The 57,671-nt window shown below is 34.9% G+C and carries 62 protein-coding genes, 2 tRNA genes and 1 other RNA gene (2 of these 65 cut by a window edge); 27 read left to right on the top strand and 38 right to left on the bottom strand.

What is annotated here, in order from left to right; translation table 11 throughout:
• The 10 genes from ABWU40_RS02025 to ABWU40_RS01980 all read right to left on the bottom strand — a co-directional run.
• Window positions 1-387, bottom strand: partial view of an Rpn family recombination-promoting nuclease/putative transposase gene (locus ABWU40_RS02025; RefSeq protein WP_141456783.1) — the start only. Its footprint begins 465 nt before the window's first position; the window shows 387 of its 852 coding nt (coding positions 1-387); the start codon lies at window positions 385-387; its stop codon lies beyond the left edge, outside the window.
• A 181-nt stretch (window positions 388-568) separates the two neighbouring features.
• A complete protein-coding gene (locus ABWU40_RS02020; RefSeq protein ID WP_141456784.1) occupies window positions 569-2,683 on the bottom strand; it encodes an FtsK/SpoIIIE family DNA translocase in 2,115 nt (704 codons plus the stop codon).
• On the bottom strand, window positions 2,684-2,962 hold the full coding sequence (locus ABWU40_RS02015; RefSeq protein ID WP_006279515.1) for a YggT family protein: 279 nt from the start codon (window positions 2,960-2,962) through the stop codon (window positions 2,684-2,686).
• A 171-nt stretch (window positions 2,963-3,133) separates the two neighbouring features.
• On the bottom strand, window positions 3,134-3,409 hold the full coding sequence (locus ABWU40_RS02010) for a type II toxin-antitoxin system RelE family toxin (RefSeq protein ID WP_015588829.1): 276 nt from the start codon (window positions 3,407-3,409) through the stop codon (window positions 3,134-3,136).
• Window positions 3,400-3,621, bottom strand: a complete 222-nt coding sequence (locus ABWU40_RS02005; RefSeq protein WP_006279415.1) for a hypothetical protein — start codon at window positions 3,619-3,621, stop codon at window positions 3,400-3,402. Before ABWU40_RS02005 ends, ABWU40_RS02010 begins: the two co-directional genes overlap by 10 nt.
• A gap of 205 nt (window positions 3,622-3,826) precedes the next feature.
• The gene (locus ABWU40_RS02000) at window positions 3,827-4,264 is read right to left on the bottom strand and encodes a ClpXP protease specificity-enhancing factor SspB (RefSeq protein WP_006279412.1); all 438 of its coding nucleotides are present in this window, start codon (window positions 4,262-4,264) and stop codon (window positions 3,827-3,829) included.
• A 22-nt stretch (window positions 4,265-4,286) separates the two neighbouring features.
• Window positions 4,287-4,617: a transfer-messenger RNA gene (ssrA, locus tag ABWU40_RS01995) on the bottom strand.
• A gap of 124 nt (window positions 4,618-4,741) precedes the next feature.
• The gene (locus ABWU40_RS01990) at window positions 4,742-5,332 is read right to left on the bottom strand and encodes a CvpA family protein (protein ID WP_015588828.1); all 591 of its coding nucleotides are present in this window, start codon (window positions 5,330-5,332) and stop codon (window positions 4,742-4,744) included.
• Between the two features lie 57 nt (window positions 5,333-5,389).
• The gene (locus ABWU40_RS01985; protein ID WP_012673066.1) at window positions 5,390-5,986 is read right to left on the bottom strand and encodes a riboflavin synthase; all 597 of its coding nucleotides are present in this window, start codon (window positions 5,984-5,986) and stop codon (window positions 5,390-5,392) included.
• Between the two features lie 181 nt (window positions 5,987-6,167).
• Window positions 6,168-7,895, bottom strand: coding sequence for a hypothetical protein (locus ABWU40_RS01980; protein ID WP_015588827.1), 1,728 nt, complete (start codon window positions 7,893-7,895; stop codon window positions 6,168-6,170).
• A gap of 146 nt (window positions 7,896-8,041) precedes the next feature.
• On the opposite strand from ABWU40_RS01980, the gene pheS reads away from it, so the two are divergent.
• From pheS to ABWU40_RS01940, 8 genes are all read left to right on the top strand, one after another.
• Window positions 8,042-9,085: a phenylalanine--tRNA ligase subunit alpha gene (pheS, locus tag ABWU40_RS01975; RefSeq protein WP_015588826.1), complete on the top strand. Its 1,044-nt coding sequence runs from the start codon at window positions 8,042-8,044 to the stop codon at window positions 9,083-9,085.
• Window positions 9,086-10,378 carry a bifunctional UDP-N-acetylglucosamine diphosphorylase/glucosamine-1-phosphate N-acetyltransferase GlmU gene (gene glmU / locus ABWU40_RS01970; RefSeq protein ID WP_015588825.1) on the top strand — a complete coding sequence of 431 codons (1,293 nt, stop codon included), beginning with the start codon at window positions 9,086-9,088 and terminating at the stop codon, window positions 10,376-10,378.
• 1,175 nt (window positions 10,379-11,553) lie between these two features.
• On the top strand, window positions 11,554-14,142 hold the full coding sequence (locus ABWU40_RS01965) for an ankyrin repeat domain-containing protein (RefSeq protein ID WP_353279278.1): 2,589 nt from the start codon (window positions 11,554-11,556) through the stop codon (window positions 14,140-14,142).
• Between the two features lie 328 nt (window positions 14,143-14,470).
• Window positions 14,471-14,782 (top strand): hypothetical protein, encoded by a 312-nt coding sequence (locus ABWU40_RS01960; protein ID WP_015588824.1) that lies wholly within the window; start codon window positions 14,471-14,473, stop codon window positions 14,780-14,782.
• Between the two features lie 136 nt (window positions 14,783-14,918).
• The gene (locus ABWU40_RS01955) at window positions 14,919-15,467 is read left to right on the top strand and encodes a head-tail connector protein (protein ID WP_015588823.1); all 549 of its coding nucleotides are present in this window, start codon (window positions 14,919-14,921) and stop codon (window positions 15,465-15,467) included.
• Between the two features lie 135 nt (window positions 15,468-15,602).
• On the top strand, window positions 15,603-16,013 hold the full coding sequence (locus tag ABWU40_RS01950; protein WP_015588822.1) for a DUF3168 domain-containing protein: 411 nt from the start codon (window positions 15,603-15,605) through the stop codon (window positions 16,011-16,013).
• Window positions 15,988-16,377: a phage tail tube protein gene (locus tag ABWU40_RS01945; protein ID WP_174516995.1), complete on the top strand. Its 390-nt coding sequence runs from the start codon at window positions 15,988-15,990 to the stop codon at window positions 16,375-16,377. The genes ABWU40_RS01950 and ABWU40_RS01945 overlap by 26 nt, the downstream gene beginning before the upstream one ends.
• Window positions 16,378-16,442: 65 nt before the next feature.
• On the top strand, window positions 16,443-17,219 hold the full coding sequence (locus tag ABWU40_RS01940) for a hypothetical protein (protein ID WP_353279422.1): 777 nt from the start codon (window positions 16,443-16,445) through the stop codon (window positions 17,217-17,219).
• A gap of 403 nt (window positions 17,220-17,622) precedes the next feature.
• Here the strand turns inward: ABWU40_RS01940 and ABWU40_RS01935 are convergent, their stop codons facing one another.
• The 3 genes from ABWU40_RS01935 to ABWU40_RS01925 form a co-directional block, all read right to left on the bottom strand.
• Window positions 17,623-17,787 carry an IS3 family transposase gene (locus ABWU40_RS01935; protein ID WP_010082072.1) on the bottom strand — a complete coding sequence of 55 codons (165 nt, stop codon included), beginning with the start codon at window positions 17,785-17,787 and terminating at the stop codon, window positions 17,623-17,625.
• Between the two features lie 238 nt (window positions 17,788-18,025).
• Window positions 18,026-18,241: an IS3 family transposase gene (locus tag ABWU40_RS01930; RefSeq protein WP_245836010.1), complete on the bottom strand. Its 216-nt coding sequence runs from the start codon at window positions 18,239-18,241 to the stop codon at window positions 18,026-18,028.
• A gap of 79 nt (window positions 18,242-18,320) precedes the next feature.
• The gene (locus ABWU40_RS01925; RefSeq protein ID WP_353279276.1) at window positions 18,321-18,674 is read right to left on the bottom strand and encodes a transposase; all 354 of its coding nucleotides are present in this window, start codon (window positions 18,672-18,674) and stop codon (window positions 18,321-18,323) included.
• Window positions 18,675-18,810: 136 nt separating this feature from the next.
• Between ABWU40_RS01925 and ABWU40_RS01920 the strand changes: the two genes are divergently transcribed.
• Window positions 18,811-19,518 (top strand): pyridoxine 5'-phosphate synthase, encoded by a 708-nt coding sequence (locus ABWU40_RS01920; protein WP_141456804.1) that lies wholly within the window; start codon window positions 18,811-18,813, stop codon window positions 19,516-19,518.
• Here the strand turns inward: ABWU40_RS01920 and ABWU40_RS01915 are convergent.
• From ABWU40_RS01915 to rplM, 3 genes are all read right to left on the bottom strand, one after another.
• Window positions 19,511-19,822 carry an HU family DNA-binding protein gene (locus ABWU40_RS01915; RefSeq protein ID WP_006279876.1) on the bottom strand — a complete coding sequence of 104 codons (312 nt, stop codon included), beginning with the start codon at window positions 19,820-19,822 and terminating at the stop codon, window positions 19,511-19,513. The genes ABWU40_RS01920 and ABWU40_RS01915 overlap by 8 nt on opposite strands.
• A 146-nt stretch (window positions 19,823-19,968) precedes the next feature.
• Window positions 19,969-20,424 (bottom strand): 30S ribosomal protein S9, encoded by a 456-nt coding sequence (gene rpsI / locus ABWU40_RS01910; RefSeq protein WP_007548415.1) that lies wholly within the window; start codon window positions 20,422-20,424, stop codon window positions 19,969-19,971.
• 10 nt (window positions 20,425-20,434) lie between these two features.
• Window positions 20,435-20,893: a 50S ribosomal protein L13 gene (gene rplM, locus ABWU40_RS01905; protein WP_010082596.1), complete on the bottom strand. Its 459-nt coding sequence runs from the start codon at window positions 20,891-20,893 to the stop codon at window positions 20,435-20,437.
• A gap of 129 nt (window positions 20,894-21,022) precedes the next feature.
• On the opposite strand from rplM, the gene ABWU40_RS01900 reads away from it, so the two are divergent.
• The 3 genes from ABWU40_RS01900 (at window position 21,023) to ABWU40_RS01890 (ending at window position 23,496) form a co-directional block, all read left to right on the top strand.
• A complete protein-coding gene (locus ABWU40_RS01900) occupies window positions 21,023-22,246 on the top strand; it encodes a TolC family protein (RefSeq protein ID WP_006279873.1) in 1,224 nt (407 codons plus the stop codon).
• A gap of 19 nt (window positions 22,247-22,265) precedes the next feature.
• Window positions 22,266-22,841, top strand: a complete 576-nt coding sequence (locus ABWU40_RS01895) for a PopZ family protein (RefSeq protein ID WP_010082598.1) — start codon at window positions 22,266-22,268, stop codon at window positions 22,839-22,841.
• Between the two features lie 76 nt (window positions 22,842-22,917).
• Window positions 22,918-23,496 (top strand): RlmE family RNA methyltransferase, encoded by a 579-nt coding sequence (locus ABWU40_RS01890; RefSeq protein ID WP_015588787.1) that lies wholly within the window; start codon window positions 22,918-22,920, stop codon window positions 23,494-23,496.
• Between the two features lie 584 nt (window positions 23,497-24,080).
• Here ABWU40_RS01890 and ABWU40_RS06295 read toward each other — a convergent pair.
• Window positions 24,081-24,401 carry a toluene-4-monooxygenase system B family protein gene (locus ABWU40_RS06295; protein ID WP_242049588.1) on the bottom strand — a complete coding sequence of 107 codons (321 nt, stop codon included), beginning with the start codon at window positions 24,399-24,401 and terminating at the stop codon, window positions 24,081-24,083.
• A gap of 156 nt (window positions 24,402-24,557) precedes the next feature.
• Here ABWU40_RS06295 and rplU point away from each other — a divergent pair, with 156 nt between their 5' ends.
• The 8 genes from rplU to ruvC all read left to right on the top strand — a co-directional run bounded on the left by rplU (window position 24,558) and on the right by ruvC (window position 29,334).
• Window positions 24,558-24,860 (top strand): 50S ribosomal protein L21, encoded by a 303-nt coding sequence (gene rplU / locus ABWU40_RS01880; RefSeq protein WP_015588788.1) that lies wholly within the window; start codon window positions 24,558-24,560, stop codon window positions 24,858-24,860.
• 10 nt (window positions 24,861-24,870) lie between these two features.
• Window positions 24,871-25,140 (top strand): 50S ribosomal protein L27, encoded by a 270-nt coding sequence (rpmA, locus tag ABWU40_RS01875; RefSeq protein WP_006279564.1) that lies wholly within the window; start codon window positions 24,871-24,873, stop codon window positions 25,138-25,140.
• A gap of 9 nt (window positions 25,141-25,149) precedes the next feature.
• Window positions 25,150-25,226, top strand: a tRNA-Ile gene (locus ABWU40_RS01870).
• A gap of 57 nt (window positions 25,227-25,283) precedes the next feature.
• Complete coding sequence (gene metK, locus ABWU40_RS01865; protein WP_174516991.1) at window positions 25,284-26,456, top strand: methionine adenosyltransferase; 1,173 nt, start codon at window positions 25,284-25,286, stop codon at window positions 26,454-26,456.
• 126 nt (window positions 26,457-26,582) lie between these two features.
• Window positions 26,583-27,266 (top strand): TenA family protein, encoded by a 684-nt coding sequence (locus ABWU40_RS01860; RefSeq protein ID WP_038249063.1) that lies wholly within the window; start codon window positions 26,583-26,585, stop codon window positions 27,264-27,266.
• Window positions 27,267-27,310: 44 nt separating this feature from the next.
• Complete coding sequence (locus ABWU40_RS01855) at window positions 27,311-27,970, top strand: TenA family protein (protein WP_141456802.1); 660 nt, start codon at window positions 27,311-27,313, stop codon at window positions 27,968-27,970.
• Window positions 27,971-28,017: 47 nt separating this feature from the next.
• A complete protein-coding gene (locus ABWU40_RS01850) occupies window positions 28,018-28,845 on the top strand; it encodes a cytochrome c oxidase subunit 3 (RefSeq protein ID WP_006279354.1) in 828 nt (275 codons plus the stop codon).
• Window positions 28,846-29,334, top strand: coding sequence for a crossover junction endodeoxyribonuclease RuvC (gene ruvC / locus ABWU40_RS01845; protein WP_015588791.1), 489 nt, complete (start codon window positions 28,846-28,848; stop codon window positions 29,332-29,334).
• Between the two features lie 44 nt (window positions 29,335-29,378).
• On the opposite strand, the gene ruvX is transcribed toward ruvC, so the two are convergent.
• Window positions 29,379-29,846: a Holliday junction resolvase RuvX gene (ruvX, locus tag ABWU40_RS01840; RefSeq protein ID WP_010082183.1), complete on the bottom strand. Its 468-nt coding sequence runs from the start codon at window positions 29,844-29,846 to the stop codon at window positions 29,379-29,381.
• A gap of 303 nt (window positions 29,847-30,149) precedes the next feature.
• Complete coding sequence (locus ABWU40_RS01835; RefSeq protein ID WP_144054585.1) at window positions 30,150-30,329, bottom strand: hypothetical protein; 180 nt, start codon at window positions 30,327-30,329, stop codon at window positions 30,150-30,152.
• A gap of 1,035 nt (window positions 30,330-31,364) precedes the next feature.
• On the opposite strand from ABWU40_RS01835, the gene gatB reads away from it, so the two are divergent.
• The 3 genes from gatB to ABWU40_RS01820 are packed head-to-tail and all read left to right on the top strand — an operon-like array spanning window position 31,365 to window position 35,893.
• The gene (gene gatB / locus ABWU40_RS01830; protein ID WP_015588792.1) at window positions 31,365-32,786 is read left to right on the top strand and encodes an Asp-tRNA(Asn)/Glu-tRNA(Gln) amidotransferase subunit GatB; all 1,422 of its coding nucleotides are present in this window, start codon (window positions 31,365-31,367) and stop codon (window positions 32,784-32,786) included.
• 52 nt (window positions 32,787-32,838) lie between these two features.
• Window positions 32,839-35,445 carry an ankyrin repeat domain-containing protein gene (locus ABWU40_RS01825; RefSeq protein WP_353279273.1) on the top strand — a complete coding sequence of 869 codons (2,607 nt, stop codon included), beginning with the start codon at window positions 32,839-32,841 and terminating at the stop codon, window positions 35,443-35,445.
• Window positions 35,432-35,893, top strand: coding sequence for an ankyrin repeat domain-containing protein (locus ABWU40_RS01820; protein WP_353279271.1), 462 nt, complete (start codon window positions 35,432-35,434; stop codon window positions 35,891-35,893). Before ABWU40_RS01825 ends, ABWU40_RS01820 begins: the two co-directional genes overlap by 14 nt.
• Window positions 35,894-35,896: 3 nt before the next feature.
• Here ABWU40_RS01820 and ABWU40_RS01815 read toward each other — a convergent pair whose 3' ends face one another.
• From ABWU40_RS01815 to ABWU40_RS01780, 8 genes are all read right to left on the bottom strand, one after another.
• A complete protein-coding gene (locus ABWU40_RS01815; RefSeq protein ID WP_015588794.1) occupies window positions 35,897-36,316 on the bottom strand; it encodes a DedA family protein in 420 nt (139 codons plus the stop codon).
• A gap of 6 nt (window positions 36,317-36,322) precedes the next feature.
• Complete coding sequence (gene cysS / locus ABWU40_RS01810) at window positions 36,323-37,696, bottom strand: cysteine--tRNA ligase (RefSeq protein WP_264378195.1); 1,374 nt, start codon at window positions 37,694-37,696, stop codon at window positions 36,323-36,325.
• Window positions 37,689-38,345, bottom strand: a complete 657-nt coding sequence (locus tag ABWU40_RS01805; RefSeq protein WP_264378196.1) for an exopolysaccharide biosynthesis protein — start codon at window positions 38,343-38,345, stop codon at window positions 37,689-37,691. Before ABWU40_RS01805 ends, cysS begins: the two co-directional genes overlap by 8 nt.
• Window positions 38,346-38,435: 90 nt before the next feature.
• A complete protein-coding gene (locus ABWU40_RS01800; protein WP_353279268.1) occupies window positions 38,436-39,092 on the bottom strand; it encodes an exopolysaccharide biosynthesis protein in 657 nt (218 codons plus the stop codon).
• Window positions 39,093-39,182: 90 nt separating this feature from the next.
• A complete protein-coding gene (locus ABWU40_RS01795) occupies window positions 39,183-39,839 on the bottom strand; it encodes an exopolysaccharide biosynthesis protein (protein WP_353279268.1) in 657 nt (218 codons plus the stop codon).
• A 90-nt stretch (window positions 39,840-39,929) separates the two neighbouring features.
• Window positions 39,930-40,586 (bottom strand): exopolysaccharide biosynthesis protein, encoded by a 657-nt coding sequence (locus ABWU40_RS01790; protein ID WP_010962397.1) that lies wholly within the window; start codon window positions 40,584-40,586, stop codon window positions 39,930-39,932.
• Window positions 40,587-40,752: 166 nt separating this feature from the next.
• Complete coding sequence (locus tag ABWU40_RS01785; RefSeq protein ID WP_006013840.1) at window positions 40,753-40,920, bottom strand: twin-arginine translocase TatA/TatE family subunit; 168 nt, start codon at window positions 40,918-40,920, stop codon at window positions 40,753-40,755.
• Window positions 40,921-41,048: 128 nt separating this feature from the next.
• Window positions 41,049-41,822: an ABC transporter ATP-binding protein gene (locus tag ABWU40_RS01780; RefSeq protein ID WP_141456795.1), complete on the bottom strand. Its 774-nt coding sequence runs from the start codon at window positions 41,820-41,822 to the stop codon at window positions 41,049-41,051.
• A 147-nt stretch (window positions 41,823-41,969) separates the two neighbouring features.
• On the opposite strand from ABWU40_RS01780, the gene ABWU40_RS01775 reads away from it, so the two are divergent.
• Window positions 41,970-42,046: transfer RNA gene (locus tag ABWU40_RS01775), tRNA-Arg, on the top strand.
• A 94-nt stretch (window positions 42,047-42,140) separates the two neighbouring features.
• On the opposite strand, the gene uvrC is transcribed toward ABWU40_RS01775, so the two are convergent.
• From uvrC to def, 10 genes are all read right to left on the bottom strand, one after another.
• Window positions 42,141-43,958, bottom strand: coding sequence for an excinuclease ABC subunit UvrC (gene uvrC / locus ABWU40_RS01770; RefSeq protein ID WP_141456794.1), 1,818 nt, complete (start codon window positions 43,956-43,958; stop codon window positions 42,141-42,143).
• Complete coding sequence (gene glyS / locus ABWU40_RS01765) at window positions 43,942-46,059, bottom strand: glycine--tRNA ligase subunit beta (protein WP_141456793.1); 2,118 nt, start codon at window positions 46,057-46,059, stop codon at window positions 43,942-43,944. Before glyS ends, uvrC begins: the two co-directional genes overlap by 17 nt.
• 3 nt (window positions 46,060-46,062) lie before the next feature.
• Window positions 46,063-46,902 carry a glycine--tRNA ligase subunit alpha gene (locus ABWU40_RS01760; RefSeq protein ID WP_015588800.1) on the bottom strand — a complete coding sequence of 280 codons (840 nt, stop codon included), beginning with the start codon at window positions 46,900-46,902 and terminating at the stop codon, window positions 46,063-46,065.
• 44 nt (window positions 46,903-46,946) lie between these two features.
• Complete coding sequence (locus tag ABWU40_RS01755; protein WP_138265045.1) at window positions 46,947-47,705, bottom strand: phosphatidylglycerophosphatase; 759 nt, start codon at window positions 47,703-47,705, stop codon at window positions 46,947-46,949.
• Window positions 47,706-47,851: 146 nt separating this feature from the next.
• Window positions 47,852-48,847: a porphobilinogen synthase gene (gene hemB / locus ABWU40_RS01750; RefSeq protein WP_015588802.1), complete on the bottom strand. Its 996-nt coding sequence runs from the start codon at window positions 48,845-48,847 to the stop codon at window positions 47,852-47,854.
• Complete coding sequence (gene nuoH, locus ABWU40_RS01745; protein ID WP_015588803.1) at window positions 48,840-49,865, bottom strand: NADH-quinone oxidoreductase subunit NuoH; 1,026 nt, start codon at window positions 49,863-49,865, stop codon at window positions 48,840-48,842. The genes hemB and nuoH overlap by 8 nt, the downstream gene beginning before the upstream one ends.
• The gene (gene nuoG, locus ABWU40_RS01740) at window positions 49,849-51,897 is read right to left on the bottom strand and encodes an NADH-quinone oxidoreductase subunit NuoG (RefSeq protein WP_141456792.1); all 2,049 of its coding nucleotides are present in this window, start codon (window positions 51,895-51,897) and stop codon (window positions 49,849-49,851) included. Before nuoG ends, nuoH begins: the two co-directional genes overlap by 17 nt.
• Window positions 51,898-51,902: 5 nt before the next feature.
• On the bottom strand, window positions 51,903-52,115 hold the full coding sequence (locus tag ABWU40_RS01735; protein ID WP_006279675.1) for a hypothetical protein: 213 nt from the start codon (window positions 52,113-52,115) through the stop codon (window positions 51,903-51,905).
• A gap of 941 nt (window positions 52,116-53,056) precedes the next feature.
• Window positions 53,057-53,878, bottom strand: coding sequence for a uracil-DNA glycosylase family protein (locus ABWU40_RS01730; protein WP_015588805.1), 822 nt, complete (start codon window positions 53,876-53,878; stop codon window positions 53,057-53,059).
• A complete protein-coding gene (def, locus tag ABWU40_RS01725; protein ID WP_353279264.1) occupies window positions 53,868-54,407 on the bottom strand; it encodes a peptide deformylase in 540 nt (179 codons plus the stop codon). The genes ABWU40_RS01730 and def overlap by 11 nt, the downstream gene beginning before the upstream one ends.
• 138 nt (window positions 54,408-54,545) lie before the next feature.
• Between def and ftsA the strand changes: the two genes are divergently transcribed.
• The 3 genes from ftsA (at window position 54,546) to map (ending at window position 57,159) form a co-directional block, all read left to right on the top strand.
• Window positions 54,546-55,784 (top strand): cell division protein FtsA, encoded by a 1,239-nt coding sequence (gene ftsA / locus ABWU40_RS01720; RefSeq protein ID WP_015588807.1) that lies wholly within the window; start codon window positions 54,546-54,548, stop codon window positions 55,782-55,784.
• A 41-nt stretch (window positions 55,785-55,825) separates the two neighbouring features.
• Window positions 55,826-56,227 (top strand): nucleoside triphosphate pyrophosphohydrolase, encoded by a 402-nt coding sequence (locus tag ABWU40_RS01715; RefSeq protein WP_015588808.1) that lies wholly within the window; start codon window positions 55,826-55,828, stop codon window positions 56,225-56,227.
• A 149-nt stretch (window positions 56,228-56,376) separates the two neighbouring features.
• Window positions 56,377-57,159 (top strand): type I methionyl aminopeptidase, encoded by a 783-nt coding sequence (map, locus tag ABWU40_RS01710; protein WP_141456790.1) that lies wholly within the window; start codon window positions 56,377-56,379, stop codon window positions 57,157-57,159.
• 27 nt (window positions 57,160-57,186) lie between these two features.
• Here map and ABWU40_RS01705 read toward each other — a convergent pair whose 3' ends face one another.
• On the bottom strand, window positions 57,187-57,671 hold the 3' portion of the coding sequence (locus ABWU40_RS01705; RefSeq protein WP_353279262.1) for an MFS transporter. 763 nt of this gene lie beyond the right edge of the window; 485 of the gene's 1,248 nt are visible here — the last part of the coding sequence; its start codon lies beyond the right edge, outside the window; it ends in the stop codon at window positions 57,187-57,189.

The following is a 57,671-nucleotide window of genomic DNA, read 5'->3' as shown; positions in this document are numbered from 1 at the left end:
TTCAGGGAATAGCATACCATTGGAAATAGCAATGAAGAAAACCTTCTTTAAATTAATGTAATTTTTATCAGCCTGCCTTGAGTAAGCCTTAGCAGCATAGAGTTGTGCGCGCTTTTCAAAGCCCTTGTCGCGAGCGAGCTGCATCTCAATTATATATCTTGACCCACTAGAATCCCTGCAAAGAACATCAACTATACTTTGTCTATCAGAGGCAATTTCAGGGTCCATAATGGTGCTTAAGAATTCTACTTCTTGTATAGTATTGACTTCAGTACATCCTAAAATATCATTTAAAAAATGGATAAGAATATTCTTATTTTTTTCAGTACCAAAGATTTTCTTAAATGTTAAATCTAACTTTGGATCGAGAAATTTAGAAAGAGCCATGGCAAGAATGCTTGAAAATATTAATAATTATACACTATTATTAACAATTATTCAATTATATTTTTAAGGAAGACAACTTTTAACTTTGTAAAAGATAGCCAAGAAAGTTGCATTTGCAGCAAATTTTAAGATACCCATCTATGGCCTAACTTAACGCGCATGAACGTTCTCAGAAGCCCTGTTATTCTACTAATATCTCTCTCTTTCCTGAATAATTTGGAGCACTGACAACACCTTCTTTTTCCATTCTTTCAACGATGTTTGCAGCTCTGTTATAGCCTATTCTAAGTTGTCGCTGAATGTAACTGGTTGAAACTTTTTGATCTCTTTGAATGATGGCCACTGCTTGATTGTAGAGGTCGTTTTCTTCATCCTCTGTTTCACCTTCTGATTCCACAGAAGAATTTTCATCTTCTTTGGTAATTTCCTCCATATAATTTGGCTCACCTTGCATTTTCAGATGATCAACTATATCTTGTACCTCATCATCGCTCACAAATGGGCCGTGAATTCGAATAATCTTACCACCAGAGGCCATATAAAGCATATCACCCATACCAAGCAATTGTTCAGCCCCTTGTTCGCCAAGTATTGTGCGACTATCTATCTTAGAAGTAACAGCAAAACTGATTCTCGTTGGAAAGTTCGCCTTTATCACACCTGTGATCACATCCACAGATGGGCGTTGTGTTGCCATTATGATGTGTATTCCTGCAGCACGAGCCATCTGAGCTAAGCGTTGAATAGAGCACTCTATTTCTTTGCCGGCAACAAGCATCAAATCTGCCATTTCATCTACAATCACTACAATATATGGGAATGTTTCCATTTTAATCGGCAGCTTTTCAAACAAAGGTTTGCCTGTTGTTGAGTTAAAGCCAATCTGCACAACGCGCTCCAATTCTATTCCACTATTCATCGCTTCTGTGATTCTTTGGTTATAGTTTATTACATTGCGCACATTTAAATAGGACATCATGCGATAGCGGTTTTCCATCTCTTTTACTATCCACTTAAGAGCGACTACAGCCTTTTTTGGCTCTGTTACCACTGGCGTTATTAGATGCGGTATTGCATCATATATTGAAAGCTCAAGCATTTTTGGGTCGATCATTATCATCTTACATTCATCAGGACTTAATCGATAAACGAGTGAAAGAATCATAGTGTTAATCGCAACTGATTTACCAGACCCTGTGGTTCCAGCAACGAGCAAGTGGGGCATTTTAGTTAGATCTGCAATAACTGGTTTTCCACTTATTTCTTTGCCAAGCGCAATTGGGAGATTTAAGTTTGCATTTTGGTATTCTGGGGATTCAAGCAAATCACGCAGCATTACAATTTCCCGTTCCTTGTTCGGCAACTCTATTCCCATAGCATTTTGCCCACGAATTATTGAAATACGTGCAGAGAGTGCACTCATCGAACGTGCAATGTCATCTGCAAGGCCAATTACTCTTGCAGATTTCGTGCCAGCTTGTGGTTCAAGTTTGTACAAAGTCACAACCGGCCCATAGCATACACTGATAATTTTTCCTTGCACGCCAAAATCACTCAGGACTTGTTCCAGCAGAGATAAATTTTTATTGCTCTCCATTTCATTCAGCTGCTTTCTCTGCAAAGACTCCTCTGCTTTAGAAAGTAAATGGATACTTGGAAACTTAAACTCACTTAAAACCTCCTCGGTAGCTTTTTTCTGTCTTTCTTTTGGTTGTTGTTTAGTAGTGATTTTAGTTCTATGTTTTTCTTCTACTACTAATGGTGCAATTGAATACTCAGTAGTTTTATGTGATCTGAAGAATGGAACATTTACAAATAAGCAAGCTATTTTTTTACATAAGAAGAATAGAGAGTAAATTGTTCTCTTCCAACCAACAGATCCTACAAGACCTATTGATGTTACTATCACAAATATATAAAACGGGCAGTTATTAATTAGTGCATTCCCTATTATTCCACTGTGTCTGTACCTTGCAGTGATGCCTAGCGAAAGTTGTGGTAGTATAGCACATATCCCTAAATTGATTAATATTAAATAGAGAATTTTTAGCAGCCTTTTTGATGGCCTGAAGATCAACAAGTAAACTATGGTTGTAGCTATTGTAACACTAGTTAATCCAAGAAATTGAACCAATATATCAGCTAAATATGAACTTACTATTCCACCTAAATTTGTCACTTCCTCATTTGTAGCTGTGTTTAAGGAAGGATCTTTATAGTTATAGCTAAAAACTGATATATATATATATATTAAAAGGGATAGATATATTGCTGATTTTAGATATTTTTTTAACATCTACCTAAAGTAGTAAGCTACTGTATATTTTACAAAGTGAATTGTTATTAGCAATATCATTATAGATAAATCTAATCCGTTGAACGGTGGTATATATCTTCTAATAATCTTTAGTGGTGGATATGTCAATTGGTTCAAGATGTGCATTATGCTACTGACAGTTTCATTATATATGTTCACCATATTAAGTTTAACCAGCCAGTTTAGGACAACCCAACATATTAGAATGAAGCTATAAAGATCAAGTAACGTATTGAGTAGATATATGATTGGATGCATACATATCTATTACACGAAAGTTATATAAAAGACAAGTATTTAGCCTTTTCAAACTCAAAATGTTGTTTTTGCTGAACCAAAAAAAACTTCATTTTTTGAGCTGCGCAAAGCCACCTAAAGTAGAGAATGGACAAGGAAGGAGGGGTGTATAATATATATTAATGTTGATATTTATTTCTTATAAATATCATCTCTATGTCCTATCTCTGTGATAGTTACTATATGATCTAATTGATTTACTCTGTAAATTACACGATAGTCACCAACTCTTAGCCTTCTACATCCTTTTAAGTTATGATGTAGTGGTTCACCAAAATTTATTGGGTCAACTGTAAGACGTTCTTTTATAGCCTTTTGAACTCTTAGCCTTATTGTCTTTGGAAGGTTTGGTAAATCTTTTTCAACAACACTCTTTAGAGACTTAACCTTGTAACGCTCTAATCCCACTTAATATCTTCAAAATCAACTGTTTCTGCACCTTCAACATCACGCTCATCAGAAATTTTAGATACTAAAAAATCCTCCATTTCAAGCTCAACTGCTTCTCTAAATAGTTTTCCTGCTAATTCTTGAACGGGCTGTTTAGTAAATTCAGATAATTCAGCAAGATGCTTTAAAGTTTCTTCGCTAAGAGCTATGTTAATGCCTGAATTTGCCATATGTTTTACCGAACTCTACTACTGTAACAAGTATACAACATTTTTTTTAATTTTTCAATAAAGAAAGTTGATGATACGTAAGAAAAATTTTGCCACCTGCGTTAATAAATAATTAAAAATTTAGCATATTTATCTACCCTCTATTCTATTACTTAAGTTAGACCACTTTTTTCTATTAATATTTTTTGTTTATAAAGATGAGCAGTTACTCATCACGCAGTTGATCTATGGATATAATACTACCGTTTGATAGTTTTTCAGTACATTTTTCACTTTTGTATTCTTTATCAGAGTCGATACTGATTTTGTCAAATATTAAAACATCTCCTGAAATTTTATCACGAAACTCACTAATAGCAAAAAACGGTATAGTAATTCGCTCTTGTTTTCCTTGAAAACTCAAACTGACGCTAAATTTATCCTCAGAAACTTTTAAATCATAGAATTGATGCTGTAATATAATAAGCATTTGAGTAGGGTATGACTTTTTCAAACGATCTGGCATGGTCACACCATTAAAATATGTGAAAAATAATATTTCTAAGTGAGGGATAAAACCATTACCTGATATAACATCTAAAGTCTTTTTGATAACTTGAAACTTAGCAGAATTAAGCAGTTTTTTGTAATCTGTTTGCTCCATATAACTTTCACATACGTAAATTTTGGGGGAACTTCTGTTACCCGGCGTTCCCTAAACCGTGCTTTAGTAATAAACCGGTTGTGCTAAATTAAGCAGCAACACGATATTCTTCAGCAGCAAAATTATCGTTTGCATTTAAATTATGAACTCTTAGCGGTGGTGTCTAACCGAGCAAAGCTACCATCTTTACTATGCATGTCGATCCTTAATCGCCCCCGTATAATTAAAAAACATGGTGGAGGCGCCGAGTACTGCCCTCGGGTCCAATACACCTATTACAAGGTAATTTTATTGCTATAGTACACAAAATGTACATAGCTATTATATAGCAACATTAAATAAATGTCAAGATATTATGACCTTAAGTTGATTTATTGCTAAAACAAAATTAATATTTCCAGTAAAAAATTCTGTGCTCTTAACCTGACACATATGGCTTTTTGAATACTCCCAATGAAAATATTTATAAATAAATATTTACTCTTCTTTTTTATTGTTTTTAGGTTTTTCTTGATCAACCATTTCTCCACCGATCTCTTTTATTTTTAGTATCAACGACTCTGGTACATACATGTCAATTACTTCTTCTGCTGTCACAAATAAAGCCTGATAAGAGTGTGAATTTATTATCCAATTAGGCAATATGTCTTCTGCTTCTATTTTATACTCTCCCTCTTTTTTGTCATATACTGTGTAGCAATATAAGTGCACAGCAAAAAATAATACATAAGAGAGCAATATTCCTTTAAGCACTCCGAGAAAGATTCCAGTAACTCTATCGATAAACCCCAACCTTATGGGTAATAATATGTACATTAGCCAGTTATTTATTATCATGAATATAAGATTAAGTATAATAAATACAGAGATTGTAGAAAGTATGTTTAGTGTAACTTTAGAATCAAAATATTTACTATAATTTGGAGTGAAAAAATCATAGTGATTAGCTGTCAGAAAGACCGATAAAAATAGAAACATTAGTGCGCATAGCTCTTTTATAAAGCCTCTAGTTACCGAGATTATTACGCATAGAACAACAATGAAGATAATTAGGCTATCGAAAAGCATGTTTTATATCTATATGGTTTTCAAGATATAATAGTTGTAAATAACAAGGTTGTAAAATTAATTGTATTTATGCTGCATCAATTGATCTAAATACCTAGCGATCATGTCAATTTCTAAATTCAAATAATCATTTACTTTGTTGTACTGAAAAGTTGTATTTTCCCATGTATAGGGAGTGATATTTACTGTAAATTCCTGATTAACAACTGAATTCACTGTGAGGGAAACCCCATCTAGTGTAACGGAGCTTTTTTTTGCAACAAATTTAATTAATTCTTGTGGGCACGATAGTTTGATTTCATGAGAATCTAAATTTTGATTAATTGTTAAAAATTTTACTATCCCATCAACATGACCCTGAACCAGGTGGCCATCGATCTTATCGCTTAATCTCATTGCTTGTTCGAGATTTATTTTTTTTCCTATTCTCCACGTATTTAAGTTAGCAACCTTCATAGTTTCTTGAGATGCTTGGACTGTAAATGTATCGCTCATTATATCAACAACAGTTAAACACACACCAGAGCAAGCTATTGAATCTCCTTTATTTATAGAGGATAAATTTTGTGTCTTGATATGGAAAATTTGATCAGAGTTGGAGTGAGTGGTAGTATCAGTTATAGTCCCGATATCCGTGATAATTCCTTTAAACATATGGTGAAAATAAATAATTTTACCATGAAAAATTTTTTACAACAACTTATTTCTATTTTGTTATAGTTAAAGTAATTCTGGTTTACCGACAATTTAAAAAACGACAAATTCGTCATCCCGCTACGTGTTAGCGGGATCTAGAGATACCGTGACGGTATGACGTAGGAAAACTGAGCCTGCACTAGCTATAGGCGCGAGAAAGGGGATCGTTTTCACTTACTTGCTTAATAGATTCTATAGAATATTCAGAATATATAAAGCGAGCTAAATTCAAAATACACAGCGCGATTAATATTGGCAACCCTATGTTCAATGCTAACCCAATACTTTCCCTTTTTTCTGGTGGCACTAATCCTTTTAACATTGACACTTTTCCTAATGGAAAATGCCATAAGCAAAGTGTTGATGCAGATGCTACTATTATAAATAGACAAAAATAAGCCTTTTTTGAGGAAAATACAGTTTTTAACGGTGATTTGAGTGTAATGTTAGTAGGTGGTAGAGTTTTAGCTTCATTTGTTGCTGGTGAAAGATCTTTAATTGGTAAAGGGTTTGTAGATTTATGAGGAGTATTTTCATGTTGTGGAGAAGGTTGTTGTATATAAACACCTGAAACTAATTTAAGCAATTGCTCTTTTTTTCTATATACTTGTTTTTGTAAATATTCTTTACCTAAAAGTGAGTTACTAAGAGGTTGTGGCCTTTCGAGTATCTGTAATACTTCTGATATTTCGCCTGGCTCTAATATTGCATGTAATTGTTTATCTTGAAAGTAAACAATATTGAATACTGAGCTGAAAATATTGCAAAATGTTTCTGGATCTTGATTTTTGTATCCACTCATCACTTCAATAAATATTTTATCGAGCTTTTTCCCCCTGTGCTCAATTTGGTTATCTATCACAGCTACTCTAGCATCATTTCGTGCTTGTTTTATGGTAGATTGTTTTTCTTCTTCTGGTAGTTCTTGAGATTGCTTTTTCGATTTTTTTCTATTAGCTTTAAAATACTCTGTGTGCGAAGTAGTTTGACCTACATTCTGTTCTGCTTCTTGAGGTATTGGATTTTCTATACTACCCCCTGTCATCCGAGTAGCTTGACTACTTGGATCCATGTTTCTTTTTTCCTGGTCAAACGCTGGAATAACACCAAATGGTATATTGTTGCTCTGTATAGAAAATTTTGGCAATTGTTGGGAAAAGAATTGTGACGTATTAAAAAAATTGGGTAGACAGAAAAAAGATCTAAACCAGAAAACGTTTTCATGCATTGCAGCAACTACTATCGAAACACGTGTAACTTGTTTTCCATTATTTGTTACATCGAAGCCAAATGAGCCTGTAACTGGTACGATTTGTTTATTTTGTGCATTTTTTTGGTTAGTTTCACTCTGTTCTTTTTTGTCTTCATTTTCAGTTTTTTCTGCATGTTGTAGCTTTTCATTTAGAAATAACTCGATTTGGTACAAGTTGTCCAGGTTAATGTTTTCAACGTCTGTTTGTAGCGTTATCGTTGTGCCCTGCAGAAGGATTTGAGGCGGAGCACTATTTACGAATTCTTCTACAGTTTTATAACTGTTAGTTTTACAGTAGTTATTATATAGTTCACTGCTTTCTTTGGGCACTTTTATGTTGGCTGTAAATTTTTTTTCCCGGGAAAGGCAGATTTTGAAAAAATCAATTAAAGGGTTTATTCGAAATAATCTTATATTAAAGGTGTCTTTATCTGTTGCTGTTAGCTCAAATGAAAATTTTTGTATATTGCTTTCAATACTTCTCGAGCGAATAGCACTGATCTTAATTGTTTCGCTAGAAAATGCTTTACTTATGTTTCTGGATTTTTCCTTAAAGAGCTTAGGTAAATCCTCTATTTTATACTTATTCTTAGTTTCAGTGTTACTGTTGTGCATAGTTGATACAGCAAATTCATCAACGCAAAGGTAAATAAAAAAGATTAATTAGTCAATAAATTAATAATCAGAATAGGGCAATTTTTCGGATTGTTGATGATATTTAAAATTTCACTATAATGAAAGTTTAAGCCAGCGTTTTTAAGATGAATAAAGAGTTATTAGATGACATACTTTCACTTGAAGATAAAGCAGTTTCCGAAATTGAGAATGCTTCTTCTTTGCAAGATTTAGAAAAAGTTAGGCTATTATATTTGGGAAAAAAGGGTGTAGTTAGAGCGTATTTTGATAACTTAAAAAAGATAGAAAATGCAGAGAAAAAGCGTGATTTAGGTGCAGTGATTAACGCTTTACGTGATAAGATAGATCATCTTATCATGAATAGGGAAAATGTGCTAAAAACAGAAGAAGTTAACTTTAAATTGCAGAACGAGGCGGTTGATATCACGTTGCCCGTTAGACCAGAAAAAATGGGCAAGGTCCATCCACTCAGTAAGGTTATAAATGAAGTAAAGCTTATTTTTGCACATATGGGTTTTAAAGCAGTTGATGGCCCTGATATTGAAGATGAATTTCATGTATTTGATGCACTGAATACTCCAAGTCATCATCCTGCGCGAGAGGAGCAAGATACCTTCTACTTAAAGAACAAAATAGATGATAAAAGAATGGTACTGCGCACTCACACCTCATCTGTACAGATTAGAACCATGGAAAAAACAAAAAAGTTCCCAATTAAAATAGTAGCTGCAGGTAGAGTATACAGAAACGACTTTGATGCAACTCACACCCCTATGTTCCATCAAATAGAGGGGTTATATGTCGATGAGAATGTCAATATGGGCCAGTTAAAATTTACTATTCATCACTTCCTTAATAAGTTCTTTGGCGATAAAGGGCTGAAGATACGTTTTCGTAATAGTTTTTTCCCTTTTACCGAGCCTTCTGCGGAAGTGGACATAAGTTATAAAGGTAGTAAATGGATAGAAGTACTGGGATGCGGTATGACGCATCCAAATGTATTTCAAAATGTTGGAATAGACCATACTAAATACAACGGTTTTGCGTTTGGCATTGGTATAGAAAGGCTTGCAATGCTAAAATATCAAATTAGCGACTTGAGGAGCTTTTATGACAACAAAATCAGCTGGCTTGATCATTACGGTTTTCATTTTTCATCTTTAAGATAAGTGATAAGTAAAACTCATACGTTCGTTATACTTGCTGCAGGGCATGGCAGGCGGATGAATTCAGATTTGCCTAAGGTCCTACACAAAATAGGCAGTTTTTCCATGCTCCAGCATGTCATTTACAATGCAAAACAGTTAAATCCTGAAAATATTGCTGTTGTAGTTGATCAGCCTTTAATTGAAAGACTAAAGTGTTTTAAGGATATACAGTTAATTACACAAGAATTAACACTTGGCACGGGAGATGCGGTCAAAACTGCGATGAGAAACCTAAGAGAATTGCCAGATTCAAGCATAGTTGTTGTGCAGTATGGGGATACTCCGCTCATAAAAAGCAGCACAATAACTAAAATGATTAGTTATTTAGAAGGCAAGGCTCTAGTTTGCCTAGGTTTTAGGACAAGCAATAAAGAATACGGTAGGTTAATTATTGAGAATGGTTCCTTAAGAGAAATCGTAGAAGCAAAGAGTGATAAAAATAATCATGAAGAATTTCTTGCCAATGCTGGAATAATGGTGGCATGTGCAAAGAATTTACGTGAATTGGTGGAGAAAATAGAGTGCAATAGCTCAACTCATGAATATTACTTGACCGATATAGTTTCCATTGCAGTGAAGAGTAATTTAAATGTCGGTTACGTTATTACCGGTGGAGAAGAAGCAACGGGAATAAATAACAGAAATGACCTTATAAAAGCTGAATTTTACTTTCAAGAAAATAAAAGAAAAGTTTTTACCGACTCCGGAGTAACGCTTGTTGCACCAGAGACTGTTTTCTTTTCTCTTGATACGCAAATTGCCAGAGATTCAGTTATTTACCCATATGTTTTTTTCGGTACTGGAGTGAAAATAGAGTCTGGTGCGAAAATACTGCCATTTTCGCATTTAGAAAATTGCTTAATTAAAAGTAATGCTGAGGTCGGTCCATTTACCAGAATACGCGGAAACACAACAATTGGTAATAAGGCAAAAATAGGAAATTTTGTGGAAGTGAAAACAAGTGAAGTTGGTCAAAACACTAGAATAAAACACTTAAGTTATATAGGAAATGCTAAAGTAGGGCAGGAGAGTAATATAGGAGCAGGCACTATTGTTTGTAATTATGATGGGAAAAATAAACATGAAACGAATATAGGGAGCAATTGCTTTGTTGGCGCCAATAGCTCACTAATTGCGCCGCTTAATATTCATGATGAATCTGTAATTGCAGCAGGTAGTGTTATAGTTGAGGATGTACCAGAAAAAAGCCTTGCAATAGCAAGAGAAAAGCAAGTAACTAAGAGAATAAAGTAGTCTAATTTAATTATGTTGTTGTGTCATTTTTAATATTAGACTTCTTGCATAACCATATAACAAACTTTTATTGGGAATAGAAACAAAAAAACTTCCTTGACAAACTCCGCCAGCCCCCTTATCATAACAGTGAAGCTATTGTATTTGCTTTCGCCAATCTGCAGATTAAAAGGTAAGGATTACTTAATGTATCGGCGTCTTATATTCAATTTTTTGCAGTATATAGATACTGTATCTCTTTACAAAACTTCATCTACATCTAGATTTTTATCTAAATAAGCTGAACGCGCTTATAAAGCGTTACAAGACATCAAAAAATGCCAATACTCGACAGAGATAGTAAAAGACTAGCTAACTCGGGGATTCTTTGTCTTTTTTTCTGCTTAGTAAATTTCTTAAACATTTGCAGCGTAGGTTAGTTGCAATTAAAAGCAGCTAAATCTTGCTTGTCAAGCGTTTAAAACATAAAAAACGCCAATATTTTAAAGCAGATAATAACCCCAGGGCTTCTTTTGCCTTTTTTTTTATTTGGTAAATTTCTTAATATTTATAGCTAAACGACAACTGTCATTCCTGTAAAGGTCAAGTATCCCGCTACTTGTTAGCGGCTAAGAGATACCGCGGCGGTATGACGGTTTGCGGCGGCATGACCTCGTCATTCCCCTACGTGTTAGCGGGATCTAGAGATACCGCTAATGAATCGCGGTATGACGGTGTAGATGATGGTTAAGTAATTCGTCATCCCGCTACGTGTTAGCGGGATCTAGAGATACCGTGACGGTATGACGGTTCGCGCGGTGGCATGACCTCGTCATCCCGCTACGTGTTAGCGGGATCTAGAGATACCGCTAATGAATCGCGGTATGACGGTTCGCGGTGGCGTGACGATAAGCTCGTCATCCCGCTACTTGTTAGCGGGATCTGGAGATACCGTGACGGTATGATGAGGGAGAACAGTTAGCGGATGAGATACCGCGAATGAATCGCGGTATGACGGTTCGCGGTGGCATGATGTAGGACTGCTGTGACACCATTATAGAGTGAACCAGTGTCAGCTACTTGCATAGAAAATGTTTATGACTAATTTTTAGATCAAACATGGAATTTCGACAAACTTAACTTTTTTGTGAGACTGTTCAACAATAATAAATAAATTGAGAGGAAAGGTTACGGCAATGGAAAAGAAAAAGTTTTTTGAAATAATAAATGAGGTAAGCAAGAGTGAAGGTTTAAATGAGAATAATTTACTTGAAAGAATAGGAAGTGAGCTAAAAGATGCAGACTCAATAGTATATAGCACTTATAACAATTTGAAGATAGATAAGATGTTCAGTATATTAGATTCAGACAAAATTGTAAATTATATGTTGGTACATCTTGCTGTGGAATGTAACAGTGTACCAATAGTAAAACTCCTACTAGCAAAGGAAGCAAAAGTTAATGAACCAATATATGAACTTGATGAAGCTAAGTCTAAGCTAACTGCTTTGCACATTGCTGCTTTGCATGGTCATCAAGAGATAGCTCAGCTTTTATTGAACAATAACGCAAATCCTTCACTAAAAGATAGTCAAGGCCGAACTCCAAGGGATATTGTCGGTGATGTAAAAGGTAAAAAGGCTATAATAAAAATGTTAGAGGAAGGAGAACAACGTTATGCTGAGACAAGAGCTACGAGAAGACAACCTTATAGACAAGGCACTTTACCGCAGCCTAATAATAAAACTCCAGGAGATTCAGCTATGGGCGGAAATAAAATAACTGCTGCAGTGCAAGCATGGAACGCAAGAGATCAGAAAGAGAACAACGGAATTACACCAAACAGCAGAAAAGTCTATGTACAAGATGAGGATGAACAGACTTCTTCAAACTCAATCACTAATGAAAACAATATAAACAAAGTAGATGATACATTAGAAAGAGAACTGGCTAAAAGAGATGCTGTGGCGCAAAAGTTGCAAGAGGCAGAACAAAGACTTGCCAATAATCAGAAGCGCATAGAACATAATGACTTGCACAGTCAACATCCAGAGCAGTATACTACATATAATGGGGAACAGACCTTTTTAAATAAAAGTAGTAGTGACGACAGTGGAATATGTTTTGATGGAGATGGATCTGAAGCTTTAGGCCAATCTATATTAGAAAATGGAGAAGACATTGATGCACAAGATAAAGATGGCGTGACCCCTTTACATTGGGCTGTTGCAGATAACAATAAAGAATTAGCAAAACTTTTGATAAAACATGGAGCAGATGTTGATGCACGAAATAGAGATAAACATACCCCTTTACATTATGCTGCTGTGCATGGTTATGTAGAGATTGCAAAGTATCTAATAGATAATGGAGCAAATGTTAATGCACAAGATCAAGATGAACATATCCCTTTATACTTTCCTGTTACAAATGACAATAAAGAATTAGCAAAACTTTTGATAAAATATGGAGCAGATCGCTCATTGATAAAGGATGAAGACCTAATAGATAGACTAAACAGTATGTGTGATCAGCCATCTGAGGTTGTACCTAGTACCTTTTCTCATTCCAAAACACACAACGCAACGGAAACTCCAGAAAAAGCAGAAAAGGTTGAAAAACGTAAAGCTAAGTTAAAAGAATTACGTACTCAGCTAAAGGATGAGCAGAAAAAGAATGAATTGCTAAAACAAAAAATACAAGATCTAGAAAGTAAAAACACAACGCTTAATAGTGAATTAGAAAAAACAAAAACTAAAACAGACGAAGTACCATTAGAAAAAGCGCAAAAGGAACTAACAGAATTGAAAAGTTATATCACTGGACATGGAGCTAGGCTGGACACACTGGAGAAACTCAATGAAGAGAATGAATCACTAAGACAAGAAATAAAAAATCTAAAAAATGAAAACACAACACTTAAGGGTGAATTAGAAAAAACAAAAACTAAAAAAAACGAAGTACCATTAGAAAAAGCGCAAAAGGAACTAACAGAATTGAAAAGTTATATCACTGGACATGGAGCTAGGCTGGACACACTGGAGAAACTCAATGAAGAGAATGAATCACTAAGACAAGAAATAAAAAATCTAAAAAATGAAAACACAACACTTAAGGGTGAATTAGAAAAAACAAAAACTAAAAAAAACGAAGTACCATTAGAAAAAGCGCAAAAGGAACTAACAGAATTGAGAAATTGTGTCACTGAACATGAGACTAAATTGGAAGTACTGGAGAAACTCAATGAAGAGAATGAATCACTAGAACAAAAAATACAAGATCTAGAAAGTAAAAATACAACACTTAATAGCGAATTAGAAGAAAACGAAAATAAGCATTCTAAAACAAAAGTGTTGTTAGAAAAAGCGCAAAAGGAACTAACAGAATTGAAAAGTTATATCACTGGACATGGAGCTAGGCTGGACACACTGGAGAAACTCAATGAAGAGAATGAATCACTAACACAAAAAATAAAAAGTCTGGAGAATGAAAACACACCACTTGAGGGTGAACTGGGCAAAACTAAAACAAATGAAGTGTCACTAGAAAAAGTAGGAAAAAGACAATTTTCCCCAAAAGTTGCCTACGCGAGCCTTGCAGCTATGTTAGCAGTAGGTGCTGCTCTTAGTATTGCTTCCGGATTGTCTGTTCTATTAATAGTTGCAGCTTCTGTGGTATCTGCACTGATAGCCGGTGGCATTACATACACAATATCAAAACCCATCGCTCCTGACACTGAATTGAAAGAAGTGAATATTCAAGGTTCAGCACAACGGTGTTTGTAAAACTTAGCACCTACATCTGTACGAACATTGCAGTTTGCAGGTGGCAGATGCAAGTAGCTGCACTGGAATCTATAACTAACCCAATAAAGGTTTCCCAGCAGTCCTACGTCATACCGCCGCGAACCGTCATACCGTCACGGTATCTCTTAGCATAGATCCCGCTAACAAGCAGCGGGATGACGAATTTGTTGTTTTTCAAATTGTAGGTAAACCTAAGCCACTTTAGCTATAGTAAAAAGTATTTGCAAGTTACACAGTAGTGTGAATTTTTTACTTCGGTAGTTTTTCATTGTCATTATAATCATAATAGTAGTTGAGTTTAATTGATATGAAAACTTTTACGAAAAATTTTAAAAATAACGAAAAAAAGCTAGAGGAGTTTAATAAGGAAATTGAAGATATAACAACTATAGCTCAAGATAAATTTGCACATGAACTTGAGAACATCGCATATGACAGTGTGCAGAAATTTCGCAGTCTGCTTGCTAAAGAGTTAAACTCCACCTTCAATAATATTCATTCTCAAAATGTCAATCTACTAAAATCTAGCCTAGTTGAATATGCTATAAGTTCAAATTTTATCAACAAAAAAGGAGAAACAGCTTTAATACGTTCTCTTCTTAATATATTCATACGATAAAGCACTCAGAGTTGTTGCTGCGCCAATCTAACTTAATGTTGCATGCAAGCTGCATAGCTAAAGTAAGTAAGATTTGCCCCATGCTATCACGAGGTAAACCTTACTTATTCTAGCTATATCAAAAAGGAGGGTTATTATGTCAATAAGATCTACTTCACCAAGAATATCTGTGCAACGTAAATCTAAGCCTGAATCTTTTCCAGTTACTTTAGAAGAGGTTAAATCTTTTTTACGTATTGAGAACAACCAGGATGATAAGTTGATTTCAGATCTAATTTTTATGGCAACTGATTATGCTGAGTGGCATATGGAAAAGTCACTAGTAAAGCAAACATGGCAAGTTTCATATGAAGATTATGTACCTCGTAGGATCTATTTAAGCTATGGCCCTGTGAGTAAGATAGTATTGGCTACTGCAATGATGTCTAAAAATCAAGAGAAGAGAACACTTAAGTATTATTTTAGTGATGTAGGAGGCTACGTTGAGTTTTTCAATTGTTTGAATGCAATAAGAGTTGATGTTGTATACGAGGCTGGCTATGACAATGTTCCTGAGCAGATAAAACTAGGTATTATGCGGCATGTTTCTGCTCTTTACAAAAATCGTGAATCGGAGGTAAGTAGCCATTTATCTGAAGTGAAGAAGGTATATTCTCCGTTTCGCGAACCAAAGGTTGTGTTGTAGCTCTTTCTTGTCATCCAAACTGGGCTACTACGTCATACCGTTACGGATAGATCCCGCTAACAAGCAGCGGGATGACGAGTTTGTATCGGGAAATGCTGCTTATGTTTTAGCTATATATCTTTACGAGGATTCATTATGGAAAAAATTCAAGCTATAAATGAGTTGTACAATAGCATTTATGCAGCACTAAAGGCAAATTCTGATTTAAGAAAATATGTTACTAACATTTATGACTACTTACCTAAACAGGTCACCATTCCTTACCTGAGATTGCGCGCAGTGAATTATAGCAACCTGCATATGCTGTCCAATTTTGCTACAAAGGCAAGATTTTCATGCGACATATATACTTATCATATAGACAGTATGTTTGCCATTATAAGGCATATTAACTTGATACTTAAGAGCATTGAAGGTTTTAGTAGTGAGGTCATTTTAGAAAGTAATTGTGCTATGGATCAGCACGATGAAATTTTACATTCAACAATTAATTTTGATATTTTAATAAAAGGAGGTGATAATGAGCAAATTACAGCTAAAAATTAAAGATCATGACAATAATTTTATTGTGTTAAATAATATACGAAACCTAAGGTTTACTTTGCGTAATAACAGAGAAGAGGTAAAAGATATTTCTTCTTTTGGCTGGAGAAAAGTATTGGATTCTGCTGGAAGCAGACATATTACGATAAAAATTAATGGAATTTTAGACTCTGTATTAGCTGATGAATTATTACGTAATTCTGCTATGCTAAACTCTAATAATGATTATGAAATTAGTTTTAAGGCTAAGGAAAAGATAAGGCTTAGGTGTTCAGTTGAACTGTATGAGAGGTATTATGACCCCGCTGCTTTTGACAGTTTTACTGTAATTTTAGCGAGTGCTGAAGTTGTAAACGCTTTTCATTAATGTTAATTTAATTTTTTCATATACAATAGTAACTGGTGAGAATTTTAACTAAATTAAAAAAAATCATGAACGACAAAGACCTTTTCGAGGAAGACGGTGATAATATTGAAGAAAATAACGATGATAAAAGAGAGAGAAGTTTAGAAAATGAAAATCAGCAAAATCAAGAAGAACAACACAAAGAGGAAGATAAGCAATACATAATACAGTATATTCAAGACTATTTGAAAGTTTTTGAGGATATTCTAAATCAGATCGACGAAGGAATTGATAATTTAGATAGTTACGAAAGGACTATGCAAATAAAGCGAAGCATAGACAGGCTCATAGAGACTTTATATAGTCAGGCTGCGTCTGAAGATATTGATGCAGAATTTGAAACCACAAAGCATACTCGCGATAAATCAGAATCTATGAAAAGAGTTAGAGAGAAAAGAAGGAAGCAAGCGATAGAAGAAGTATTAAGTAGCATGTTTGCCCAGCAACAAAAGGAGCTAATGAACGCTAAACACTTAAGTCATGGACATGAAACAGCACATGATGATGAAGCAAAGAAACGAGTGAAGTCTTCAATCAGGGGAGTGTTGTTTTCGGTGATTGCTAATAGGATGGATCCAAGAAGGAGGGCAGGGGAAACTGCTGACGATAACGAAAAGCAAGCTCATATACATGGCAGGGAAGCAGTTGGTGGAGCTTTAGGTGCATTGTTAAAAACGTTTTTAACAGCGGTTGCTGCTATTGTGCATGAAATTGCTAAACCACTTCAGAAACAGGAAACATCTTTTGCAAAACAAGTTGAAGAAAGCAGAAACGCAGATTCACAAAAGGGTCGATCTGTGTAGATTTCTCCTTGTAATAATCTTTCGATTCTACTGTCTGTTAATTCAAATTAGGGTTATAAAATTTTAGAAGCCAGCTCTTATATAACCAATTTATAGCAAGAAATTACGATACAAAAATCAGCGTCCGTTAGAAAATAAACATAACACAGGGTGATAGAGTTGCCCCTATCCATAAGCGTCAGTTAAGCTCAAAATTGTAAGCTTAAAATATGGTTGAATAATTATTAATAATAGTATATAATTATTAACGTTTTTCAGGCATTTTTGTTATGGGTGCGCCAAGTAAGCGTTTAGAATACAATTGGTGAAAATCCAACTGACCTTACCCAGAAAAAGTGGAGAGAAAGTGTGGAATGTTTTTTACAAAAAGAATGATGCATCAAATTGTTCTGGAATGCAATAGTTAATAGTGACGTTGTTTGTTATAAAAAATTTCTATGTATTCAAATATTGCAGTTCTAGTTTGTTGAGCAGAGTGTTGTGAAGTATCAATAAGTATTTCTCTTTTCAATGAGCTAAAGAAGCTTTCTGCAACAGAATTGTCGTAACAACAGCCTTTATTACTCATCTATATTCTTTACAGCTAAGAGATATTGATAACCTTGCGAAGTATATTGTGAACCTTGATCACTATGTAATAGTAGATTTTTGGCAGGTTTACGCTTGTTAACGTCCATTAATAAAGAGTCCATAACCAATTGTTTATTTATTGAACTGCTCATTAACTACCATGCGTGAATATAGATCGATTATTGTTGCCAAATATAGCCATCCTTCTTTGGTTTTTATATAAGTAATCCCATACTTTATTTGGTTGATCGACAATAAAGTTTTGGTCTAATATATTGGGAGCTACTGTCCGTTTGTTGTTTCTTAATTTTAAATTTTCTTCTCAATATAGCCTGAATACCATTTTTCTGCATAATACTTTGCACTGTTTTTAAGTTGCAACTTTTACCCAAAGCCTTTAATTCAGCATGAATTTTAGGAGCTCCATATCTACATTTAGAAGCTTGATATATTTTTTGAATATCTGCTAATAACTCTTTATTTGCTGATTCTCTACTGCTTATTTTCCTTGTAGTCCACTTATAGTAGCCACTAGCAGAAAACCCTACATAATTCCTGCACTTTATAGTGTTTACTATGCTCTTTTATGAAAAAATATTTTACTCTTTTTGACTGGCCAGGGCTTTTTTTAAAATGTCTCTTTCCCTTGTTACTCTTGCTTTGTAAATCAAACCTCTCCTTGTCGTAAGGAGCCATGTTACCTCTACCTGGAAATGCATCTGCTGCCGACTTTTTTTCGTTGTGTTTCTTTATCCATTTTCCTAATAAACCACCCTTTATTCCTAAATCCTTTGCTATTTTTGTAATTGTTTGACCTGCCTTTCTTTGTTCATTTGCCAGTTTAACAGCTTCCAATTTGAATTCTGCTGTATATTCTCTTACCATTTCTAATCCTCCAAAATTTTATTTTACCCGAAAAAACTCTTTTCTTTCTCTCCACTTTTTCTGGGTAAGGTCAAACAATGACTATGCAAAAAAACTAATAACATGTATAATCTATAAATAATTTCTGAGGTAGATTGTGAAACTAGGTGTTAATATCGATCACGTTGCAACCCTCCGCAACGCACGCGGAACTTCTTATCCAGATCCATTGAAAGCAGCAGAAATAGCCATTGACGCTGGAGCAGACTTTATTACTGTACACTTACGAGAAGATAGAAGGCATATTAGAGATGAAGACGTATTTAACCTAAAAAAAAGCATTAGCACTGAGTTAAATCTTGAAATTGCAGCCACGGAAGAAATGCTTGAAATAGCAAAAAAGGTAAAACCCTATTCGATTAGTATAGTACCAGAAAAAAGAGAAGAATTAACAACCGAAGGTGGCCTGGATATCGTGAATATGCACAGTAAACTTTCTAGTATAATAGAGGAAATGCATAGCTCTAGCATAAAAGTCTCACTGTTTATCGATCCAAATATTGATCAACTAACATATCTTGAAAAGCTAGGGACAAAACCTGACATAATAGAAATTCACACAGGGGATTACTGTGATAATCCATCAGAAAAAAAGTTACAGTTAATTACTAATGCTGCAGAGTACGTCAATAAATTAGGAATAGAATGCCACGCAGGACATGGCATAACTTATAAACACGCTAAGAAGATGACAAGAATACCTCACATCTCAGCTCTTAACATAGGCCACTATTTAATTAGCGAAGCTGTATTTTACGGCTTACACAGCGTAGTAAAAACAATGAAAATGACAATGTCTAACTAACTGCTGCTTTTTCCTTCTCATTTAAAATACTTAAAAGAGTTTGGCTTGCTTTAAATTTTACCCTTGTCTTTTTAGGAACAGTCATGATCTCACCACTTTGGGGGTTACGACATTGTTTTTCCTGACTGATAGCAGTAGAAAATGTTCCTATTCCATGCAAACGTATTTCACCTTTCCCATGCAGCTCATTCTTTATTATTTTAATAAACGCATCATGAATCTTGCTCAAATCAGATTTTGTTATATCTATATTCTGACTAGAACAATCTTCCTTTAATTGTTTTATTATATCTTCTTTACTCATAAATTACCTTAATATTGAAAAAATCACATAAATAGCATATTATGTTGACACCGATAGTCAACTAAATTCATCACAAAAATAGAGGATATCATACATTTTTGCAAATATTTGTATAATACTTACAAAAAAACACCACTATAAAATAACTATCTCTTAGAAAATTGACACTTTTTCCGAGCTTTATGTTGACCATATTTCTTACGTTCAACAACACGTGAATCTCTAGTTAAGAACTCACCATTACGTAATATAGAATGCAAATCTTGGCTTACGCTACTTAAAGCTCTGCTTATTCCATGAGCTAGAGCACCTGCTTGACCAGATAGCCCTCCACCTTTTACAGTTGCAAATACATCATATTTATCTAACATAGAGGTTGCAACAAATGGCATTTTTACTGTTTGGCACACTGACTCTCTTTTAAAATAAGAAATTAGATCGCCTTTTTTGTTAACACTAAATTTTCCACTCCCCGGCTTTATCCATACTCTTGCTACAGATTCTTTTCTTCGGCCTGTAGCATATAAACGACCAAGCGAATCAACTGCTGATTTAATTGTCTTTTCTGACCAATCATTGTTATTTATTGTAGAACTCTTCATTTTTACTCCATTACTTTTTATTTTTACGATTCAAAGAGGCAAAATCTATCTTTTCAGGTTGCTGTCCTTGATGCTTATGCTCTGAACCAGAATAAACATACAAATTTTCAAAGCGTCTACGTGCCATAGGCCCATCATCAAGCATCCTTTTCACTGCCATTTCTATTACACGCTCAGGAAATTTGCCATTTAAAATATTATCTGGAGTAGTTTTCTTCAAACCACCAGAATAACCTGTATGCTTATAGTAAATTTTATCTTTAAGCTTCTTTCCGGTGAAATGCACCTTTTCTGCGTTGATAATAATTACATTATCGCCACAATCCATATGAGGTGTATACTCAGGTTTATGCTTTCCACGTAATAGTGTCGCTACAAATGCTGCAAGCCTCCCTACCACTAATCCTTCTGCATCTATGACAAACCACTTTTTATTGATTTGTTTCTCCTTTAAGAAAAAAGTCTTCATTATTTGATCCAACAATAGTAAGCTATGATATACTTAATTTCTCAATAGTGTCAACAATATTAGTTATTGATTATTAAAGTAATTTATGTTAGTAATTGAGCTGCGCAACCAATATGCATAGGAATTAGAATGTTTCGATTGATTATCACACTTGCGATCATTTTTAATACTATAAGTTGCTATGCAACCGATGTGGGAGAAGTGATAAGCAAAGCCATCAAAAATAGCTCAAAAATAAAGTCTCAATTTTACCAATATAAAAGCGCAGAAAAACACTATAAATCTTCTGGGTTAGCTGGATTTTTACCTGACATTAATTTGCAATACAATTTCGATAGTAACTTTAATCTTGATACATCTGAAAAAAAACTTACATTGCGCCAGAAATTAATCGATGGCGGTGGTACCTTTGCCACATTCAGTCGATCAAGCCATCTTCTCAAAGCAGAAAAGATGCGATTTCAGCAATTAAAACAAGAGCTTGCACTTAATGCTGTGAAAGCATATGTTAATGTTTTACAAAAGACAGAAATATTAAAGCTCAGAGAACATAAAGAACGCGTTTCTTTGGAACATTTGTCAGCTATGAAAAAACGCTTTTCCCTTGGAGAGGTAACCAATGCTGAAGTTTTGTTAGCAAAAGCAAAATTTTCGTCTTCTATATCCGAAAGAGTTGATGCTGAAGGTAAATTAAAGTTGGTAAATATTGCTTATTATCATTTGATTGGCGAAGATGCTGATGACCTTTCTGAAGCTAATGATAAACTACCTTCTGTTCCAGAGCTAAATGAATGTTTACAGTTAGCAAAAACCAATAATTTATCTCTAAAAGCAGCAGTTTATCAAAAAAGAGCAGCCGGAATGGAAGTGATTGCTGAAAGCTCCAAGTGGCTTCCTTCTTTAAATCTAAGTGCAAGCAAAAATTTTGGGGAGGATGGTATGAAGGTAGACAAACTATTAGAAAATGTTCATGTAGTTTTTACTCTTGATGTTCCAATCTTTAAGAGAGGAGTTAATGCTTTTGGTGTCAGTAAAGCTAAAATGGATGCAAAAAAATCTACCTACGATTATTATGAAACGGTAAAAAATATAGAACAAGCAGTTGTAAATGCTTGGAATAATGTGTTGACAGCAAAGGCCATTATCAAAGCAAGTCAAGAAGCGGAAAAAGCAGCAGCTCTAGCATTGGAAGGAGTTGAGCAAGAAGTAAACTTAAATTTAAAGAGTACATCTGACCTTTTGGACACTGAAGATGCATTATTTAAAGCACGTTCAGACTTAGTTGAAGCAAAAAGCAATTATGTGATTAGTGTTTACAACTTGCTTTTTATGATAAATAGTATAGACCTCTAAATTTAATGGTATTAGCACTATGCATGATGAACAAGGCAATCAATCTGTAAAAGATATCCTAGAAGATATAAAAAAAGCTATATCGGGTAAAAACGCGAGTAACGATAAAGCAGAAATAAAGGATGAAAATGATGATGTGCTATACCTTGAGGAAGAGTATCCAGAAGAAATAGAAGAAGATGGCAAAAAAGAAAATAATGAAAAAGAGGACATTGATAATGATGACCAAAGTGAGGAAATGGCTTGCAACAATAACCAATTTAATGGCCATAGCTACAATTCAGAAGAAAAAAAAGATATTTATTTGTACGATAATATCCAAATGAGTAATAACAAAGCGAGTAATAGCGGCTTACAAGCGCAAAATAACGATCATCTAATTTTAAAAGAGAATATGGAAGAGATCAAAGCGTTGCTTGGAAAAATGCAAAACGAATTACAGCATAAACAACAAAAAAAAGCGAACCTTACTGTTGAAGAATTAGTTACATCTCTTTTAAAACCTCAGCTCTCAGAATGGCTGAATAAATATCTACATGCACTGGTAAAAGAAGTAGTTGAAAAAGAGCTTAAAGATATAATCAATAATAAGTAGGGTATTAGCAATAAAAACTAGAGTAAAGACGGCTAGAGGCAGAAAACTATCTTCAACAAGGTGGCTACATCGTCATTTGAATGATCAGTATGTGCAAAAAACTAGCAAGGATGGTTATAGGTCACGCTCAGCATATAAGCTGGTAGAAATGGATAACAAATTTAAATTATTCCAAGAAGGGCAAAAAATTATTGATCTTGGTGCTTCTCCTGGTGGATGGTCACAAGTTGCATCTCAGAAAGGTGCAAATGTGGTTGCTCTTGACATAAAACCAATGAACGCAATTAATGGAGTAGAGTTTATACAATGTGATATTATCAATGAGTTTGAAATTTTAAGAGAAAAATTCAAGGATCAAAAATTTGATGTAATTTTATCTGACATGGCGCCCGAATCTTGTGGTTTAAAATCGTTGGATCATATCAGAATTATGCTTTTATGTGAGGCAGCGCTCAATTTTGCAAAGCATTTCTTGAGCCATGGTGGCACGTTTGTAGTAAAAATTTTCCAAGGAGAATCTGATAAAGATTTTTGTAACGAGCTAAAAAAAATGTTTAAAACAGTAAAATACTTTAAACCAAAGTCAAGTAGATCTGAATCTACAGAAATGTATTTGGTAAGTTTAGGCTTTATTGGCAGCAGACTTTCTATATAATATTAATCCAGGTAGCCCACAGAAACGAAAAAACTTCCTTGACAAACTCCGCCAGCCCCCTTATCATAACAGTGAAGCTATTGTATTTGCTTTCGCCAATCTGCAGATTAAAAGGTAAGGATTACTTAATGTATCGGCGTCTTATGTTCAATTTTTTGCAGTATATAGATACTGTATGTCTTTACAAAACTTCATCTACATCTAGATTTTTATCTAAATAAGCTGAACGCGCTTATAAAGCGTTAGAAGACATCAAAAAATGCCAATACTCGACAGAGATAGTAAAAGACTAGCTAACTCGGGGATTCTTTGTCTTTTTTTCTGCTTAGTAAATTTCTTAAACATTTGCAGCGTAGGTTAGTTGCAATTAAAAGCAGCTGAATTTCGCTTGTCAAGCGTTTAAAACATAAAAAACGCCAATATTTTAAAGCGGACAATAACCACGGGGCTTCTTTTGCCTTTTTTTTCGCTTGGTAAATTTCTTAATATTTATAGCAACATGAATTGGGCAGGAAGGTGTCATTCCAGTGCTCCTTTTTTTGTCACCCGAGCCCCTATGATGTCATTCCAGTGCCTCTATGATGTCATTCCAGTGCTTGACACTGGGATCCAGTTTTCCATATAATCTCATCGAAAATGTTGTAACCACTTTCTATGCTAGTTTGCTTGCTCACAAGCAAACTTTCCTGGATCCCAGTGTCTGGGCACTGGGATGACAGAAGAAGGAGGCGCTGCCGTCTTGGATGAAAAGGCTGGATTCCAGTGTCAGCTACTTTCATGACATCATCATAAGGTAAACCAGTGTCAGCTACTCGGATGACAGGAGAAGGGGCTACTTGAATGACGGTGTCGGTAAACTTAGAGCTATAATAACTATTTGCCTTTTTTCTGCTTAGGTTATGCAAGAAGTCTACTGTCTGAGAAAAAGTAGATAAAGGGTGAAGAAAGATAGAAGTGTTTAGATAGCTTAAAAAGAACGTTAAGTCATGCTTTTTATTTATATTGACAGCGTATATGACATCGTTTACGATTAAAGTTAATAACAATAATTTATATTTATCATGTTTGCAGTAATTGAGACTGGTGGAAAGCAATATTTAGTAAAAGAAGGTAGTATAATAAAGGTAGAGAAGTTAGAAGCTGAAGAAAAAAAAGAGGTGGAAATCAATAAGGTGATTTGTATTTCAAATAATGGCTTATCTTATTCATCTAATGCTACTGTTAAAGCTGAAGTGTTGCAGCAGTGCAGGGGGGAAAAAATTATAATCTTTAAGAAGAAAAGAAGAAAAAATTACCGTAGGAAAACTGGTCATAGGCAGTATATAACTGTTCTTCGTATAAATGAAATTAGTCTTCAAAAGTAAGAGGTAAGATATGGCAACTAAAAAATCAGGTGGTAGTTCCTGTAATGGTAGAGATTCAGCGGGTCGTAGGTTAGGAATAAAGAAGAATGGGAAGGTTATTCCTGGTAACATAATTGTGCGCCAAAGAGGCACAAAATTCCATCCTGGGAAGAATGTTGGTATAGGTAAAGATCATACGATTTTTGCTAAAATAGAAGGCTGGGTCAGCTTTAGAAGGTCAGCAAATAAAAAGACTTTTATTGATATCGTGCCTACAGATAATATGAAAGCTTCAGCTTGAATAAATCATGGGTCTGTAGCTCAGGTGGTTAGAGCGCACGCCTGATAAGCGTGAGGTCGGAGGTTCAACTCTTCCCAGACCCACCATTTAGTAGTTACTAACTGTGTTTTCTATAGCGGTTTTGATATTGTATAAGCAAAAACATGAGTTTATATAAAAATTTAGTAACCAGTGAATCAGTGGCGGCTGGTCATCCAGATAAAGTAGCAGATCAAATTTCAGATGCAATACTTGATGAGTACCTTTTTACTGATCCTTTTGCGCGAGCTGCAATAGAGACTTTAGTCACCAAAGATAACGTTATTATAGCTGGGGAAGTGTTTGGGCCTAACATCAAAAATAGCAGGATTGAAAGTATTGTACGGAATACAATAAAAGATATTGGTTACAAGCACGATGGGTTCCACTGGAGAAAAGTGAAAGTAAATATATTGCTGCATGAGCAATCAAATGACATTGCAATAGGGGTGGATCAAGGTGCTGGAGATCAGGGCATAATGTATGGCTATGCAACAACAGAGACAGAAAACCTTATGCCGGCACCCATTTTTTATGCACACTCGATTCTGAAAAATATCATGAGCGCAGTTAAAGAAGCAAAACTTGGTCCAGATGCAAAGTCACAAATCACTTTGGCATATGAGAATAACCTCCCGGTACGTGCTGAAAGTATTATTGTCTCGATACAGCACCCTGAGAATTTGGATCAATCAAAAGTAAAAGAAATAATTTACCCTTACATAGTTTCATCTTTACCTGAAGGATGGATGTGTCCTGAGGAAAATCTCTTAGTCAATCCAACTGGTAGATTTGTTATTGGTGGGCCAGTTGGTGATTGTGGATTAACCGGACGAAAAATTATGGTTGATACTTATGGGGGTTATATTCCACACGGTGGAGGGGCATTTTCCGGAAAAGATGCAACTAAAGTTGATAGATCTGCAGCTTATATGGCAAGATACCTTGCTAAAAATATTGTCTTTGCAGGTTTGGCTGAACGTTGTCTTGTGCAGCTTTCTTATGCAATTGGTGTATCAAAACCTACTTCATTCTATATTGATACATTTGGTGCGAATAAGGTAGAGGAAAGAGTAATTAAAAAGTTTATCGAGAATAATATAGATTTATCAACAAAAGGCATAATCAAGCATTTATCGCTTAATTGCCCTATATATAAACGTACAGCCTGTTATGGACATTTTGGTAAACAGTCGGAAAGGGACGGTGGATTTTCTTGGGAAAACATGGACTTATCTGCTGATCTTTGTAGAGAATTCAATATAGAAGGTAATAGTAAAATTTCTTTAGATTGCTAAAATTTTTGATTTACAGCCTCATATTTATATACTAGCTTATTGTTAAAGCATAGCACGCTTTTTCATAATAATTATACCATATTAGTAATAATTTTTATATTCAATTTTTATTGTGAGGCTTATAAAGTGTATAACGAAATAGAAGGAGAACTGTACAACGTAATTGTAAAAGAGTTTTCTGATCTTATTGATAAAATAAAAGAACACCCTTTTAATGTTGAATTGATAAATAATACATTAGATTATGAAAAATTCAAATTCTACCTTCAGCAGGATTTTCTGTATTGTATAGATTGCGCTCGTGCTTTTTTAATTGTTGCAGCTAGAGTTGATGATATTGAAATGATGAGTAGTTTAATCAATTTGGCACAAGGAGCATTTTATGTTCGAGAACAGTATAAAAAATATTTTGAAGATTGTGATCTATCTGATGATCACAAAAAGTCAAGAGCTTGTTCTGCCTTTACTGACTTTTTCATGAGTGCCGCATATCACAATTCTGTTAATGAAGCTTTAGTAGCATCTTATTCTTGCTTTAACATATACCAAATCGTTATACGCCATATGGTAAATGAGATAACAACTAAAGGGGTTAAAAATAACAAATACAAAGAGTGGATCAACATTTATAGTAGCGAAACAGTAAATGCTGTAATTGATGAGGTTACTGATATTACAAATAAGCTATATAAAAAAGCTAGTGACTGTGAAAAAAAGAGGATGTATGAGTTTTTTAAGAAAGGGCTGGAATTAGAAATAATGTTTTGGGATGAGGCATATTACTCTAATATATCTAGCAAAGAATATTAGCAGCGGATTATTTACGTTAACTTGATCTTTTATCGATAACTACAGTGTTCAGTGGCATAATTAGGAGCTGTTACGGGTCAAATCTTTTAAAGGATATAATTGAGCATCCTTTTAATGTTGAGTTAGCGAATAACACCCTAAATATAGAGAACTTCAAATTCTATGCTCAACAAAAGACGTTGTTCTTAGGTGATTATATTCGTACCACCTTAATTACTGCATCCAAAATGGAAGATTATAGTAGTATTATCTCGCTTGCTGAAGTAGCCCAAAGAGTAGTGACTGTTAATAGAATGTTATATGACTACTACTTTACTATGTACGGTATAAGTCGCGAAAAGAAATCTCTTGAGTGTTTTAATTTCACTAATTTTCTTTTATCCATCTCGCATAGTAATACCTATGAGGCTATGACGGTTTTGTATTCTTGCATGTTTATATACGAGACTGTCGTTGATAGCATGAAAAATAGATTCAAGAAAAATAATAGATATAGGGATTGGTTTAATTTTTGTTACAGTGATTCAGTAAAGTCTGGATGCATTATTTTGGAAAATATTGTTGATGGATATTGCAGCAGAGCAAGAGAAAACGAAAAGAGCAGAATGCTTGAGTTGTTTAGAATAACTGCACAATTTGTGTTAGATTTTTTGAACGGTGCATATAATTTTTCAAGATTCAATCAAATTCCTAAGGAACATTGACAATTTTAAGCTAATTTGTATCCTTAATAAGTATTTTTTAAAATGCTATGAAAAGTAAAGAACATGATTTTCATTTAGTGGATCCAAGCCCTTGGCCAATTGCTGTATCAGCAGCAATTCTTATTCTTGCACTTGGATTAGTTGGCGCGCTTCATAAACAAATTGTCGGAATGTTTTGTTTAGTTTTGGGAATCTCCGCAGTATCAGGGGTGCTGTTTTATTGGTGGAGAGATGTAATAAGGGAGGCCATTTATGACAAATGTCACACTGCCATTGTAAAACATGGACTCAAATTTGCAATGTACTTGTTTATTCTCTCGGAGGTCGTATTTTTTATAGTGTTCTTTTGTTCATTCTTTAAAGCCTGGCTTGATCCAGTTTTTTTATTTGAGGCGTTTTCTCCTGCAAAAAAAGTTGAATGGCCCCCTGAGGGAATTTTGCCACCTGATCCGTGGTCACTACCATTCATGAATACATTAATATTATTGCTTTCTGGTACAACAATTACTTGGGCAAATCACTCTTTACTTAAAAATGATAAAAAGAGCATGATTAAAATGCTGTCCATAACTATATTGCTTGGAGTTTTTTTTATAATAGTGCAAGCAATAGAGTATCATGAAGCGAGTTTTTCTCTACAAGAAACAGGAGAAAAGCTTATTTATACATCCAATTTTTACATGATTACCGGTTTTCACTGCGCACACGTTATAATAGGAATAATATTTTTATCAGTGTGTTTATTTAGAGCACGGAAAGGCCAATTTACACTTCAGGACCATTTGTGCTTTGAGTTTGCCTCCTGGTATTGGCACTTTGTAGATGTAGTCTGGATATTTTTATTTTTGTTTGTCTATTGGTTAAGCGTTTATTAAGTGGTTAAAATAATAGGTCTAGATCCAGGAATAAGCAAGACTGGGTGGGCCATTATCAGCCTGAACGAAAAAAATAATATTGAATTTTTGGGCGGCGGTACCATATCAACTGATGGTAAATTGGGTACAGGTGAACGCCTACATACAATTTTTGAACAATTAAAGAAAGTAATTTCCCTATACTCTCCGAATGAAGCTGCGGTGGAGAAAATTTTTGTTAATAAAAATCCTAAATCTTCACTAACTTTAGGATATGCAAGAGGGGTTGTAATTTTAGCGTTAAAAATAACAAAGCTAACTATGAATGAATATGATGCAAACTATGTAAAAAAAAGCATTACCGGAAATGGCCATGCTGATAAGGATCAGATGATATTTATGGTGAAGCAAATAGTTAAAAATTTGAGTATAAAATGCCACCATGCTGCTGACGCTCTTGCTGTAGCAATTTGTCATGCTTATACGAAAGGTTCTTGTTTTGTTGAGTAACTTTTATATGGGATTCAGTTTGAAGATTTCCAGATCTGGAAAAACTATTTGATTGTATTTATCTTGTCTAACGTTCGTTGCAAAATAATACATGCGGAGATTTTATCATCTATTTTTTTCGATTTTGTGATTGATATTCCAGTAATTTTTAGTGTATGAGTTGCGATAGATGTTGAGAAGCTTTCGTCTTGTAAGTATATATTTACTTTATATTTTTTTATTATTTTATTTGCGAATTGGATTATAGTTTTACACCATTTAGTTTCTTGCTCGTCCATTTTTAATGGTAGTCCTATTACCATTGATCCAGATTCATTTTCTTTGAATATTCTATGCAGATAACCTAAATCTTTGCTCATATTTTTTCTGTGATATATGCTATGAGCTGTGGCTATGAGCTGTGTTTTATCGCTAAATGCTATGCCTATTTGCTTTTCTCCCATGTCAAGGCACATTATGCGCTTATCTTTTGGAATAGACTTTAGAAACTCATCTGGATTTCTATGTAGCATCTATTAGACTTCCTTTAAAGTGACCTTACCAAAAAAGTGGAGAGAAAGTTAAGAAAATTTTTTACAAAAAGAATAATGAATCAAATTGCTCAGGAATGCAATAGACTTCTTGCATAACCCAAACTAAGTAGAAAAAAGGTATCATCTAAGTAGCTGACACTGGTTTCCATCCAAAAGGGCAGTGCCCCTATGATGTCATTCCAGTGCTTGACACTGGAATCCAGACTTTAATTGTTATACTTGTAAATAAGTCTGGTGAGAATAGACGTTCATCTCAAAATGCAGTATTTTTGTTGAAATAGCTCAACTGGATTCCAGCGTCACGCGCTGGAATGACACCTTTGTGTTTGCATAGCTGTACGAACATTGTGATTTGAGAGCAATCTCCACAAGGGAGGATGTCATTCCAGTGCCCAGACACTGGAATCCAGGAAAAAGAATGGTGTCATCCAAGTAGCTGACACTGGGATGGCTTTGTTGCATCGCTACTTATGAAAGGCTAACTATAATTAGGATTATAAGCAACCTATTGAAAATCTTGTTTTTTTGCAATCAATCTGATCAAATTTAAGAATAGTAATTTATTATTTATATTAATAAATTTAATTCTATTGAAAATAGCTAAAGCATTGAAATTCTTGAATTTTAGCCGGATTAGTGAGTGGTAGTGAAATTTCTTTTACTCAAATTTAGGTATTCACTGACCGTTCTTGTTATAAATACCAGAATAATAAGCTACTGATATTCTCCACCTTTTTTATCTTTAATCCATCATAGCTAGCGATGCAACAAAGCCCACTGGGATCCAGAAGACTTAATTTCAACCAAATAATAAAGGCTGGATCCCAGTGCTTGGCACTGGAATGACAGCAATCCTACGTCATACCGCAATTCATTCGCGGTATCTCGGCCGCTAATAAGTAGCGGGATGACGGTTATCGTTTAGCTACAAACATTAAGAAATTTACCAAACGAAAAAAAAGGCAAAAGAAGCCCCGTGGTTGGCTAATTACTTACATTATACTTTCAAGTATGGCGTTTTTTTATTCTAAACACTTAATAACCGCGATTCAGTTGCTTTTAAACCGCAACTAATCTAAATTATAAACGTTAAGAAATTTACTAAACAGAAAAAAAGGCAAAAGAAACCCTAGGGTAGCTAGTTATTCACTATCCATTTTTTAAGTTGGCGTTTTTTTATGTTTTAAACGCTTTATAAGCGCGTTTCAGCTTATGTAGGTAGAAGTTTTATAAAGACATAAGGTGCACATAGTGCAAAAAATTAAACATGAGACGCCAGATACGTGAGTTTTTTTGTCATTTAATCTGTACAGAGAAGATAAATAAATAGCTTCAATTTTATGATAAGAGGGCTGGCGAAGCTTGTCAAGTAATCTTTTGCATTTAACCCGTTTCTATGGGTAAAACAATCTGCATACCACTTAGCTAACATGAGTTTTGTTTTGACTTTTTGTGCTAATTTTGCAGAATATTAAGATTATCATTTAAATAAAATACATGACGAAAGAGGATTGGGAAGCGGTAATTGGGCTTGAGGTACACGCTCAAGTTTCTTCTAATACGAAGCTATTTTCTAGCTCATCAACGGAATTTGGTGCTGAGCATAACACTCAAGTTTCTCTAGTTGATGCGGCAATGCCAGGTACGCTGCCAATACTAAATTATTACTGCATAGAGCAAGCAATACGCACTGGTCTTGCACTTTCTGCAGAAATTAATAAGTATTCTTACTTTGATCGGAAAAATTATTTTTATCCTGATTTACCACAAGGTTACCAGATAACTCAGTTTTTTGAGCCAATAGTTAAAAACGGTAGAGTATTTATCAACGACAATGAAAAAGAAATAAGAATTGCGAGAATTCATTTAGAGCAAGATGCAGGAAAGAGCGTTCATGAGGAAAGCAGAACTTATGTAGATTTAAATCGTGCAGGGGTTGCTTTAATGGAAATTGTTTCAGAACCAGATCTCCGTTCATCTGCAGAAGCTGCAGAATGCATGAAAAGATTGAGGCAGATTTTGCGTTACATTGGTTCGTGTGATGGTGATATGGAAAAGGGATCACTTCGTTGTGATGCAAATGTTTCTGTTCGCCTAAAAGGCAGTAGTACATTTGGCACTCGTTGTGAAATAAAAAATCTGAACTCGATACGTTATATTGTGCAAGCTATAGACTATGAAATACAAAGACAAATTGAAATTTTAGAAAGTGGAGAAGAAATAAGTCAAGATACCTTATTGTTTGATGTCGCTTTGGGAAAAACAAAAGTGATGCGAAACAAAGAAGATGCAAGCGACTATAGATACTTCCCTGAGCCTGATTTATTACCTGTTGAGGTAAGCCAGGATAAAATCGATTCTATTAAATCATCTTTACCTGAGTTGCCAGAGCAGAAAAAGCAGCGATACATTGAAAAATTAGGTATCAACGAATACGATGCAAACGTCATTACTTCCGATAAGGCGATTGCTGATTACTTTGAGGAATTGATAAAAAAACATGATTCAAAGCTCGCGGTCACCTGGTTAACTGTAGAGCTTTTCGGTCGTTTAAATAAAGCAAATATTGATATTGTGAGCTCCCCAATCAAAGCAAATGCTTTGTCCGAACTCTTAGATTTTATCGTTGATGGAACAATCTCTGCTAAACTTGGTAAACAAGTTTTTGATATTATGTTTGAAACTGGCAAACCTGCATCTCTCATCATAGAAGAGCAGGACCTAAAGCAAATAACCGATAGAGGTCAAATATCAGAAGTTATCGACACAATCATCAATAGCAACCAAGATAAAGTTCAAGAATACAAAAGCGGTAAAACAAAATTATATGGTTTCTTTGTTGGTGAAGTCATGAAATTCACCAAGGGAAAAGCCAGCCCTGATGTTGTGAATTCAATTTTGAGTGAGAGATTAGAGTGAGGTGCCTGTAAGATTATCCTGCTCGGCGGTTAAGCGCACCTTTCATGGTATTATGTATCAAGCGAGATGGCTAATGCTGTTTCCTAAACATGCAGTAGATAGAGAGTATTCTTTCCGCCTATTCACAGAGAAAAAATCAGCTAAGGATTTTGATGATATTGTTCTTCGGTATGAACAAGATGGGAAAATAGTACATAGATTCATACAAGTCAAGCACAGGCAGGGTAGGCACAAAAAGATCAGCATAGGTGACTTATTAACACCGGGAAAGGATGGTGCGTTTGGCTTAATAAAATATCTCATTGCTTATTTAAAGATCAAAAGTAGTGGAGAGTTTGAGGGTGAAATAGAGGATTTTGTCATTATTACAAATGATGATTTTGATTCCGCGGATTCGACATCGCATCCAGTAAGAAAGCTGAGAATGATGCCGAGTGGGAAGAATAAAGGAAAGGAAATTTCAGTCATAAGAATAGACACACAAGATGAGTTTCTGGATGTAGGTGATGGTGTAAGATATAAATTTGATAATAGTATTATCTCATATTTGCAGGAAAATAAGGATTTTGTAAAGCGTGAGGTAGGTAGAGAAGTCAGCAATAAAGAAATAGAAGACTTTTTAAATAAATTAGTATTTGCAGTCAATTTGCCAAGCGGAACTGAACTTAGTGAAATTATTAAGAGTGAATTGGGCAAGGAATTCAGCAATACTGATGCAAAGCACTTTTACAGCCGTTACCAGGAAGAAGTGCTGATTTTGCTGGAGAAAGAAGAAGAGGAGTTTCTATCATATGAGAAAGCAAAAGCTCTTCTTGAAGAAATAAGAGAGGAAATTTTAGGAGCGGTTTGGTTTGATGTAAGAGGTCCAGTCAGACTATTTACAGGAAGAGATGAGGATTTGGGAATGCTACATGATTCGCTACAACGCAATCCCAAAGGTGCTGTAATTTCATACATAACGTCTATTAGTGGTCCTGGGGGGATGGGAAAAAGCCAGTTAGCTAGAAAATATGCTTGTAAATATAGAAGATATTATGACGACAATGTTATATGGATAGACGCTGAAAACTTTGAAGCTATGAAAGATTCTTTCTTAAGGTTAGCTAGAAATAGATTAGGTATTTCTCCCAAAGATAAGTATGGAAACGACAAAACGATAGAAACTATTGTTAGAGAAGTATATGCTTTCTTCGCAAGAAGGAGGAGCCTGTTCATTTTCGATAACGTTCAAGAGTACAAAAAGATAAGTAAATTTTTGCCATTTTCTTTATCTCCTGATCTTAACAAGCCTCATATTTTGATTACCTCGCATGATCAGGAACTGGAAAAGGGAATAGACGTTATAAAGCTAGGAGAATTGGAACAAAGAGACGCTATAGAGTTTGTTAAAAAAGGATTTAATATACTAAAAAAAGATAAATCGCAAGATCGGGAGATAGAAAATTTGGTAAGAAGGTTGCAATGCTTTCCTTTAGCTATACAACAAGCAATATCATATATCGAAGATCAGAGAATAATAGAGAAGTTTAAAATTAGTGATTACCTAAAAGAGTATGAAAAGAAAGCTAAGAAGTTGCTTAAGTCTAAAATATTTCAAGGAATTGATAATAACTATACTAAAACAACTTTTACAGCTTGGGAAGTTACGATGGATAAAGTAAGAAGTGATGAACAATATGGACCATTAGCTTCAGAGATTTTAGATGTTTTGGCTTATTTTGCACCTGATAAAATCGCTAGAGAAATATTCTTAAATTCGGTAAGTGATTATAAGAAAAAGCAGTTAAAGCTAGCCATCCGTTTACTTGTGAGATATTCCATGGTGGGCGGTGAACAAAACCAAAGTGTATTAAATGTCCATAGGTTAGTACAGGAAGTAACAAGATTAAAATTACAAGAGAACCGACAAGAAGAGAAAACCCTCAGAAAGGCTCTAGAATTGATAAACAGTGGTGATTTAGCGAAAGATAGTAAAATTCATGTTGCATCTATTTGGGGATATGCAAGTAAACACGGTAGGTTGATTGATGACTTTTACAAAGATACTAATTTACATTTGCTTGTTGAAAATGATGATTATAAAGCGATTAAAAACTTATTAGCATATATAAAGAAAAAACATCAAGATAAGCTTAGTGAGATTGTTAATGCTAAAGATGGGTGTGATATTGCTCCATTGCATTTAGCTGCTGGAAATGGGAAATTGGACATAGTAAAATACCTGATCAATAAAGGTGCTAGTATTGATGTTAGGGACTGTTTTTACCAAACGCCATTATACTGGGCTGCTAAGAGTGGAGAGTTAGACATGGTAAAATATCTTGTAAATAAAGGCGCTAGTGTTGATATTGAAGATAGTTATGGCTGGACTGCGTTATACTGGGCTGTTGAGAATGAAAATTTTTATATAGCAGAATACCTTATAAAAGAAAAAGGTATTGATGTTAGTGCTAGGTACAGCAATGGCAAAACTATGTTACATGAGGCTATTAGGTTTGCGAAACTGGATGCGGTGAGGTACCTAATTGGTAAAGGAATTGATATTGATATCAAAGACGGATATGGCGGTACTCCATTGCATTGGGCTGCTATCAGAGGAAAGATTGATATGGTAAGATATTTTATAGAGCAAGGTGCTGACGTTAATGCTAAAAGATAATGATGATCTAACGTCGTTACACTGGGCAGTTTTATACGCGAACTTGAAGGTAGTAAGATGTCTTGTTGAAGATGGTAGTGATGTTGATGCTAAAGACAAACGTGGCTGGACACCATTGCACTTGATTGCCAAGAATAACCGTCTATTATGGGGGGATGATTTGAATGAAATGTTGGGAACAACAGAATACTTCATTCAAAAAGGTGCTGATGTTAACGCTAAGGATAAAGACGGCAACACACCACTACACCTCGCTGCTATGAATGGAAAGATTGATGTAGCAAAAGTACTACTAAAACACAACGCCGATGTTAACGCTAAAAATAATGAAGGAAGAACAGCATTACATTATGCCACTGATTTCAATCATAGGGACCTTGTGGAGTTACTTTTAGCTTCATGGTGCATCCATCCTATGACTTGGGCTTTAATGGCTGTAGTACTATAGCTGTTATACGCCAAAAGTAAGTATTAGATATAACAAATAGAGGAAATTAGATAGAATGATTAAAGGGGCAAGGATATAAAGGTTTAACTTAAAATAACCTGATAAAATTTGAATCACACTTCCAAGTGCCGGCACCCATGAAAGTAATGTAACTGCACAAATCAGTAGATTTTTTACGATTTTTGGTGTTTTATGCTCGTTCTCTAGTTTGCGGTATGATTTTCGTATAGAGATTGTTATTCTACCTAAATACCAGTTAACTATTCCACCAAGGCTTGATCCTAGTACTCCAAAAAATAACATAAGTAGTGGAGTGTAATACGACCTGAAATAAAGCATGGTATTGAACACAAAACCTTGATGTATGGGTAAAACTAACGACGATACTAGACTATCTGTGAATAACAGGAAGTAGTTTTCCATATGAGTTTACCAGGTTGTTGTACCATCTTCATTGTCAGAAATTGTAATCCCCATTTGTTTCAACTGGTCCCTTATTTTGTCTGCAGTATTATAATCTTTATTTTGTTTTGCTGCTCTTCTTAAATCTATCAATCTTTCTATTTCTTGATGACTCACACCAGCAGTAAACCACTCTTGATAACTTGACTCAAGAAGACCAATAAATCTGGCGCTCTTAACAAAACTCTCAGTTAATTTAAGCTTTTCACTTTCATTACTCATTTTGTTAATTTTTGCAGCCATTTCATGTAATATAGCTAGAGCTTCAGGAATGTTTAAGTCGTTTTTTAAAGCGTCTATAAAATCTTTAGAAATCTCTGCGTTACTTTCATCAATACTTATTGTATCTAAACCACGTAATAACCGATAAAATTTATTTAAGGTTTCCTGTGCATCAGAAATAACGTTTTCTGTCCAATCAAGTGGTTTTCTGTAGTGAGTTTTGAGCAGTGCATAGCGTATTACTTCACCCTTTATTCCACTATCTAGCAAATCTCTTACTTTGACTATATTAAATAAGGACTTGCTCATTTTCTCTTCATTTACTGTAAGAAAGCCGTTATGTATCCAGTATTTTGCAAACATTGATCCAGCAAATGCAGACTTACTCTGTGCAATTTCATTTTCATGGTGAGGAAATTGTAAATCTATGCCGCCACCATGAATATCAAAATCTTTGCCAAGGTAAGCATATGACATTGCTGAGCATTCTATATGCCATCCAGGTCTGCCCTCTCCCCATGGGCTATTCCAATAACTTGAAAGTTTGTAGTCAATATCATTTGCAGGCTTCCACAGCACAAAATCTCCAGGGTGCTTTTTATTTTCATTAACTTCAACTCTGCTACCTGGAACCAATTCATCAGTTTTTTTTCCTGATAAAGCACCATATTCATGGTAAGATTCTATATTAAAATACACGTGTTTGTCAGATTCATAAGCGTGGCCTGATTGCAGCAAATGTTCAATTAATTTTATAATGTAATCTACGTTTTCCGTTGCTTTTGGTTCGTATGTTGGTTTTTTACAATTTATGCTTTCCATATCATCATGAAAAGCTTTAATGTAATATGTGGTTATACTTTCTATGTTGCTATTTTTTTCACTTGCTGCATTAATTATCTTATCATCAATGTCGGTTATGTTACGCACATAGGTAACTTTGCCATAACAAAACTTAAGTAGCTGAAATAACACATCATACACAACAACAGACCGTACATTGCCTATATGTGCTGTGTCATATACTGTTGGTCCGCAAACATACATTTTCACATGATCTTTATCGATAGGTGTAAAAAGCTCCTTTTTTTTTGTTAAGGTGTTGTAAAGCCTAACCATATACGAAGCTTTTGAGAAAAGAAAATGCCCCAATGATAAGTTGTGGTCCTTTGACTATTACAACAAGAGTAAGCAACAACGCGCACAACGATACTAAAACTCCCAATATGGATAGAAACCCGTCTTTACTCATAATGCTAAGTGAAATAAGAGTTGTGCCAATTGCAGGAAGGAAGTGAGTAAAAGGTAATGGAAGAGCTATTATTATTGCACAAAGCAACATCATAAAAGCCAGAATCTTCTCACCAGGCCCATAGAAAATGAAAGACAGTCTTGGCTTCATGAATTTTTCTATTTTTTCTAATACAGGGGAAGTTTTCTCTACCACAAGAGCTAGTGTTGAACGCTGAAAAGATCTTCTTTCTAGCCAACTGGGCATCCAAGGAGAATCAAATCCAAATAGAAGCTGCAGTGAGAATAAGATTAAAGGTATAGAAAGAATAGTTGTATAACCAGGTGGAACCGGTATAGGCACCGATAGCGGCAAGGAGAAGATGATTATTAAAATACCAAAACCGCGCTCATGCAAAGCTGTTTTAATGTCAAACAAAGTTACTTTATTGCTATCATTGTTATTGGTATCTGCAACCTCTTTTAGAATATCAGAAGCTAATTTATCACTTTTAGTCAACTTATCATTTTTTGACACGAAAAACCTTTGATAAAAATAATTCTTAACACAATTATTGTTTTATTTCAATATGCATTATTCATTTTGCGCTAGTAATTCGTTCTTTTGTTAAAGTGTTGTAAAGCTTTTAAGAAGAGAAAGTGCTCCGGTTATAAGTTGTGGTCCTTTGACTATTACAACAAGAGTAAGCAACAACGCGCACAACGATACTAAAACTCCCAATATGGATAGAAACCCGTCTTTACTCATAATGCTAAGTGAAATAAGAGTTGTGCCAATTGCAGGAAGGAAGTGAGTAAAAGGTAATGGAAGAGCTATTATTATTGCACAAAGCAACATCATAAAAGCCAGAATCTTCTCACCAGGCCCATAGAAAATGAAAGACAGTCTTGGCTTCATGAATTTTTCTATTTTTTCTAATACAGGGGAAGTTTTCTCTACCACAAGAGCTAGTGTTGAACGCTGAAAAGATCTTCTTTCTAGCCAACTGGGCATCCAAGGAGAATCAAATCCAAATAGAAGCTGCAGTGAGAATAAGATTAAAGGTATAGAAAGAATAGTTGTATAACCAGGTGGAACCGGTATAGGCACCGATAGCGGCAAGGAGAAGATGATTATTAAAATACCAAAACCGCGCTCATGCAAAGCTGTTTTAATGTCAAACAAAGTTACTTTATTGCTATCATTGTTATTGGTATCTGCAACCTCTTTTAGAATATCAGAAGCTAATTTATCACTTTTAGTCAACTTATCATTTTTTGACACGAAAAACCTTTGATAAAAATAATTCTTAACACAATTATTGTTTTATTTCAATATGCATTATTCATTTTGCGCTAGTAATTCGTTCTTTTGTTAAAGTGTTGTAAAGCTTTTAAGAAGAGAAAGTGCTCCGGTTATAAGTTGTGGTCCTTTGACTATTACAACAAGAGTAAGCAACAACGCGCACAACGATACTAAAACTCCCAATATGGATAGAAACCCGTCTTTACTCATAATGCTAAGTGAAATAAGAGTTGTGCCAATTGCAGGAAGGAAGTGAGTAAAAGGTAATGGAAGAGCTATTATTATTGCACAAAGCAACATCATAAAAGCCAGAATCTTCTCACCAGGCCCATAGAAAATGAAAGACAGTCTTGGCTTCATGAATTTTTCTATTTTTTCTAATACAGGGGAAGTTTTCTCTACCACAAGAGCTAGTGTTGAACGCTGAAAAGATCTTCTTTCTAGCCAACTGGGCATCCAAGGAGAATCAAATCCAAATAGAAGCTGCAGTGAGAATAAGATTAAAGGTATAGAAAGAATAGTTGTATAACCAGGTGGAACCGGTATAGGCACCGATAGCGGCAAGGAGAAGATGATTATTAAAATACCAAAACCGCGCTCATGCAAAGCTGTTTTAATGTCAAACAAAGTTACTTTATTGCTATCATTGTTATTGGTATCTGCAACCTCTTTTAGAATATCAGAAGCTAATTTATCACTTTTAGTCAACTTATCATTTTTTGACACGAAAAACCTTTGATAAAAATAATTCTTAACACAATTATTGTTTTATTTCAATATGCATTATTCATTTTGCGCTAGTAATTCGTTCTTTTGTTAAAGTGTTGTAAAGCTTTTAAGAAGAGAAAGTGCTCCGGTTATAAGTTGTGGTCCTTTGACTATTACAACAAGAGTAAGCAACAACGCGCACAACGATACTAAAACTCCCAATATGGATAGAAACCCGTCTTTACTCATAATGCTAAGTGAAATAAGAGTTGTGCCAATTGCAGGAAGGAAGTGAGTAAAAGGTAATGGAAGAGCTATTATTATTGCACAAAGCAACATCATAAAAGCCAGAATCTTCTCACCAGGCCCATAGAAAATGAAAGACAGTCTTGGCTTCATGAATTTTTCTATTTTTTCTAATACAGGGGAAGTTTTCTCTACCACAAGAGCTAGTGTTGAACGCTGAAAAGATCTTCTTTCTAGCCAACTGGGCATCCAAGGAGAATCAAATCCAAATAGAAGCTGCAGTGAGAATAAGATTAAAGGTATAGAAAGAATAGTTGTATAACCAGGTGGAACCGGTATAGGCACCGATAGCGGCAAGGAGAAGATGATTATTAAAATACCAAAACCGCGCTCATGCAAAGCTGTTTTAATGTCAAACAAAGTTACTTTATTGCTATCATTGTTATTGGTATCTGCAACCTCTTTTAGAATATCAGAAGCTAGTTTTTTATCTTTAGTTAGTTTCTCACTTTTTTGCACAATTATCTTTTAATAAAATATTCCTCCTAAGCTAACATAGTTGTTGCTGTATTTCAATATTTGTTATTTATTTCATACCAATACTTCATCTCTTTCATTCTTTAACCTGACTAAGTTTTTAAACAGATGACATGCACTAAGGTGCATGTCACGAAGTATGAGGACGCTAACGATCTGGTTCGTTAGACGATAATTTTTCTGAGTCCTTAAGCTCCTGTTTAAGGTTTTTGATGCCTTTTCCTAAATCACCCATAACTTGCGGTAATCTGCCTGCACCAAACAGAACTAAAATTATTATTAAGACTAGAAACAATTGCCATGGTCCTAAACTCATTTTCACCTCCATTTAAAATATTGACCTTTAAATATTAAAACTTGACTGAAGTCAAGTAACACATAGATTATATCACCTTTATTTAATTATAAATCAAGGTTTTTTAATTATTTTATAACAATTCCAGACTAGATTATTTTCTTGCAGCGAATAAGTGGAAACTTTTCGCTTAACTGTAGAGTAGAAGAGAGCTCACTAAAAAACTTTGCTAGCGTATCATCTTGAGGCCTATGGTATATATCGCTAGAAACTCCTGATTGAATAATTTTACCATTTTTCATTACGTAGATAAAATCTGCAACTTTCAATGCTTCTTGCGGGTCATGAGTTACCATTAGCACAGGGATATTTTTACTTCTAAAAAGGGACAATATATGTTGTCTTATTCGGCACTTGAGCAGTATATCTAAATTAGAAAATGGTTCATCTAACAACACAACATCAGGGTTTTGTGCCATCACTCTTGCTATTGCAACTAATTGTTGCTGTCCTCCAGATAAGGCGTTAGGGTACATATTTTCGTATTTTTCTATATTGAGTAACTTCAAAATTTCCAATGCAATTAGGTGCTTTTCTCTCTTGGAAGAGCTGCGGATAGCAAAGGTTATATTTTCTACTACTGTTTTGTGAGGAAATAATGCAGAATGCTGAAAAATCAATCCGATATTTCTATGCTCTATAGCGACTGATGCCTTATTACTTGCAACTAACCTATCATTTATAAAAATAGTTCCAGATTTTGGATTTTCTATCCCCGCAATTAATTTCAAAATTGTTGACTTGCCACAGCCAGAATGCCCCAATAAACATGCAACATTTCCTTTCTTTACTTTAATGTTTATATTGCTTAAAGCAAAGTCGTTTTGATTGTTATAGAAATAACCAATATTGTTAACTAGCATTAATCTTACTTAAACCATGTTATTAAATATAATAGCATTATACTCAAGAAGTACAGAAATGTTTTTTGTCGTCATAAATTGGTTATGCAAGAAATCTAGAAAAGAAAGGATTTTTTGCTATAACTTTACATGAATGGTAGGAAACACGGGACTATAGCTCAGCAGGATAGAGCGTTGGACTCCTAATCTGAAGGTCGTGCGTTCGAATCGCACTAGTCCCACCACATTAAATTTCATGGAGATTTTTTTTCACAAATACGCACACCTTTTTTTGCGGTTTTAAGATATAAATTCCCTAATAATAAAACGGGTTTTGTGTCATTCCAGTACTCCTCTCTTATAATTTACGTGTTTAAGAATGACTTCTGCTAAACCTTTACTAATTCCAGGTACGTTTTGAATTTCAGCCAGAGAAGCTTTGCTTATATTTTTCACTGAACCAAAATAAGACATCAACGCTTTTTTTCTTTTGTTGCCAATGCCGGGTATTTTGCTTAATTGTGAAACTATAAACTGTTTATCGCGTTTTTTTCTATGTGAAGTTATCGCAAAACGGTGGGCTTCATTACGCAGCGATTGTAAGTAAAGCATGACTTTGCTGTCATTTGCCAGACTGAATTCTTCCCTGCCCAGCATATAAAATCTTTCATTTCCTGCGTTACGATCAGGACCTTTTGCCATACAAGCAAAAGGAACGTTTATATTCAATACTTCCAGTACATTCTGTACTATGGAAACATGTCCTGGTCCACCATCAATCAGTAAAAAATCAGGTATTATGCCTTTTATATTGCCGGAGAAACGTCTGGTTAGCACTTCCCTCATCATTTTATAGTCATCGCCTGAAAATTTTTCCTTTATAGTAAATTTTCTGTACTCACTTTTTAAAAAACCCTCCTGCCCTGCAACAACCATTACACCAATTTGTTGGTTTCCAAATATATGGCTATTGTCATAAACCTCAATACGCTTTGGAATATTTGGTAACAAGAAGATTTTGCTAAGCTCCTCAAGCTTTTCTAGGTTATTTCTATAATCGATAAGCTTCTGCTCTAAGCTATGCTGAGAGTTATCATAAACAAATTTCAATAAATCACGCTCTTTTTTATTCTTTGCATGCAGAACTTTTACTGGCTTTTGAGCAACCTTATATAGTGCTTGTTCTATAATTTCCTTATCCACAATAGAATCTGGAACGTAAATTTGTATTGGAGGTATGTTAGCTGAATTATAAAGATTGACCAAAAAGGTGGATAAAATTTCATCATTTGAGTGATCACCACAGTTCTCGGCAAAGTAAGGAGTGCTGCCGTAGTTGTCTTTATTTCTGAACGATAACACACTAATACATGCTAGATCCTCTTCACGTACAATACTGAAGAAATCTGCATCTTTTTCAAAAGAAAAATCCGTGTGCTGTATTTGAATTTGCTCAAGAAACTTTACCCGATCTCTATATATAGCAGCAAGCTCATAGTTTTCTTCACTGCTGCACTTTCTCATTGTGAAAAGTAACTGTTCTTTCACTTCCTTATTTCTTCCAAGCAATGTATTTCGTGCCTGTTTTACTGATTGGCAGTAGTCGTCTTTTGTGATTTTGTTTATGCATGGTGCTGAGCAGCGCTTAATTTGATATTCAATACATGGTCTTTTTGTTGAGGAAAAGTATTGATCTGAACATACTCTTAGGAGAAAAGCTTTTTGCAATGACAATATAGTTTGCTTAACAGCAGCGGCAGATGTAAAGGGACCATAATAATGAAACTCATTTTTCTTAAATTTGCCTCTATATTTTGCTATTCTTGGATAATCGTGCTTGGAAATTGTTATATAAGGATAAAATTTTCCATCCTTGAGCACAATATTATAAAGTGGTTTCAATGATTTTATTAGCTGTGCTTCAAGAAGCAGTGCTTCGATTTCATTCTCAGTGATGAATATTTCAACCTTAATAACCTGTAAGAGCATAACTCTAATTCGTTCAGAAAGGTTTTCGAATTGAAGGTAGTCGGATAATCTCGACTTTAAGTTTTTTGCTTTTCCAACATATAAAACTTTATTCTTATCTCCAACCATCTTATACACGCCACAGGACTGTGGAGATGATTTGATTTGTTCTTTATATTGCCTGAGCATTTATCCATTGCTTAACCTGTATGAGGTTAAAATCTGCTACTAAATGAAAGATGGAAACTACATTTTCAAGCAAAGATAATCTGTTTCTCCTCAGTTTATCAGAATCACAGTTAATCTTTACACTGTCCATAAACTGATTGATAAACGGAGCAAAACCAGCAAGTTCATCAAGTGCTACATTAAAGTGGTTATTTTTTATCGCTTGTTTTATGTTTTTACAAGCAGTTATAGCACAATTTGATAGCGCAATTTCTTCACTTTCAATCAAAAACCTCTTACCGTAAGATGCACTATAAGTAGTGCCATCACTTTTTCTTACTTTGCTCATCATGTTACTGACTCTTTTGTAAGTGCTTAGAATCTGTTCACCTTCTGGCGTACTAAGATAACGATCCAATATAACAGTTTGCTTTTCTGCTGTCAGCAGATCATTAATATCGATTTTATATAGTATTGAATCTACGACATCTTGTCTTATATCTCTATTTTTTAAAATAACCTTGAATCTTTCTAAGCAGAATTTAAATACTAATTCTGAAATTTGTTTTCTATTTGGCTTATCAGCTGACGTTGTATTTTTATTAAATAGAAGTTTTGAATATAAAGATACTGACTTGTCTATCAATAGCCTAATTGGAACATGCAAATTATTTTCAAGTATTGTCCTAATTATACCAATTGTCATTCTCCGCAAACTAAATTGATCATACGAACCAGAGATTTTTTCACCTGCTGCAATTAAACCAACTAAGCTATCCACTTTGTCTGCAATTGACACAGCAATTGCTGAAGGGGATTTAGGGCATTCTTGCTCCGATCTGATTGGCTTATAGTGTTCAGTTATAGCTTCCACTATTTCTTTATCTTCTTGAAAATAAGAAGCATAATATCCACCCATTACTCCTTGTAATTCTGGAAACTCTCTTACTATCGATGTTGCCAAATCAGCTTTTGCCAAATATGCAGCGCGTTCAACTTTTATCAGCGAAGCATGTGGAATAAATATAGCTATATACTTTGACAGAGCCGTAATACGCTTTACCTTTTCTCCAACGCTGCCAAGAGAAGCATGAAATAATATCGAACCTAATTTTTTGACATAATAATCTAGATTTTCCTTTTTATCTTGAGATATTAAAAATTGGGCATCAGCAAGACGTGCTTCTAATATTCTTTCGTGCCCTTTAACAACTTCACCATTGTTGACGTTGACAACAGTGACAAAGTGTGAAATTCTCTTTCCATTACTTAAAGCAAGGTATTTTTGTTGTGTATTAACTATACTAAGTATTACTTCCTTCGGTAATCCAAATGACTTTTCTTGATTTACTTCACCAAACAGCACGATTGGCCACTCTATAAGCCCTGTCAATTCATTTAGTAAATAATCATTTTTCTCAAGTTGTAAATTCTGCTCTTTTGTGAATTTATTAATCTGATCTAGTATAAATTGCTTTCTTTTGTCCATTTGGAGAATTACACTGTTTTTTTCTAGCAATTCAAAATAGTCTTTAGGTGCTTTAACAGTTAACGCTGTACCACTTGAGAGAAATCGATGGCCATATGTTGTGTTAGATGCTGTGATCCCTGCAAAAGACACAGGTATTATTTCGTCATTTAAAATGCATAAAATGTTTTTAATTGGCCTAACCCACCTTTCTTTTCCTTTGCCCCATCTCATATTTTTTGGCCAAGAGAAATTTTTTAATATTTCTCCTAGTTGATTTTTAAGAAACTCTTGAATGTTAAATGAGCAGCTTTCTCTTTTAATGAAGTAAAAATCCTCATTATTTACTTTTCGAACGAGCAAATCTTCTTCATTTTTCTGATATTTTCTTAAAAAACCTTCGATAGCACTTTTTGGTGCGTTAATGTTTGGTCCCTTAACTTCGTTATTGGAATCCTTTAGCTCCAAAGCATTTATGTTGTCGACAAATAGGGTAATGCGACGTGCTGTTACAAAAACCTCCATTGATGTAAATTTTACATTATTTTTGTTAAAAACATTGGCAATACAGCTCTTAACTTGAGTTACAGCTACATTCTGCATTCTCGGTGGTATTTCTTCTGAAAGGCACTCAAATAACAACTGCAACGACATACGCTATTTACTCATGTACAATTCACAACATTTTTTTGTCAGCTCTCTAACTCTACCAATATAAGCTGTACGTTCATTCACACCAAGCACACCTCTTGCATCAAGCAGATTAAGTAGGTGACTAGTTTTAATACATTGGTCATAAGCTGCCATTGGTAGCTCCTTTTCAATAAGGAACTTGCACAATTTTTCCGTATCTTCGAATTGCTGCTGTACCACTTTAGTATCATAATAATCTAATGCTAGATAAGAAAATTCATATTCTCTTTGTTTAAAAATATTTCCGTAAGTTACACCGTTATCGTTCCAAATTATATCGTAAACATTATCTACACCTTGTATGCACATTGCTAAACGTTCCAACCCATATGCCACCTCACCAGGAATCATCTTGCAGTCAATCCCTCCAACTTGCTGTATATAAGTAAGCTGTGTTACTTCCATTCCATTGCATGTAACTTCCCATCCAAGTCCTGATGCACCAACACTTGGGTTTTCCCAATCATCTTCAACAAACTTAATATCATATTTTTCTGTAGATATGCCAAGAACTTTTAAGCTATCTAAATAGACGTCTTGTAAATTATTACCAGATGGCTTTATTATAACTTGATATTGGTAATGTTGATACAAACGATTAGGATTATCACTATAGCGCCCATCTGCTGGCCTAATTACTGGTTGTAGATATGCAATTTTTGCCGGTTTTGTATCAATTGCAGACATAATTGTTGCAGGATGTAATGTGCCAGCACCAACTTCAGATGTGTATGAGTGAAGTATAACACATCCTTCACTAGCCCAAAAATCTTGTAACTCTTTTATTATACTTTGTAAGTTCACACAAATTTCACACTTTTTATACTAAATATATAAATAAATAAGTACTATTCAATACCTATTTTTTTAACAGTATCATGTAAATAATCACCTAAAACTGCTGAACTTTCCCTCACATACTGAATTATGCTTTTATTTAGGACAATTGCATCATGCATAGTTAAATCGCAGAATATAAATGCTGTTAAATACAGTAAAATCACCGCATAAAATGTGTGAAAAATCCCCTCAAATGTAATTGACATTGCATTATTATAGCTGAGCTGTATTGAACTTATTGGCCATGGTTTTATCACTTCTACGACATTAAAAAATACGTAAGGTATCATAAGAAAAAAGAAAAAGTGCATAAAATCATTAAACCAAAATGGGCATTGAAACATCTGCTTACATATATTCCCATAGAGTTTACTTACAGCATAATAAATCGACATCATTGCCGGCATTGAAAGTGCTACAGTCAGTACTTGCCCTGACGCTATTTGTATTACTATTTCTTCACCACTGTTTGCTGAAGGGTCTTGAGCATGAAAAATAAATATTCCAATTAATTGCATTACTAACATAACTATTGCCAATTTTGTAAAAACAGCAGCTACGACTATTCCTGAGTCTGGCATTTTATATAGTAAGTATTCGCCTCCATATGTAAGAATTAATATAACATCGACAATAAATAATATTAAAAAAGAAGACCAATAGTTCTGCCAACTTGGTAAATATCCTATTCCTAAAAGAGAGCTTACTGTTTTAGCAGGAAAAACCTTGCCTAGCATCTTCCCCAAAAATTTAAAAAAAATCCCCATGTTCTAAGTAACACTTGGTTTATATTATTTATAATACTGTATTGTAATAGACTTATCAATAGCTTAAAACATGTATTGGAAGATTTTAGGTAATATGCAGCAACAGTAGAAGAACGTGCGCCAAAAATTTAATAATTTTATAGGGCTTATGCACTTAAATTTTTTGCAATATCAAGTGCAGCGTAAGTGAATATTGCACTTGCACCCGCACGTTTGAAACCAATCAAAGATTCATAAATCACCTTGTCATAATCTAGCCAGCCATTATTTGCAGCAGCTTTTATCATTGCGTACTCACCGCTTACTTGGTAAGCAAAAATCGGAAAATTAAACTTATCACTTGCTGTTTTGATAATATCCAAATATGGCATACCTGGTTTAATCATAATAAAATCTGCACCTTCATTTATATCCATTTCAATTTCGCACATTGCTTCGCGCGCATTTTTATAATCCATTTGATAACCACTTTTGTCTATAGAATGTGATAGCCCACATGAACCAACGACTTGCCTGAATGGAGCATAGAAGCTAGAGCAGTATTTTACTGCATAAGATAATATTAATACGTCTTGAAAATTGTTATCATCTAATGATTTTCTGATTCTTCCTATTCTACCATCCATCATATCAGAAGGAGCAACTACATCACATCCTGATGCTGCTAAAGCAAGTGCTTGCTTACATAATATCGACACGGTTTCATCGTTTTCTACATCCATCTGATTATCTTTTAAAATGCCGTCATGGCCGTGAATAGTGTATGGATCCAATGCAATGTCTGCAATAATACCAATTTCAGGTACCTTTAATTTTACAGCACAAATTGCTCTGCAGATTAAGTTGTCAGAATTATATGCTTCCTCAGCGTTTTCAGATTTTAGTTTACTATCAACTACAGGAAAAATTGCAACAGCATTAATTCCTAAATCTTTAGCTTCCTTAACTATAGACACTAATCCATCTATTGAATAACACTTTACATCTGGTAAGCCAGAAATTGGTTCAGTTGTTTCTTCTCTGTCATGAACAAACAGAGGAAGAACCAGATCGTTTACTGATAAACTATTTTCACTTGTTAAATTGCGAACCCATTTGCTCGAGCGCCTGCGTCTTAATCTTGTATTTGGGAAATTAAACATTGGATCCAGGCAAATTCCCAGTAAAGAGCAACACCCCTGAAATGAGTATTACCCAAAGCACCGATATTGGTAGAAATACTTTCCAACCAAGGCGCATTAGCTGATCATATCGATAACGAGGTATTGTTGCTCTAATCCAAATAAATACGAATAAAAGTATAATTATCTTCAAAACGAACCAAATTAAACCTGGAATTTTATAAAGCAAACCAAGTTCTAACGGAGGATACCATCCTCCTAGAAAGAATATCGTCATCATAGCACTTGCTAGAATCATATTTGCATATTCTCCAAGAAAAAAGAGGGCAAAAGGCATGGATGAATATTCAACGTTATATCCAGAGACTAGCTCTGCTTCAGCTTCTGGTAAATCAAATGGGTGACGATTAGTTTCTGCAAGCAAAGAAATAAAAAATATTATTCCTATAGGCATTAGTAGTAAATCAACCCAAAATGGCATATTGTGTTTCGCTACCACCATCTCTCCAAGATTTAATGTTCCAGTGGTAATAACGACTGCAGCAACTATTAAGCCTATTGAAACCTCATATGAAATCATCTGAGCAGCCGACCGTATAGCACCAAGAAATGCATAATTAGAATTGCTTGACCAGCCTGCAATAATTACGCCGTATACTCCCAGCGACGATATAGCTAGCACGTAAAGCACTCCAACATTAATATTTGCTATAACCTTAGGAATAACTACTTGCTGGCCATTTTCTACAATTACTTCAGCACCAAACGGTATAACTGCCCAGGCAATTAATGCCAAGATAAAGGTAAGCATTGGAGCCATAATGAACAGTATGGTGCTCGCTCTAAATGGTATTATCGGCTCTTTAATCAGTAGCTTAATAGCATCTGCAAATGGCTGCAATAGCCCAAAAGGTCCAACTACACTCGGGCCGTGCCTCAGTTGAATTGCAGCAAGGACCTTACGCTCAAAGTATGTCAAATATGCAACTGAAAGTAGTAGCGGTACTAAAATAAATAAAATATTAACTAGCGTGTTCATAAAAAGCTTTAGTACAATCTGCCATTATTTTTGAAGCGCGACTTATTGAATCCGTCATATAAAAATTACACTCCTTTAAAGTAAAAGGTGTATTACTTAAATTTATTTTACCATTGCTGATTGGTACCCATGTGTTTTTTATCACTTGATCAGCATTTCTAAACTGTGGACCGATAGTATCTAATTTTTTTCTCACGTCAAATAAACTATCATATGGTAAGGAGAGATCCAAATATTGCGAGAGATTTTTAATAATTAACCAGTCCTCCTTTGCTTCACCTGGAGGAAATACAGCTAAATTTGTTCTTTGCACTCGACCTTCAGTGTTTACATAAGTTGCATATTTTTCTGTATATGCAGCACCAGGCAAGATAACATCTGCCACATGTGCACCCTTATCACCGTGATGACCTTGATAAATTACAAATGTGTTTTCTAACTTTGATGTGTCAATTTCATCTGCACCAAGAAGATAAACAACTTCTATTTCACCACTTTCTGCATGTTCCAATATTTGATTAATATCCCTTTCGCCTTTTTTAGGAACAAACCCAATATCTAGCCCACCAACTCTTGCTGCAGCTTTATGCAGCATATTAAAGCCATTCCAGTCATCTCTGACCATGTTAAATTTTTCTGCAATTTTGCCAGCTAGAACTAGAACTGATTCAGAATCGTCTCTTACTAATGCATCTTGACCGATAATCAGCATAGGGCTCTGAGCAGCACTCAGCAACTTACAGAACTTATGATTTCCATTTGCTATTTCACTCAAAATATCAGGATTATCGCCCAATTTCTCAACATGATACAAATATTCAATGTTAGGACCAACACTTGCAACAGGAAAGTTGCCCTGTAAATATCTCTTTCTCAATCTTACGTTAATGATCGGTGCTTCTATCCTTGGGTTTGTATTTATAAGCAGACACAAATCCGCATTCTCTATACCTTCAATAGTGGTATTGAACACATACGATCCACGATTATTTGGTATAAGTTTTGCACCATCCTGCCTGCAATCTATATTTCCCGAGCCGAGCTTCTGCATCATTTCTTTAAGTAGAAGCATAGACTCACAATCTGCTAAATCACCTGCAATTGCAGCTATTTTATTTGATTTTGTATTCTTTAATTTCTTTGCAGCAACAGTTAATGCCTCATTCCAATCAACTGGGGCTAATTTACCATCTTTTTTTATATAAGGTCGATCAAGACGCTGAACTTTTAGTCCATCATAGGCAAAGCGGGTTTTATCTGATATCCATTCTTCATTTACCTCTTCGCTCAGCCTTGGTAATATCCTCATAACCTCCGGGCCACGATAACCAACTCTAATTGCGCTACCCACAGCATCTAGCACATCTATAGTCTCACAATGTGATAGCTCCCATGGACGCGCTGTAAAGGAGTAAGGCTTTGAAGTTAAAGCTCCTACCGGGCAGAGATCTATGATATTTCCAGATAATTCAGAACTAATATGCCTTTTTATGTAAGTGCTAATCTCTACATTTTCTCCCCTTCCGATTCCTCCAAGTTCATTTGTACCTGCAACATCAGACAAAAATCTAACACACCGAGTGCAATGAATGCATCGATTCATCGCAGTCTCAATCAGTGGTCCGAAGTGTTTTTTTGGCACAGCCCTCTTATGCTCATCAAGTCTGCTGGTTCCTTTCCCATAAGCCATCGTGATATCTTGCAAATCGCATTCACCACCCTGATCGCAAATTGGGCAATCAAGCGGGTGGTTAATTAGCAAAAACTCAAGCACACCTTCACGTGCTTTTTTAACCTTAGGGGTATCAGTGTGAATAACCATCCCTTCTGCAACTGGCATTGCACAAGAGGCTACTGGTTTTGGAGGTCCACCCTCCACTTCAACCAAACACATTCTGCAGTTACCAGCAATTGCTAAACGCTCATGATAACAAAAACGTGGAATTTCAACGCCCACGACTTCACAAGCTTGAATTATAGTGAGCCCATGCTCTACTTCACATTCCTTAGAATTAATAGTAACTTTAACCACAACTATTATACAGCTTCCCACTTTATAGGATTGCCGCTTACCTCATCTTCAACCAGATTGCCGTTGTCATATTGAGCAGACATATAATTCATGCGCGAATCACGATCTATATATCTAACAGGTTTTACCGGTTTATCTTTATACATTTTTTGCTCAGCTTTCTTACGCTGAGTAGGGTTATTTTTACTAGCTGTCTTTGCTTTCCCACCTGCTGCCATATAAACTCCTAAAAACTTTTCATTCTATTTTAACACTTAAGTATATAGCGTCAATATTTAATAACTTTAAAATTTCAATAGATCTCTTATTATAATCATTTTACAATCATTGTTTAAATAAAAAGTTACCCCTTGATGCCATTCCAGCGCATGACGCACAGCTGTACGAACATTGCAATTTGCAGGCAATTTGCGTGGCAGATTCAAGTAGCTGACACTGGTTCCCATCCAAGACAGCAGTAGCCCTTTCGGTGTTATTTCAGTGCTTGACACTGAAATCCAGGTTTTGATTGGATACTGAGTTGGTAAGCATAAAAGTGTAGCTAACGCGAGCTCTACGTCATACCGCGATTTATTCGCGGTATCTCAAAGCATAGATCCCGCTAACACGTAGCGGGATGACGATTGTCGTTTAGCTACAAACATTAAGAAATTTACCAAACGAAAAAAAAGGCAAAAGAAGCCCTGGGGTTATTATCCGCTTTAAAATATTGGCGTTTTTTATGTTTTAAACGCTTGACAAGCAAGATTAAGCTGCTTTTAATTGCAACTAACTTACGCTGCAAATGTTTAAGAAATTTACTAAGCAGAAAAAAAGACAAAGAATCCCCGAGTTAGCTAGTCTTTTACTATCTCTGTCGAGTATTGGCATTTTTTGATGTCTTGTAACGCTTTATAAGCGCGTTCAGCTTATTTAGATAAAAACCTAGATGTAGATGAAGTTTTGTAAAGACATACAGTATCTATATACTGCAAAAAATTGAACATAAGACGCCGATACATTAAGTAATCCTTACCTTTTAATCTGCAGATTGGCGAAAGCAAATACAATAGCTTCAGTTTCATGATAAGGGGGCTGGCGGAGTTTGTCAAGGAAGTTTTTTCGTTTCTAACGATTGTTAACATGCTGCAAAAAACTATGCAAGAGGTCTACCACTTTATTAGGTATTTGTGCAGTTATTGGTGTTATCAAGATACTCCCTAATCTTCTTCAAGTCCTCCCAGGCTAAACGTTTTTGTGCCGGTTGGCGAAGTAGGTAAGCTGGATGAAATATAGCGGCTGTGGTGATTGAATTGGACAAATATTGGTTAGTGTACGTATGAAATCTGCCACGCAAATTCGATATAGTTTTTGTGCTGTCAAGAAGGCTATAACATGCGATTCCCCCGACCAAAATTAAAATTTGTGGTGAAACTAGTGCAACGTGTTTTTCGACAAATGGTCTGCACATATCAAGCTCTAGGTCGGTTGGCTTTCTATTGCCAGGTGGGCGCCAAAATACGGTATTGCTTATATAAACTTTGGTGCGATCAAGATTGATTGCATTTAACATTTTATCGAGCAACATTCCACTTGCACCACAAAATGGTATGCCTTGAAGGTCTTCATTTGCTCCTGGAGCTTCACCAACGAGCATAATTTTTGCATTTGGATTACCATCGGAAAAGACAGTATTAGTTGCAGTTTTTTTTATCTCACAACCTTCAAATGACTTTACTGCACTTCTTAATTCATCCACACTACCACATTTACCTGCAAGTTTCCTTGCTTCAATTATCCAATCACTTGGAAACATGTCTTTTCCATCTTTAGTGTCACCCCAGCGCGTATCTGCATCTTTCTTCTGGGTCCCAGTTTGGATAACAGAGGGTTGCACACTCTCTTTGCTCTCCAATTTTTTTTCCTCTTCACCCTCCATTAGTGTGCAATCAACGCCCACTTCATGGTAAAATTTTAATAATTCTAGGTCTTTATTGCTCATATTGCTTTTTAATCTTTTGTGCTTTTGTCATCGCCATATCATACTTTAATTTAGATAAATGTCTAATATATAATATGCCGTTTAAGTGATCTAATTCATGCTGAATACACCTTGCAAGCCAACCACTAGCTTTTAGTGTTTGTTCTTCATTATCTAAGTCTTTATATTTCACAGTTAGATACTTTGGACGCTTAATTTCATGACTTTGCTCTGGAATTGAAAGGCATCCTTCCTTGAGAATTACTTGTTCATCGGATAATTCTGTAATCTCAGGATTAATCATGTAAAATTTGCCAGTTGAGCCATATCCTGCTGGCTCATTTTCAATTGTTTCTAGCTGAATATCCATAACAAAAATTCTCTTTAACACTCCAACTTGCACTGCAGCAAGGCCAAGACCTTCTGCATCATACATAGTTTCGAACATGTCGTTTACTAATTCTTTAATTTTATCGTTTATATCTGTTACTTCACTGGCACGTGTGATTAGTCTTTCATCAGGGACAATTACAATTGGTAATATGGACATAAAAATTATCATTCTATGTTTTACTTTTCCTTTTGTCCAGAATTTAGTGTATATTAAAATGTTGCTATATCTATAATAGAAATATAAATTATTAAAGAAAGCTACAATTTAAATGAAATTGCGTAATAAGGTTAACTAATGTACTCTGCAGTAATAGCAAAACCAAAGAGAAATGTTTTTGCTGTTTTAGACATAGGTACAACAAAAATTATCTGTCTAATCGTTAAGATAAATGGCAACTTCAGCTATAAAGTAACAGGAACGGGTTATAAGATTGCAGAAGGTGTAAACGGTGGATCAATAACTAATGTAAAACACGCAAATTACTCCATCTCATCAACTATAGGTTTAGCTGAACAAGTATCAGAAGAAACCATAGATCAGATATATGTGAACATTGCTGGATGTGGCATCTCATCTTTCAATGTACATAATGAAATTATTGCAGCTAACCATGAGATTTCTGAGCGTGATATAAGACGTTTAGTTTTTCAAACATTTGAGAAATATATTGAAGACAATGTTATCATTCACAATATACCACTAAAATATCACTTAGATGACATGACTGACATAAAAGAAGTTGGTGGATTGTACGGAAAAAGACTATCTGCTGATGTTAATGTTGTCACTGCTTCGCGTCCAGCGCTTACCAATATTGAAAACTGTATTACCAATAATGGTGGATTAAATATGGCAGGTTGTATTGCTTCTGCATATTCTGCAGGTCTTGCGTGTCTCAGTGAAGATGAAAAAGAGCTCGGGACTGCTATTGTTGATATAGGCGGTGGGTGCACTGCAATTGGAATTTTCAAAAGAGGGAAACTTGTGTATGCAAGCAGCGTTCCAATTGGTGGCGTTCATATCACTCGAGATATTGCTTACGGGCTATGCACAAGCATAGAACGTGCAGAGTATATAAAAATACTGTATGGTAGCACTATCGTAACTTCAATAGATGAGAACGAATATATTACAGTCCAAAATAGTGAAAATGATGAACCTACTCAAGTATTCAAATCTGAGCTTATTAACATCATAAGACCAAGAGTTGAAGAAATACTTGAAATGGTAAGAGAGCAATTTCAAGAGCAGAAAGATCCAATTAATAAAGTAGTGATCACAGGTGGAACTAGTCAACTTACAAGCATGAAGGAAATTGCAGGCTATATATTCAATAAACAAGTTCGAATTGGGTCCCCTGAATCTCTCAGTGGCCTTGATGGCGAATATGATAAAAATCCTGTATTTTCTGCTGCTATAGGTTCTATAAAGCTAATAGTTGACACTTTTTATAAAAATAACTCTGGTATGTTAGGACAAGATGGTAAAATGAGTAAATTGTATAATTGGGTTAAATCAAAAGTTACAGTTTAATTTTACTGAATGAAATTCTTATATCTATCAAAGGAAACATTATGAATAAAAAACATTGTTTCAAAATTAATAAATTGGTTCGTGATCATACAACTGAAATTATACGTTCCCATGGAATTATTGTTTATGAGAGGGTGATGGAAAAAGATGAATACATTGAACGTCTCAAAGATAAACTTTTAGAAGAAGCAAAGGAAGTTATTGCCTCTAAAACTCCAGATGAAAATCTTGAAGAGTTAGCCGATTTACTTGAGGTCATACATGCATTAGGCAAAGAAAGTGGACTATCAATAGAACAAATTGAAGAAAAGCGTATCTCTAAAAAACAAGAGAGAGGTGGTTTTGAGAATCGTATCTATAATACTTACATTGAGGTGAATTCTAAGAGCATCGATTACTATCACAAAAAACCTTCAGATTATCCTGAGATAATAGTTGTATAGTTCAGATTATTAAATAGACTTCTTGCTTGACCACCTTTCATACAAATGACTTGACGCTAGGATCCATAGGGCTTATTTTCATAATACGCAAAGTTATTACATTTATGTACTGCAAGTAAGCGTACCAATTATAATAAGACATGGAAAATATGAACATAACTATACACTCACAAGAAGATTTTGAATTTATGCGCAAGGCTGGCAGGCTTGCTGCTGAAACTCTTGATTTCATTGCACCGTACGTAAAGGTAGGGGTGACAACTAATGAATTAAATGATCTATGCCATGACTTTATAATTAATGCAGGTGCAATTCCAGCACCACTAAACTATAGGGGGTATCCAAAATCAATTTGCACTTCAAAAAATGCAGTTGTGTGCCATGGTGTTCCCGATGATAAACCGCTTAAAGATGGAGATATTTTAAATATTGATGTCACGGTGATTTTAAATGGTTGGCATGGTGATACAAGTCGCATGTTTTGGGTTGGCAAACCATCAATCAAAGCAAAACGTTTATGTGATGCTACTTATAATGCGTTGATGGAAGCAATCAAACAAGTTAAGCCCGGCAATAAGTTAAATGAAATAGGGCTTGCTATAGAGAAATATATTAGAGATTTTGGATATTCTATCGTACGCAGCTACTGCGGACATGGTATAGGAAAAGTCTTTCATGCTCCACCAAATGTAGTGCATTTCTATGATCAAGATGAAGATCTTGTCTTAAAGGAAGGTATGTTTTTTACAATAGAGCCAATGATTAATGCTGGAAAACATGAGACTCTGCTCAGTAAACTCGATGACTGGACAGTAACAACACGCGATCTTTCACTTTCTGCTCAATTTGAGCATACACTTGGAGTGACAAAAGATGGTGCTGAAATATTCACATTATCACCTAAGAATTGGCATTTCCCACCTTATAATTAGATTTTTTTAAATTCTGCTATACTGCAACTATACTTGGTTTACTTTGGGTGATTTTGAAGAAAGCTTACCCTTAATTTGCGATATAGCAACTAGCCCAATTAATGCACAGAAAATCATGTAAAAACTAGCTGAAGTCTCTTGTCCTGTAACCTTGATAATTGTTGTGCATATAAATGGTGCAAGGCCGCCAAAAAATCCAGCAGCTATATTTCTTGATAAACCAAATCCACTGTACCGAACCTTTGTTGGAAATAATTCGCACATAAGTGCACTGACAGGACCAAGCGATGCAGCTATTGGAATTATAAAAAGAATGTGTGCCAGCAAGTAATTGCTACTACATAACATTGAAAAAACTGGATAACTCACTATTACAAAAGCTATAAATGCAAACTTCATAACTTTTTCTCTTCCTACCTTATCAGAAAGTATTGCAAACAATACTGTCAATCCTCCGAGCGCAATTTGACTCAGTATTTCCACTATATGATTAAAATGAGTATTTACTGTTA

The organism is Wolbachia endosymbiont (group A) of Cydia amplana (assembly GCF_964028495.1).
Taxonomy (GTDB): domain Bacteria; phylum Pseudomonadota; class Alphaproteobacteria; order Rickettsiales; family Anaplasmataceae; genus Wolbachia; species Wolbachia pipientis.
The sequence above is the reverse complement of the archived record's forward strand: the minus strand, read 5'-3'. Positions and strand labels throughout refer to the sequence as shown.

Coding starts and splice junctions, on each gene's coding strand:
- glyS (WP_141456793.1), bottom strand. CDS start 46,059: ATGTCGTTGCAGTTGTTATTTGAGTGCCTTTCAGAAGAAATACCACCG.
- def (WP_353279264.1), bottom strand. CDS start 54,407: ATGTCCATATTACCAATTGTAATTGTCCCTGATGAAAGACTAATCACA.
- uvrC (WP_141456794.1), bottom strand. CDS start 43,958: ATGCTCAGGCAATATAAAGAACAAATCAAATCATCTCCACAGTCCTGT.
- rpmA (WP_006279564.1), top strand. CDS start 24,871: ATGGCAACTAAAAAATCAGGTGGTAGTTCCTGTAATGGTAGAGATTCA.
- ABWU40_RS01825 (WP_353279273.1), top strand. CDS start 32,839: ATGTATCAAGCGAGATGGCTAATGCTGTTTCCTAAACATGCAGTAGAT.
- ABWU40_RS01985 (WP_012673066.1), bottom strand. CDS start 5,986: ATGTTTAAAGGAATTATCACGGATATCGGGACTATAACTGATACTACC.
- ABWU40_RS01785 (WP_006013840.1), bottom strand. CDS start 40,920: ATGAGTTTAGGACCATGGCAATTGTTTCTAGTCTTAATAATAATTTTA.
- ABWU40_RS01835 (WP_144054585.1), bottom strand. CDS start 30,329: ATGCAACAAAGCCATCCCAGTGTCAGCTACTTGGATGACACCATTCTT.
- ABWU40_RS01900 (WP_006279873.1), top strand. CDS start 21,023: ATGTTTCGATTGATTATCACACTTGCGATCATTTTTAATACTATAAGT.
- rplU (WP_015588788.1), top strand. CDS start 24,558: ATGTTTGCAGTAATTGAGACTGGTGGAAAGCAATATTTAGTAAAAGAA.
- nuoH (WP_015588803.1), bottom strand. CDS start 49,865: ATGAACACGCTAGTTAATATTTTATTTATTTTAGTACCGCTACTACTT.
- map (WP_141456790.1), top strand. CDS start 56,377: ATGAACATAACTATACACTCACAAGAAGATTTTGAATTTATGCGCAAG.
- ABWU40_RS01735 (WP_006279675.1), bottom strand. CDS start 52,115: ATGGCAGCAGGTGGGAAAGCAAAGACAGCTAGTAAAAATAACCCTACT.
- ABWU40_RS01820 (WP_353279271.1), top strand. CDS start 35,432: ATGCTAAAAGATAATGATGATCTAACGTCGTTACACTGGGCAGTTTTA.
- ABWU40_RS02020 (WP_141456784.1), bottom strand. CDS start 2,683: ATGTTAAAAAAATATCTAAAATCAGCAATATATCTATCCCTTTTAATA.
- ABWU40_RS01780 (WP_141456795.1), bottom strand. CDS start 41,822: ATGCTAGTTAACAATATTGGTTATTTCTATAACAATCAAAACGACTTT.
- ABWU40_RS01940 (WP_353279422.1), top strand. CDS start 16,443: ATGAACGACAAAGACCTTTTCGAGGAAGACGGTGATAATATTGAAGAA.
- ABWU40_RS01935 (WP_010082072.1), bottom strand. CDS start 17,787: ATGAGTAATAAAGGCTGTTGTTACGACAATTCTGTTGCAGAAAGCTTC.
- gatB (WP_015588792.1), top strand. CDS start 31,365: ATGACGAAAGAGGATTGGGAAGCGGTAATTGGGCTTGAGGTACACGCT.
- ABWU40_RS01950 (WP_015588822.1), top strand. CDS start 15,603: ATGGAAAAAATTCAAGCTATAAATGAGTTGTACAATAGCATTTATGCA.
- ruvX (WP_010082183.1), bottom strand. CDS start 29,846: ATGCTACATAGAAATCCAGATGAGTTTCTAAAGTCTATTCCAAAAGAT.
- metK (WP_174516991.1), top strand. CDS start 25,284: ATGAGTTTATATAAAAATTTAGTAACCAGTGAATCAGTGGCGGCTGGT.
- pheS (WP_015588826.1), top strand. CDS start 8,042: ATGAATAAAGAGTTATTAGATGACATACTTTCACTTGAAGATAAAGCA.
- rpsI (WP_007548415.1), bottom strand. CDS start 20,424: ATGAAGAGTTCTACAATAAATAACAATGATTGGTCAGAAAAGACAATT.
- ABWU40_RS01895 (WP_010082598.1), top strand. CDS start 22,266: ATGCATGATGAACAAGGCAATCAATCTGTAAAAGATATCCTAGAAGAT.
- rplM (WP_010082596.1), bottom strand. CDS start 20,893: ATGAAGACTTTTTTCTTAAAGGAGAAACAAATCAATAAAAAGTGGTTT.
- ABWU40_RS01850 (WP_006279354.1), top strand. CDS start 28,018: ATGAAAAGTAAAGAACATGATTTTCATTTAGTGGATCCAAGCCCTTGG.
- ABWU40_RS01980 (WP_015588827.1), bottom strand. CDS start 7,895: ATGCACAACAGTAACACTGAAACTAAGAATAAGTATAAAATAGAGGAT.
- ABWU40_RS01990 (WP_015588828.1), bottom strand. CDS start 5,332: ATGCTTTTCGATAGCCTAATTATCTTCATTGTTGTTCTATGCGTAATA.
- ABWU40_RS01755 (WP_138265045.1), bottom strand. CDS start 47,705: ATGGGGATTTTTTTTAAATTTTTGGGGAAGATGCTAGGCAAGGTTTTT.
- hemB (WP_015588802.1), bottom strand. CDS start 48,847: ATGTTTAATTTCCCAAATACAAGATTAAGACGCAGGCGCTCGAGCAAA.
- ftsA (WP_015588807.1), top strand. CDS start 54,546: ATGTACTCTGCAGTAATAGCAAAACCAAAGAGAAATGTTTTTGCTGTT.
- cysS (WP_264378195.1), bottom strand. CDS start 37,696: ATGGTTAGGCTTTACAACACCTTAACAAAAAAAAAGGAGCTTTTTACA.
- ABWU40_RS01965 (WP_353279278.1), top strand. CDS start 11,554: ATGGAAAAGAAAAAGTTTTTTGAAATAATAAATGAGGTAAGCAAGAGT.
- ABWU40_RS01925 (WP_353279276.1), bottom strand. CDS start 18,674: ATGGTAAGAGAATATACAGCAGAATTCAAATTGGAAGCTGTTAAACTG.
- ABWU40_RS01715 (WP_015588808.1), top strand. CDS start 55,826: ATGAATAAAAAACATTGTTTCAAAATTAATAAATTGGTTCGTGATCAT.
- ABWU40_RS01915 (WP_006279876.1), bottom strand. CDS start 19,822: ATGAGTAAAGAAGATATAATAAAACAATTAAAGGAAGATTGTTCTAGT.
- ABWU40_RS01945 (WP_174516995.1), top strand. CDS start 15,988: ATGAGCAAATTACAGCTAAAAATTAAAGATCATGACAATAATTTTATT.
- ABWU40_RS02015 (WP_006279515.1), bottom strand. CDS start 2,962: ATGCATCCAATCATATATCTACTCAATACGTTACTTGATCTTTATAGC.
- ABWU40_RS01955 (WP_015588823.1), top strand. CDS start 14,919: ATGTCAATAAGATCTACTTCACCAAGAATATCTGTGCAACGTAAATCT.
- ABWU40_RS02005 (WP_006279415.1), bottom strand. CDS start 3,621: ATGGCAAATTCAGGCATTAACATAGCTCTTAGCGAAGAAACTTTAAAG.
- ABWU40_RS02000 (WP_006279412.1), bottom strand. CDS start 4,264: ATGGAGCAAACAGATTACAAAAAACTGCTTAATTCTGCTAAGTTTCAA.
- ABWU40_RS01730 (WP_015588805.1), bottom strand. CDS start 53,878: ATGAGCAATAAAGACCTAGAATTATTAAAATTTTACCATGAAGTGGGC.
- ABWU40_RS01960 (WP_015588824.1), top strand. CDS start 14,471: ATGAAAACTTTTACGAAAAATTTTAAAAATAACGAAAAAAAGCTAGAG.
- ABWU40_RS01815 (WP_015588794.1), bottom strand. CDS start 36,316: ATGGAAAACTACTTCCTGTTATTCACAGATAGTCTAGTATCGTCGTTA.